The sequence below is a fragment of the Nocardiopsis mwathae genome (genome assembly GCF_014201195.1).
Lineage (GTDB): Bacteria > Actinomycetota > Actinomycetes > Streptosporangiales > Streptosporangiaceae > Nocardiopsis_C > Nocardiopsis_C mwathae.
Window position 1 is genome coordinate 5,047,825 of the sequence record NZ_JACHDS010000001.1, and the last position, 57,671, is coordinate 5,105,495.

20 protein-coding genes, 1 tRNA gene and 4 pseudogenes (1 of these 25 running past the window's edge) are annotated in these 57,671 nt (G+C 67.8%); 14 read left to right on the top strand and 11 right to left on the bottom strand.

Annotated elements, in window-relative coordinates; all coding sequences use genetic code 11:
- The 6 genes and pseudogenes from HNR23_RS22245 to HNR23_RS27710 form a co-directional block, all read right to left on the bottom strand.
- Positions 1–712, bottom strand: the 5' portion of a protein-coding gene (locus HNR23_RS22245; protein WP_184078398.1) for a cryptochrome/photolyase family protein. 611 nt of this gene lie to the left of the window's left edge; the window shows 712 of its 1,323 coding nt (coding positions 1–712); it begins with the start codon at positions 710–712; its stop codon lies off the left edge, out of view.
- A 219-nt stretch (positions 713–931) separates the two neighbouring features.
- Entirely contained in the window at positions 932–1,159 is a 228-nt protein-coding gene (locus HNR23_RS22250; protein ID WP_184078400.1) for a hypothetical protein, read from the bottom strand.
- Positions 1,160–1,288: 129 nt separating this feature from the next.
- Positions 1,289–2,419, bottom strand: a complete 1,131-nt coding sequence (locus HNR23_RS22255) for a Rieske 2Fe-2S domain-containing protein (protein ID WP_343070662.1) — start codon at positions 2,417–2,419, stop codon at positions 1,289–1,291.
- On the bottom strand, positions 2,403–3,782 hold the full coding sequence (locus tag HNR23_RS22260) for a cytochrome P450 (protein ID WP_184078406.1): 1,380 nt from the start codon (positions 3,780–3,782) through the stop codon (positions 2,403–2,405). Before HNR23_RS22260 ends, HNR23_RS22255 begins: the two co-directional genes overlap by 17 nt.
- Before the next feature lie 36 nt (positions 3,783–3,818).
- Entirely contained in the window at positions 3,819–4,793 is a 975-nt protein-coding gene (locus HNR23_RS22265; protein ID WP_246421829.1) for a terpene synthase family protein, read from the bottom strand.
- Positions 4,794–5,010: 217 nt separating this feature from the next.
- Positions 5,011–5,607, bottom strand: a pseudogene (locus HNR23_RS27710) (polyprenyl synthetase family protein); the annotation flags it as partial.
- A gap of 416 nt (positions 5,608–6,023) precedes the next feature.
- On the opposite strand from HNR23_RS27710, the pseudogene HNR23_RS27715 reads away from it, so the two are divergent.
- The 5 genes and pseudogenes from HNR23_RS27715 (at position 6,024) to HNR23_RS27570 (ending at position 11,109) form a co-directional block, all read left to right on the top strand.
- Positions 6,024–6,770 (top strand): annotated as a pseudogene (locus tag HNR23_RS27715) (transposase family protein).
- Between the two features lie 500 nt (positions 6,771–7,270).
- Entirely contained in the window at positions 7,271–8,374 is a 1,104-nt protein-coding gene (locus HNR23_RS22285) for an IS630 family transposase (protein WP_184072741.1), read from the top strand.
- Between the two features lie 53 nt (positions 8,375–8,427).
- On the top strand, positions 8,428–9,501 hold the full coding sequence (locus HNR23_RS22290) for a tyrosine-type recombinase/integrase (RefSeq protein ID WP_246421830.1): 1,074 nt from the start codon (positions 8,428–8,430) through the stop codon (positions 9,499–9,501).
- Positions 9,502–9,573: 72 nt separating this feature from the next.
- On the top strand, positions 9,574–9,804 hold the full coding sequence (locus HNR23_RS27010) for a tyrosine-type recombinase/integrase (RefSeq protein WP_343070663.1): 231 nt from the start codon (positions 9,574–9,576) through the stop codon (positions 9,802–9,804).
- 276 nt (positions 9,805–10,080) lie between these two features.
- Positions 10,081–11,109, top strand: a pseudogene (locus HNR23_RS27570) (DUF885 family protein).
- A gap of 705 nt (positions 11,110–11,814) precedes the next feature.
- Here HNR23_RS27570 and HNR23_RS27015 read toward each other — a convergent pair.
- Positions 11,815–11,942: pseudogene (locus HNR23_RS27015) on the bottom strand (IS5/IS1182 family transposase); the annotation flags it as partial.
- 308 nt (positions 11,943–12,250) lie between these two features.
- Between HNR23_RS27015 and HNR23_RS22310 the strand changes: the two are divergent.
- Positions 12,251–12,886, top strand: coding sequence for a response regulator transcription factor (locus HNR23_RS22310; RefSeq protein ID WP_184078422.1), 636 nt, complete (start codon positions 12,251–12,253; stop codon positions 12,884–12,886).
- Positions 12,887–13,355: 469 nt separating this feature from the next.
- Here the strand turns inward: HNR23_RS22310 and HNR23_RS22315 are convergent, their stop codons facing one another.
- Positions 13,356–13,739: a hypothetical protein gene (locus tag HNR23_RS22315; RefSeq protein WP_184078424.1), complete on the bottom strand. Its 384-nt coding sequence runs from the start codon at positions 13,737–13,739 to the stop codon at positions 13,356–13,358.
- Between the two features lie 282 nt (positions 13,740–14,021).
- Here HNR23_RS22315 and HNR23_RS22320 point away from each other — a divergent pair, with 282 nt between their 5' ends.
- The 5 genes from HNR23_RS22320 (at position 14,022) to HNR23_RS22340 (ending at position 48,806) form a co-directional block, all read left to right on the top strand.
- A complete protein-coding gene (locus HNR23_RS22320) occupies positions 14,022–15,605 on the top strand; it encodes a class I adenylate-forming enzyme family protein (RefSeq protein WP_184078426.1) in 1,584 nt (527 codons plus the stop codon).
- 55 nt (positions 15,606–15,660) lie between these two features.
- Complete coding sequence (hemA, locus tag HNR23_RS22325) at positions 15,661–16,950, top strand: 5-aminolevulinate synthase (RefSeq protein WP_184078428.1); 1,290 nt, start codon at positions 15,661–15,663, stop codon at positions 16,948–16,950.
- Positions 16,947–18,488 carry a long-chain-fatty-acid--CoA ligase gene (locus tag HNR23_RS22330; protein WP_184078430.1) on the top strand — a complete coding sequence of 514 codons (1,542 nt, stop codon included), beginning with the start codon at positions 16,947–16,949 and terminating at the stop codon, positions 18,486–18,488. Before hemA ends, HNR23_RS22330 begins: the two co-directional genes overlap by 4 nt.
- Positions 18,489–18,738: 250 nt before the next feature.
- Entirely contained in the window at positions 18,739–37,320 is an 18,582-nt protein-coding gene (locus HNR23_RS22335) for a type I polyketide synthase (protein WP_184078432.1), read from the top strand.
- A gap of 2 nt (positions 37,321–37,322) precedes the next feature.
- A complete protein-coding gene (locus HNR23_RS22340; protein ID WP_184078434.1) occupies positions 37,323–48,806 on the top strand; it encodes a type I polyketide synthase in 11,484 nt (3,827 codons plus the stop codon).
- 655 nt (positions 48,807–49,461) lie between these two features.
- On the opposite strand, the gene HNR23_RS27725 is transcribed toward HNR23_RS22340, so the two are convergent.
- Positions 49,462–49,701, bottom strand: a complete 240-nt coding sequence (locus HNR23_RS27725; protein ID WP_394353800.1) for a hypothetical protein — start codon at positions 49,699–49,701, stop codon at positions 49,462–49,464.
- A gap of 205 nt (positions 49,702–49,906) precedes the next feature.
- Here HNR23_RS27725 and HNR23_RS22350 point away from each other — a divergent pair, with 205 nt between their 5' ends.
- From HNR23_RS22350 to HNR23_RS22360, 3 genes are all read left to right on the top strand, one after another.
- Positions 49,907–51,334: an IS1380 family transposase gene (locus HNR23_RS22350; protein WP_343070631.1), complete on the top strand. Its 1,428-nt coding sequence runs from the start codon at positions 49,907–49,909 to the stop codon at positions 51,332–51,334.
- A 398-nt stretch (positions 51,335–51,732) separates the two neighbouring features.
- Positions 51,733–53,310, top strand: coding sequence for an MFS transporter (locus tag HNR23_RS22355; RefSeq protein ID WP_184078438.1), 1,578 nt, complete (start codon positions 51,733–51,735; stop codon positions 53,308–53,310).
- Between the two features lie 541 nt (positions 53,311–53,851).
- Positions 53,852–55,816, top strand: coding sequence for a HelD family protein (locus HNR23_RS22360; protein ID WP_343070664.1), 1,965 nt, complete (start codon positions 53,852–53,854; stop codon positions 55,814–55,816).
- Positions 55,817–56,461: 645 nt separating this feature from the next.
- Here HNR23_RS22360 and HNR23_RS22365 read toward each other — a convergent pair.
- Both HNR23_RS22365 and HNR23_RS27575 read right to left on the bottom strand, forming a co-directional pair.
- A tRNA-Ile gene (locus HNR23_RS22365) sits at positions 56,462–56,535 on the bottom strand.
- A gap of 161 nt (positions 56,536–56,696) precedes the next feature.
- Positions 56,697–57,593, bottom strand: coding sequence for a DUF3566 domain-containing protein (locus HNR23_RS27575; protein WP_343070665.1), 897 nt, complete (start codon positions 57,591–57,593; stop codon positions 56,697–56,699).
- Between the last annotated feature and the right edge of the window lie 78 nt (positions 57,594–57,671).

Here is a 57,671-nt window from a genome sequence, read left to right on the forward strand (position 1 = left end):
CGCTGAGCCGGGAGGTCGCGGCCGCGGCGAGGTCGTCGTGCGTCTGCTCATAGGAGGAACAGCCCCCGGACAGCCACGCGCTCAGGCGGCGGCGCGCCGCCCGCTCACCGCCGGACTGCCTGAGCGGGGACAGGTCGCCGACGCCTTCGTCGGCCCCACCGAGCACGTCCTCCGGGGAACCGCCCTCGGCGATCCCCGGGGGCAGGCCGAGGCGTGTCGGCGCGGCGACCACGTCGCGCCGGCGGCACGACTCCCACACCCGCCAGTAGGGCGTGAAGACCTTGTAGTGGTCGCCTCCCGCCGGCACCGGTTCGCCCGGGGGGACGACCGTGACCCCGGGGAACTCCGCGACCTCCACACCCGCGGCGGCCGCCTCGCGGTGCAGCCGCGCCGAACGCGCGGAGGCGAACGCGCTCACGTCCGCGCTCAGGTGGACGCGCCCGGCATCCGTCTCCCGCGCGACGCGGATCGTCTCGCGGACCGTGTCGCCGCGGCGCAGCACCAGGCCCCCGCCCGCCGCCCGGAGGGCGCCGCGCAGGTCCGAGAGCGCCTCACACAGGTAGGCGATCCGGTTCCGTGCCGCCCGGGCCGTGATCGCGGGGTCGGCGACGAACAGCGGCACCACGGGAGCACCACGGTCGACCGCCGCTGCCAGCGCCGGCTGATCGCGGACCCGCAGGTCCCTGGTGAACAACACGATGGTCGGACGCATACGACCTCCTGCCTCCCACCCCGAAATGTACTCAACGCGACCGCTCCGATCCGTGGAGCAGCGGCAGTGGTCAGGCGTGTCGTGCTGCGGCCGACCACCCGCGACCTGCCCGTAGGGGATCAGCGGTGCCGAGGAGCGCTCCCACGGAGGACAGGCTCCCGGCTCGTCCCGAATCGATGCGATGGGAACCTCGCACCCGCATCAGCCGCCCGCCGCGCCCTACCCCCCGCGACCCGCACTCACAGCCGATGTACTCGTCGACCGCGATTCCGGCTCGTCGAAGCTGGTCCATGGCCGACTGGAGCGGACCGGTGCGGCCTTGGGCAGCGAGTGGAACGCCTCGGCCTGGGTGGCCCGGTTGCACCCGGTATCGGGGTCGATGACCAGATACCGGGCGATCCGCGCCAGCGCCCAGGCCCCTGTGGTCGGGTTCCGACTGGCGTTCACGGCCATCCTGGCCACGCATTTCCGCAGACCATCCGGGCATCTCCCGATCGGCGCCATGACTCTCGCCTTTCCCGGGAATGAATGCCTCCATGACATCCGGCACGAGGCACAGCCGCCTCGAACGCGGCCTTACGGATGATCCTGGTCGTTGAGTAGCCGTTCTTGATCGGGGCGGGACGACCTGTGAAGGCGCTCTTCGCCTTGGGAGCTGTTCGGCGTCCCGGACGGTGCTGAGAGGAACTGTCGCGCCCACTTACGGTAGGTACCGATCGGTCCGTCTCCGCGTGCTAGGCGCGGCGGATCGATGTAGCGCTTGTGATTCCAGATGGGCACGTCACTGCCGATATCCCATTTGAGTAGGGGTTTGTAGAGGCGGGCTAGCAGGCGCGCGAGGCGTTCGCCGACGGGAGCGCGCAGCGCAGGGGGCAGAAAACGCAGAGCTGGAAGTGCTGCGCTGATGGGGAGGCGGATTTCGATGTGCCACGGCCCGGTGGCGATGGGAAGGACCCACATGCGCAGTCGGCCTAGGCCGGCGGGCAGGGGCAGATCGGCACGGATGCCGCTGACTCCGTAGACATGGATGCGTGGGGTGAGGTGTACCTCGCCCAGCAGAGGCACGCGCCGACCGACGCGCATGGTGTAGGTAAACCAGGTGTCGTGGTAGACGAGGTCGTTCTCGGGAGGTTGCAGGACGGTGAACCCGTGGAGGGCGGCGAGGTGTCCGCTGTCGACGGCGTTCTCGCAGACCTCCTGGGGGTGCCCGGCGAGGGTGAAGGTGTGGTGTACAGGACGGCAGTAGGGGCGCTGGGGAGGTCCCGACAGGTCAGGGATCTGCCAAGCTGGCGCACTGCCGTCCTGTTCGTAGCCGATGAAGACGATGTCGTTGACTTCATGCAGCGGCAGTGCGGTCAGAGAGATTCGGGGCGGTTGGGTGCCATAGCCGGTGGCCGTACATGTGCCGTCGGTGGCGAAGGCGAACCGGTGGAACGGACAGATGAGGTGTTCACCCTTGACGGTGCCACCGTGGCCGAGGTGAGCACCGAGGTGAGGGCAGTGGGGTTGGACGGCCCGTAGGCGGCCGCCTCGGGTTCGGTAGAGAACGACCTCCTCGTTCATGAAGGTACGCGTGAGAACGCGGCCTGGTGGAATCTCGCCGGAGCAGGCGATAGCGAACCAGCCGGTGGGGTAGGGCAGGGGAGGGCCGGCGGATGCCGCTGGCGGGGTGTGGGTGTCACGGGCCATCTCAGAGTCCTTGAGCATGTGCCGGGGGTGCCGCCGGTGGGCGGGCGTGCCGTGCGAGAAGCCGCATTCGAGGTCCTCTTGGGCTGGCTACGGCGCTGACCGCCGATCGGACCGCTCGGCCCGGCACGTGCTGTAGGCGCCAGCGTGCTGTGATGGTCGAGAGCGCGAGCGCCGACTCGGTGAGGGCGAAGGTGTCGCCGATGCATTTGCGCGCCCCGGCTCCGAACGGCAGGAACGTGGGCGACAGCGGTGGAAGGCGCCGGTCGGCCCAGCGGTCGGGGTCGAAGGTATGAGGGTCCGGGTAGAGCTGCGGGTCGTAGTGCATGAGGTAGGGGCTGAAGGCGAGGACGGTACCGGCGGGGATTCTGTGCGAGCCGAGCCGGGTGTGGGCGACGGCGGTTCGGGTGGACATCCATGGCGGCGGGTGGAGCCGCAGCGTTTCGACGACGATGCGCCGGGTCAGTTGAAGTCGGGGCAGATCCTCATAGGTGGCCGGTCTCCGGCCTGCGAGGACGGCGTCGACTTCCGCGTGAAGCCGCTGCTCGATGTGGGGATGCTGCGCCAGTAGGTGCAGTGCCCAAGCGATGGTGGCAGCGGTGGGTTCGACCCCGGCGAGGAAGAAGGTGAGGACCTGCTCCTCGATGTGTTCATCGCTGATGTGGCCCTGCTCGGTGTTGTCGCCGAGGCCGTCGCGTGTGGCGAGCAGTATCGACAGGAGGTCGGCGTGATCGGTCCGGCTGGCTCGGTGGTGCTCGATGGCGTGCCTGATCGTGTGGCGTAGGCGGTGTCGTGCCCGCCGGTAGCGGTGTTCCTCTGGTGTGGGCAGCTTGCTCAGCCAGGGTGCAAGCGTGTGCTTGTAGATGCCGCGCATGATGACGCCGATGTCCGCGACTGCGGCCTCCACCAGGTGGGGGGGCAGCAGGGAGTGGAACATCGTCTTGGCGGCGATCCGGGCGGCCATCGCGGTCATCTCGTGAAGGAGATCGATGGACTCGCCGTCCTTCCATGAGTCGGCTGTTTCCCTGATCTGCGCGGTCATCACCTGCGCATATAGGGGGTAGCGACTCGTGTGGAAGGCCGGCTGGGCCAGCCTTCGCTGCTCGCGGTGATCGCGGTGAGGGCACGTGACAAGCCCGTTTCCCACCACCTTGCGGGCGCTTTCGTAGAAGGGGCCGCCTTTGTCGAAGATCCGTCCGTTCAGAAGAGCCTGGTGAGTCAGTTCAGGGGTGCACATGACCAGCGCTTTGTAGGGGCCGATTCGGATCTCCACAAGGTCTCCCCTAGGAGGAAGTGACTGGAGGAAACCCAGCGGATCACGCAGAAGCGGTATGGCATGGCCCAGCAGAGGAAGTGCGCCCGGGGCGGACGCAGCGGTTGTCATAGACGTCCTTTCGTTTTCTGCTGTGCTGATTATCCGTTACGAAGTCACCTCTCGGTAGCGAGGGCAGGTGAGATGCCAATCCAAGCTGCCACGCATCCAGAGTTTCATCGCCTCGATGAAGTGGTCGGAGTTCTCCCGATCCGCGCGCGGCAGTTCTCGGTAGGGACGCGAGGAAAGGAACCGATTCTCCGCATCGTGGAAGTTCCGGAGCGCCATGGAGATGCATTCATGGGCAAGACGGGTTGCGTCCTGCCATGAGCAGTTCTTCTCTTGCGCCAGTACCGGGATGATGTTGTCGGTGTTTCCGACCGCCCATTCTTTGCCTGCCGAGAATAGGTCATTGGTCATCGCCACCACGTCTTGTTCAGCCTGACGCATGCTGATCAATTCGGGCATCGCATGAACGTGAAGCGGCAGCTCATAGCGCCCCACGGCCTCCACCCAGTCGAGGCAGATGTCCATCCCGCCGGCGTTACGCCGCATGGCCACGTATGTGTCGAACTCCGGAACGATCTTTCCGGCGTTGTTGTGGGCCTCTTGGAGGAAGCTCTTGAAGGTTGCCTCCCAATGTGCTTCGTGCCGCCGGCGCCAGTCGGCGGTCGTGCGATGTTCCAGGCGCGCCAAGAGCTGACGCCAGGCCGCGAGAAGCGGCGTGTCCGGGGTCTGTGGCGGGTGGTCGTACAGGACAGAGCGGTAGGCGTCGAGGGCATCCGCGGCCCATACCGGGGATGCCTGCTTGTCCAGCGAGTCGTCCCACAGCCAGCTCCACCCCACCAGATCCGTGGCCAGGTCGAGATCGTCACCCTCTGCCCAGGGGTGTGTCCGTGCGACGAACAGGGGAAAGTCCGCGGCTCGGTACGCCTGCTCTGTCCGCGAGTCCGGCCATAGGCCGCGCTGGGCGACCCAGGCGTGGTGACGGAGACGGGAGCGCGCCACGTCCGCGCTGGTCCTGGAGGCATACGGGATGGTGACCCGGATGGGGCCGGTGCTGGGCCGTGCTGAACTCGTCATGTCGTGCGCTCCGTGGCCATGTGGCTGGATCCCGCAGGGGCGTGCGGGTTCGGTGGTCGAACGGGCTGTCATCGAGAGCCTGTCGGGCTCGTGCGCTCCGTTCCTCAGTCAGTCCCCCGACTTGCCGCCGGGCCACGGTCCCGAACAGCATCCGGCGTCCGCTCCGGACTCCCCGCTCGCTCGGGTCGGGACTCCTCGGGAGCGCTTCCAGCTCGCGCAGCCGGAGCTGCGTGGCACGCTGCACGGCGATGACGAGGCGCGCGGGGCGCTCGCCTTCTCGCAAGTCATCCAGGTGGCACTCAACGATCTGCTCGGGTTCAACGAACACACCGAGAAGATCGTCGCGCGATCGGAAAGCCTCTCCGATGGGCAGAGCGCGGTCACTCAAGGACAGCGGGAATACCCCATCGGAACTCCCAAGGACGGCACCGACGTGCAAGGATCGCTCAACGGTGTGCTTGGCGGTCCTGTAGGGACAGATCGTCACGGCCCGCCGCACGTCAGCGGTCGGCCGACCGGCGGGGGAGAGGTCAAGGTACTGGCCGTGCATGGCCTCGGTGCGCGCGGCGTCAATCAGCGGCAGCACGCTCGCCACTGGAACAGGGGTGAGTCCGGCGGTGTGCAGGAGTTCATCGGACCGGACCAGCGCCAGGTCACCGACGAGGGTCCCGGCGCCGATTTCCATGGCTTGCCGAGCATAATGATCTCCCACAATGCGTCCCATCTCTGCCCACCTTTCCCTTTCCTTGCTGGCGCGCGAGACGACCCAAACGCGAAGCATGGCCCGAGGCCGCCGGCTGACCGCCCAGGGCATGCATCGGCGACACCATCCACATGCCCGGCTGGGTTCTTGGACCTGATATTCCCAGGAGGGAAGGTAGGAAACCACCCACGTCGGGGGCGCACGGATCACAGATAGAACTTCAGTGCTACCGGATTGCTCGGCCGTTCCCGAGGCCACTCAAGTACCATACGCATCTCACCTCTGATATATAGGCTTCCTTGAGTTGCCGAACGCTTCCCATATCGAGGTTTGAATTGATCTTCGACCCGCACAGAAAGGTCGTGGGGCGGTCGACTCAATGAGGCCCTTTCATTATGAAAGCGCAGGTCACACCTCGGCCACAGCTGCTTGATACACCCCACGACACGAAGAAACCCCTGGCGGATGGTTCGTCAACCACGATCGACCACCGCACAAGGGGCCTCGGTACCCTTCTACCCTGCCCCCTGCCGTCGTCACGCCGGACTCCGAACTCCACCGCCCGGCTCAACCAGGACCGCCGCACGAGGATCAACCCGTCCCAGAGAGCCAAGAATCCGGCCCGCCGGGCGCTGCTCGTCCTGGTCCACCTGCTCAAGGACGACACCTTCGCGCTGCTCGCAACCGGATTCGCCGCCAGCACGACCACTGCCTGGCGCTACGTGCGCGAGACCACCGGCTGCTCGCCGAGCGGGCACCCGCCCTTGGTCAGGCACTGCGGCGGGCCACGCGGGCCGGGCACGGCTTTGCCGTGCCCGACGGCACGCTGATCCCCATCGACCGGGTGGCCTCCGACCGGCCCCCTCTGTACACTCCGGCAAGCACAAGAAGCACGGGAGGAACGTCCAGTCGGTAGCCGCTCCGGACGGCACACCGCAGTGGGACGATGGGAACCTTCCGGGGCGGTGCGCGGCCTGAAAGCCACCCGCGTGTACGGCGTACTGCGCCGCCTGAAGGAGAGCGGGCTGGTCGCTCTCACCGGCAAGGGGCACGTCGGCGCAGGCAGGGGCGTGGTCACGCCGTTCAAGGGACGCGGTAAACCGGAGCGGAAGAAGCAGCCCAACCGTGAGCACGCCCGGCTGCGCAGTCCGGGTGAGCGGGCCAACGCCGCGCTGAAGGATGGGCGTGTCCTTCGCAAACGGCGGTGTTGCCCGCTACACGCCGGTGAGATCGCCCGCGCTATTCTCGTGCTTCAGGCCCGTGAGACGGGATGAAAAAACCCTCAGTGACATCATCGCCATAAACGATGACAGAGGGCAGGAACCACCAGTTCAGGGTGGCTTATGGGGAGTCTCGGTCGGCGCGAGGCATCGTAGCCTGCGAACGAACGACGGACGAACGGACACATAGCCGAAGAGCCCTGCACCCCGAGGGGGATACAAGGCTCCGACCTGCGAAAACGTGTGGGCGTACCAGGACTTGAACCTGGGGCCTCATCCTTATCAGCAAAGTACATAGCTGCCCAAGCGGGCACAAAACCGGCATTTCAGCAGTTCATCCCGCATCTGCCGTGTCACGACGTGTCGCCTCATACCACCCTCAACCGCACCGTGCCACGGACAAATGACGGACACAGACCCCGCCGAAAACCCGCGCTTCCCGAAATCGGCGCTGCAGGATCCTTCCACTGGCATCCGGCGCCCGCGTCACAACCCTCCGTGACCCGAACTTCCCCGCTAGTGTCCTGATTGGTTAGTTCGTTTATGGTTGTGGGATGAGTCTTCCCGGGCCGAAACCGCCACCGCTGGACCTGTCCGAGGACGAGCGCACCGAGCTCCAGCGGTGGGTCAGACGCCGCAAGACCGCCCAGGACCTGGCCCTGCGGGCGCGGATCGTGCTCGCCTGCGCCCAGGGCATGTCCAACGCCCAAGTGCGGCGCGAGCTGGGGGTGTCGGCGCCCACGGTGACCAAGTGGCGGCAGCGCTTCGCCGAGCACCGCTTGGAGGGCCTGACCGACGAACCACGGCCGGGCCGGCCGCGCACCGTCACCGACGCCCAGGTCGAGGCGGTCGTGGCCGCGACCCTGGAGACCAGGCCCGCCCACGGCACCCACTGGTCCACACGCTCCATGGCCAAGCACACCGGCCTCACCCAGAACGCGGTCTGGCGGATCTGGAACGCCTTCGGCCTGCAACCCCACCGCACCGAGTCGTTCAAGCTCTCCACCGACCCGTTCTTCATCGACAAGGTCCGCGACGTGGTCGGCCTGTACCTGGACCCTCCCGAACGGGCGGTCGCGCTGTGCGTGGACGAGAAATCCCAGATCCAGGCCCTCAACCGCACCCAGCCGGTCCTGCCGATGATGCCCGGCACACCCGAGCGCGCGACCCATGACTATGTGCGCGCGGGAGTGACCAGCCTGTTCGCAGCCCTGGACACCGCCACCGGCCGGGTGATCACCTCCATCCACCGCCGGCACCGCGCCACGGAGTTCAAGAAGTTCCTGGCCAAGATCGACCGCGAGGTCCCTGCCGAGCTGCAGGTACACCTGGTCCTGGACAACTACGCAACGCACAAGACACCCGAGATCCGCAGGTGGCTGCTGCGCCACCCCCGGTTCCACCTCCACTTCATCCCGACCGGCTCGTCCTGGCTGAACCTGGTCGAACGCTGGTTCGCCGAGATCACCGAGCGGCTGATCCGCCGCGGCACCCACCGCAGCGTCCAAGCCCTGGAAAAGGACATCCGCGCCTGGGCCGCGTCCTGGAACGAGGACCCCCGCCCATATGTGTGGACCAAGACCGCCGAGGAGATCCTCGACAGCCTTGCCTTCTACTGCCAACAAATCAACAAACGAACTAACCAATCAGGACACTAGTGGGCACCTCGCAGCGACCCGCTGCTCGCCCCGCACCCGCCCACTCAGAGATCATGAAAGGGAGGGTCTGGCATGGGGTTCGTCAAACCACGCACCACCAAGAAGGGCAAGACCCGCTCACCGCCTGCTACATCGACATCCGAGGCAAAGAGCGCTCCGCGGGCACCTACGACACCGAAAAGGAAGCAGCCAAGGCCTGGCAGCGAGCCGAAGCCAGGGTCGCCGAAGGCCGCGTCACCAGCGTCAGCCACGGCCGACAGAGCTTCGGCGACTACGTCCTGGAAAGCTGGCTACCCAACCACGTCGCGGAGGCGACCACAGAACAGAACAACACCTACCACGTCAACAAACACCTGATCCCCGAATTCGGCAAAATGCGCATGAACGAAATTCTTCCCGGCCACGTCCAGGAATTCGTCCGCAACTGCCAGAAGAAGGGACTCGCCCCCAGCACCATCCGCCGCACCATCACGGTCCTCAGCGCGATCTTCTCCACCGCACTGGTGAACCAGATCATCTTCATCCACCCCTGCAAGGGAATCGTCCTGCCCCACGTCAGCCGAAAACCGCTGACCATCATCACCCCAGAAGAATTCGACGACTTCTACACCCACATTGAGGGAGACGTCTTCAAGCTGCTGGTGGAGGTCGCCATCGAATCCGGGCTGCGCTGGGGAGAACTCAGCGAGCTGCGCATGAAGGACCTGGACAGGTCGACCGGGATGCTCACCGTCAGCCGCGCCGTCGTCGAACTCTCCCCGAAGTTCCATCCCACCGGCGGCAGGTTCCTCGTCAAGGACTACCCGAAGGACGGCGAGTTCCGCCGCCTCAAGCTCCGGCGTCCCCTGGTCACGAAGATCGCCGCCTTCGCCATGGCCAACGGCATCGGCGAGGACGACCTCATCTTCGCCTTCCCCGAGCAGGACACCGGCGCCCCCATCCCCGAGGTCCCCGACGGAGCCGACCTGGGCCTCACCGCGCCAAACGACAAGGGACGCCGCTACCGGCACGGCACCACGACCGCCTACACCACCGGAAAGTGCCGCTGCGACCACTGCCGCACCGCCTTCGCCCGCTACCGGGCCCTGCGCCGAGCCGAAGGCAAAGACCAGCCCAGACGACGCTGACGGGTCACCATCGACGGACACATCCCCCCGGACTGGTTCCGCAAGCACATCTGGCACCCGGCCCGCGAAGCCGTGGACCTTCCGAAGGACATCACCGTGCACAAACTGCGCCACGCCCACGCTTCCTGGCTCCTGGCCGGCGGCGCCGACCTCATGGTCGTCAAGGCACGCCTCGGCCACGCCTCCATCACCACCACCGAGCGCTACCTCCACACCCTCCCCGAGGCCGACGACAGCGCCCTGGAAGCCTTCGGAAAAATCCGCAACCGCACCAGGCAGGAGACCATGAACAGTATCGCCTGATAAACACAGGGGTGGGGCTCGTAGCTCGAACACACTACGAGCCCCACATATTTGCAGCATGGAACCTCCAGGCCAATCTAAGGCAGGACGGGTACTTCGTCGCCGAACTCACCGGCTTGAGCACCCGAGAGACACCTCTTGCGCTTCGCCGGGCTGTGCCAGAATGAGTGAGTGTCGAACGCCCCGCGAGGCAGCACGCCGGACACGACATGGACAATCCGGGCCCTTGCAAACCGGTATGTCGGGTCGCTCGCCGAGTTGAGTCCTATGGTGGCCATGATGGTTGGCCTTCGCCCCTGGGACGACCGTATGCCGGATCTTTCGCCGGACGGCACGGCCGCCGAGGACGAGCTCGCGCGGACGACGCTGGCCGAGCTGGATTTGCTGGTGCGGGCGGCACCGCCCACCGACCCGCATGAGCGTCGGTGCGCGCGACTGTTGGCGGAGCGCTTGCGTACCCAGCTCGACGTGAGCGCGGCCGGCGAGCAGCTGTGTGCGGTGCGCACCATCGCCGGGCCGGTTCAGTCGGTTCGGCAGATGCTCGTGCTGATGTCCACCGAGACCGAGGACGACTGGGCGGTCGCCGCTCGGCGGATGGCGCGCACGCCGGAGGCGTTCGCGGGGTACATCGCCTCGCTCTCTGAGGGTGCCAGGCGCGGAATCCTCGCGGCGCCCCGGCAGGTGAACGGCACCGTAGAGCAACTGCGCCAGTGGGTCGCCGCGTATGGCGGGCGGGGCTGGTTCGCGGAGTTCTGTGCGGGTGCCGATGTGTCCCAGTCGCTTCGCAATGAGCTCGACCAGGCCGCGACAGTCGCTGTGGAGGCAGCGACGGCGCTGAGGCGCTGGCTGGCCAACGAGTATCTGCCCCGAACCCAGGGCATCAGCGATGGTGTCGGCTCGGGCTGATACCGCGTGTTTGCCAGGCTGCGTACGGGTGCGGACATCGACCTGGCCAAGACGTACGACTGGGGCTGGACCGAGTACCGCTGCTTGGCCGCGCAGCTTGAGCAGCAGGCGCGGTTGGTTGTTCCGGACGCCTCGGTACCGGAGGCCATGCGCCACCTCGATACTGCCGGCGACGTCGTGGAGGGAGTGGAGCAGATCCGTCTCCGGCTGCACGAGCTGACCTGCCGTGCGATCGCCGACCTTGACGGGACGTACTTCGAGATCGCCGACCCGGTGAAGGACATCGAAACGAGGGTCGTGCCCAAGGGCAGCGCGGCCGCCCCGTACTACACCCGGCAGCCGCTTCGACCACAAGGCCTGGCACATGGCCGCGTTGTCGCTGGGCCCGCTCGGCCTTGACGAGCTCACCGACGATCTCGTGCAGGTCGGCTAGTCCGATCCGGGTATAGACGATGCCGAGCTGGTCCAGCTCGTACGCCATTCGTTGCTGGTTGCCGATCCACCAGAAGAGGTCGAAGCCCTGGCGCACGTGCTCATCAGCGGGCGCGAGCTAACCGAGCTGCGTCTCCATGGTGTCGAGATCGGTCAGCATGAACGCGATGTCGGACTGGTTGCTGGCCTGGAAGTGCGGGTCGAGCGCCTACCGGGTGTAGTGCGTGGCGAGTTCGTACTCGTCGTTTCGCCGCGCCGCGACGCTGAGGCTGTTGCGCCCCGGCCCTCACTGGTGCGGTCGCCGAGCCGTCGGGATGTCTCCAGCGCCTGCACAAGGTGTTGCCCGGCGCGGGTCAGGGCGGCGGATGCGGCCGACGGGAGCCGTCTCCCCAGCTGAAGGGCACTGTAAGACCGGTGCGCTGCGGGGTCCCCGCCAGTCGCGGCGTGGTCCCGCTCCACCGCGGCCGTTCGTCGATCCGCAGTGGCTGGTAGCCGACCGGGACGACCTTGACCGCACACCAACCCATCCTGCACATCGGCACCGACAGCCGCGGCGTCAGGTCGATGGGACCGACCACCCACCGAATGCCGACAGTCGTGAAATTTGACTACCCAATGATCTTTATTTTGTCATTTTTTGAACATTCCACCCATCGGTCACCAGGCGAAATTCTGGCCCTCGCGTACCGGATCCGCACCCTCGCCCCGCAGCACGGTAATGAGCCTGCTGAACTGACGCGGGCTCAGCCCGGTGAACGGGGTATCCAGGACGCCTCCGACACCGTGATCACAGCAGACACGGTAAGATCATCTCACCCGTGACCAGCAGTGACGGGACAACCCTTAGTTCGGGTTGGACAGTTCCCGTCGCTCCGTGCCATCCTCGTCTATCGGGGCTCGAACCTTCGAGATTTTAGCGTGAGTTAACGGGGGCATCATTGATATGGGCAACGGGGGATTACGCGCTGATAGGGGCAGCGCGAAGGACGGGTTGACGTGGCAACCGGTTTCGATCAGCGGAAATCACGAAAACTCAAGTAGTCGGATAGACTGCTTGGCGCCTGATTTATCCGGCAGGCGATCTTCCCCGCGGGCTGAACGACCCCTGTTGCAGACCGAGATAGCGCTGATAATCGAAGACGACATTCGTCGATACAGTATCGAGGGAATGCTTCGTTCGCTCGATATCCAGCTGACAGTGCAATCCATAACGGACCTCGAAGATCTCTCGACATTCTGCAACGTCCAGCTGATCATTTCAGACAGCAATACTTTGGGTTCTGTGCCTGGCGAGATCGCTGAAAAGCTGCGCATCCAGAACATACATGTACTGATCCTGGTAGATTCGGCGGACTTTGTTGAGCAATCCTGGGTCAATCATGCAAGCGGTTTCCTGAGCTGGGCAGATCTCCGCCCCGAGACCCTGCACGAAGCGATCGTCGACGTGAAAGCTGGACGATTTCATGTGTCAGCGACCCTGGCGCGACGATCCGTGACGACACCCGACCAAGCCGGTGAAGGCACCACCTCGAAGCACGCGTCGATGATTGCACTGACGGCACGTGAACACCAGGTACTGCACCTGATCGCCGAGGGGATGAGTAACCGACAAGTCGCTCGATCGCTGAGTATCTCTGAACATGGAGTCAAACGCGCGGTCGGCATCATTTTAGCCAAGCTCAACTGCCCAAATCGGACCCTTGCGGTCGTTCGGGCCATAGAGTTAGGGCTCCTCGTTATGTGAGCTGTCGACCGATTGCGAATTTCTGTCCGTCGGCACGGCCAGTCCGGAAACATACTTCTTGATGATTGGCGTGTGGATGGGTGATGTGGGCGTGACCGGGCCGCCCGGGGTCGTGGTCGAGAACGCGAGAGACCGCGCCATGGGGCAGGCTGCCCTCCCTCAGTCGCGGCCTGCCGCTGCCTGACGAGCAAGCCACATAGGACCGGGGCATTCGCGAATCCCCCGGTCCTAATTCTGTGAATTACAGCCCTCAACTTCTCCCTCGGGTTATTGCTTCCAGATGTGAATAGGCCTCTTGGGGTCGGGCGTCTTGTTCTCCTTCTGCCTCGTCCGTATCTGGATTGCGGCGAATGCGCCGAACAGCAATTTCCACTCTTGTTCGAGCCTGCATTGTCCTGACGGTCGCTTTAGAGCAACGTCGCCCGGTGCGTTTCTCTCGGCTTGGGACGCCGACTCGAGCTGTGTGCGTTCAGGTCGCAGCGCCTTTACTTCCTTCCCCTTTCTTCGGAGTCAGCCCGTAGAACATTTCGCTGCCGGTCTTCTCCGCGCTCCACTGCTCTTCCAGGTCGGCCGCCGTCCGGGCCTCTGCTGCCCGCACGCGAAAGACCACCCGACCCGCCCCCGCGAACGGCGACACCGCTTTCGCCGTCGACGGCGTCTCCCGAACTGTCTCTCCCGGATCACCGCTGACCATTCTCGCGAGAACCGTCTCCCGCGTGATCACCAGCCGAGACCGCCCTTCACGCCCGGCCCCCACTCGCACCATCAACTCGGCCACCCGGGACACGAGTTCTTCCACACTCTCCCGGACCACGGTCTCCTCGGCCCCGATCCCATCGAACAACGACCCCATCGGCACCGCCCTCCTCCCGTCAAGGACAGACGTGCCCACCCACACACCAAACAACATCTCCCCAGTTCAGGACATCCCTCGAAACGAGCTGCACCCAATCGAGAACGCCGACGCCGTGGGTAGCCGTACAGCGCGCGCCGAACGGCTACCCCGATCGGGATGTCTTCCGACACTACGTTTTAGCCAGTCGAACGATCTACCGCTTACTTCAATTACACTGCGAAGATTGAACCGCCCAATTGGATAACGTCGTTATAGTTGGCAAAATCAAAGGAAGGCCCCATGAGCACACCCGAGAATTGGTGGAGCGCAACTGAAAGTTATGTCTCGGAGATCCTCTCACTGCTCGCAGTCGCGCCGGATCGAGATGTCGTTTATTGGCGTGGCGAAGCCTTCTCTGGTCGTGACCTGATTCGGTCCGTAACTGAAACGTTCCTTGCGCTGCGCAGTTCCGGAGTGGGCAAGGGGGATGTAGTAGCGATTCTGGTCGCACCCAACAGCCCTGAGACGCTCACCGTGCGGTACGCGACACATCTGCTCGGCGGCGCCGTGTGCTATTTGCGAACCACCAATCCTGGTACCAGGAACACGGTCCTTCCGCTGGATCACCAGATCCAGATCTTGCGCGACACCGAAGCCGTAACCGTCTATGCCGATGCCGAAAGTGCGGAGCGCGCGACAGAGCTCGCTGATGGCAGTGGGATCCCGGTAACCCGACTTCAACATGGGGAACGCAATGAGGTCGGCCGGGTCGATGTTGCCGATACCCCGGACGCAGTGTCATGGGATCCGGATGCGCTAGCCGTCATCAACTTCACGAGTGGCAGCACGGGACGGCCCAAAGGCATCCGGTTGGCGGGCCGCGCGTGGGAAGCCACAGTGCGTGCATGGATGGATCTTGGTCGTGAATCCGACTGTGCGTCGATCTTGATTTCGACCCCTCTGAGTCATGGCGTTGCCCCGATGGCAGACGCAGTCTTCGCCTTGGGCGGAGCGCTCTATCTCCATGGGAGCTTCGATGCCGAGAATTTCGTGCACACCGTCTCCGCGGAGAAGGAGGTCTCGTGGACGTTCATGGCGACAAACCACGTGTTCCAACTCATCGACCATCTGCTCGAACAGGGAATCCGCAACAGTGACGATGTGGAAGCTGCGGGCTTGTCCTCGCTGAAGCGGATTGTCTATGGCGGCAGCCCTGCGGCACCCGCTAGAATTGCGCAGGCCTTTCGGCTTTTCGGCCCTGTGTTGGCGCAGGGGTATGCCACGACCGAGTCCGGTCGAATCACGACCCTGACACCTCCGGAGCACGGCGCACCGGAGCTCGCGGCCACAGTCGGGCGGCCCTTCCCTGAAGTGGAGGTCGTTGTCTGCAACTCGGATTCGGGCGCGCAACTAGAGGCTGGTGAAATCGGTGAGGTTCGCGTCCGCTCGCCTCAGATGATGGACGGCTATAACGGCGACCCGGAATTGACCGCACGAGTTCTTCGTGGCGGCTGGTATTTCACCGGAGATATCGGCTGTCTCGACGAGCGAGGATATTTGACTCTCTTGGGTCGGGTGGCCGACGTCATCAAGGTCGGCGGCGTCAAGGTTCATCCAATAGTTCTCGAGGCGGAAATTCTTGCCCACCCGGGTGTCCGGCACGCCGCCGTCTACGGGGTGCGAGACGAGGATGGTAGCGAGCACATACACGCCGCAATCGAATGCGATCCGGCTGAGAAGGTCGAAGTAGAGAATATCCGTGCGGGAATTTCTGAGACGCTGTCCCCGATTCACGTGCCCGAGAAGATAAACATCTTGAGTGCTCTGCCGATGAATAACAACGGCAAGCCCGACAAAGTGGCCCTGAGATCGCAATGCGTCTAGCACAGACCTTCTGGTTCGCATGTCAATCCAACCGCTACGTCGAGAAGGCGAGTAAATGAACTTTCACCTGGAGTCATACCTGGATGGTGAAGTTGCTGGCGATCTTGCTGAAAGCAAGCGCGAGTTTCTGGAGATCGGCCGCCGATCCGGTAATTACCCCATGGCAACTGCGCGGCGCGACGGAGTGGATTCGGAAGTAAGTGTCTGGTGCAGCAACGACTATCTGGGAATGGGCCAGAATCGCCAGGTCATCGCGGCCATGCAAGCCGCAATCGATAGCCATGGCGTAGGCTCCGGAGGTTCCCGGAATATCGGTGGAACCAACCATCATCACGTTACTCTCGAAAAGGAACTGGCGGATCTGCACGGCAAGGAAGCCGCTCTCCTTTTTACATCGGGATACACGGCCAACGAAGGATCTCTCTCCGTGCTGGCGGGGATGCCTAAAGATACCGTCGTATTTTCCGATGCGAAGAACCACGCCTCGATCATCGACGGTATCCGGCACAGCGGTGCGAAGAAGCACATCTTCAGTCACAACGACGTCGCCCACCTGGAAGAATTGATCGCGGCCGCCCCCGCCGACTGTCCGAAGCTTATCGTCGCGGAAACGGTCTATTCCATGTCGGGCAACGTCGCGCCGCTCGCCGAGATTGCCGACATTGCGGATAAATACGGTGCCACGACCTTCATTGATGAGGTACACGCGGTCGGCATGTACGGCCCGCAGGGCGCCGGCATCGCCGCGCGGGAAGGCATCGCCGATCGGTTCACGGTCGTGATGGGTACCTTGGCAAAGGGTTACGGAACGGTCGGCGGCTACATTGCGGGACCGGCGGCCATCGTGGACGCGGTGCGGACCTATTCACGCTCGTTCGTCTTTACCACCTCGCTGCCGCCGGCGGTCGCGGCCAGCGCGCTGGCGTCGGTTCGGTACCTGCGGTCCTCCGATGTGGAGCGAAAGACTCTCTCGGAGAATGCGCGGCTTCTGCACAGCCTTCTGATCGCGGCCGACATCCCGTTCATTTCGACGGACTCCCATATCGTTTCGGCCTTCGTCGGTGATGACGATATGTGCAAGCGGGCGTCCCAGCTGCTGTTCGAGCGGCACGGGATCTACGTCCAGTCCATCAATGCCCCCAGCGTGCCCGCGGGCGAGGAGATCCTGCGGATCGCTCCGTCCGCCGTGCACGATCAGAGCGATGTCGAGAACTTCGCCCACGCTCTTCACGGAATCTGGAAGGAATTGGACATCCCGACCGCGAGTGCCCGAGACTGGTTCACGTCCGGGCTCTGTGGTGGCAACGCCCGCACCGTCGCGAAAGACGGACGGCTGCCGCAATGACCGTGTCAGTTGCCGACGTGCTAGCCGACACAGCGGCGCAGCGACCCGACCACTCTGCCTTGATCTACGAGTCCGAGCATTTCACCTACGGGTGGCTGTGGGAACAAGCACGTCGCTACGCCTCCGTGCTGCGCGCCAACGGGGTACGGCCAGGAGACCGGGTCGCTATGCTCTTGGCCGACACCCCACAGTTTCCCGTTGTGTACTTCGGCGTACTGGCGGCCGGCGCCGTCGCTATCCCGCTGAACGTCATGTCGACCGCGTCGGAGATCGATCACGTACTGACTGATGCGGACGCCCATTTTCTGGTGTGCGCTTCCTCACTACTCGCCCAGGCGCGAGAGGCGGCGGAGCCGGGCGGCACGGTGCTCCTCACCGTCGGCCCTGGCCCTTCGGGCACTGTCGATCTGGAGAACGCGGCACAGGACACAGCGCCGATCGACGATTCCGCAGTGCGGGAGCCCGACGATATCGCGGTCGTGTTCTACACGTCCGGTACGACGGGTGAGCCGAAAGGCGTGATGCTCACCCACCGAAATATTCGGTACAACGTCGAGAGGATGGTTACCACTCCGTACGCGTTCCGGAGTGACGACGTACTGCTCGGGTGTTTGCCGCTGACGCACGGCTTTGGGCAGATTTGCGGTATGCTGACTGGCTTCCGAGCTGGTATATCCATCGTCATGATGCCGAGGTTCTCCGGGCGCGAGGCCCTCGCGCTCATGGCGAAACACCGATGCACGGTGTTCATGGGTGTGCCGACAATGTATTTCAGGTTGCTCGATGCGGTGGCCCAGGGGGCACAGGTTCCTCGGCTCGACCGCGTTTACAGCGGGGGATCGGCGCTTCCGGTCAAGACCCTCGACGATGTCCGAAGCACGTTCGGATGTCCTGTGTACGAGGGCTATGGGATGACCGAGACCTCCTGTAGTGTTGCCTATCACTATCCGGGCCTGACTTTTCACTCCGGAACAGTCGGTGTTCCGATCAATGGCATCACTGTCGGTATAGCTCGGCCGAATGCCGACAGGATCGATCTCCTGCCCGTCGGTGAGGTGGGCGAGATCGTGGTGCGCGGTCCGAACGTCATGGCCGGATATCTCGGTCGTCCAGATATCACCGCCGAGGTTTTGATCGACGGCTGGTTCCTTACCGGTGATCTCGGCAGGCTGGATGGCGACGGATACCTTTCGGTTGTGGGCCGTAAGAAGGACTTGATTCTTCGTGGCGGCTACAACGTCTATCCGCGCGAAATCGAGGAGATCGTCGTCGGGCATCCGGCCGTGGCGCAGGTGGCGGTTATCGGTGTTCCGCACCCAGAGCTCGGTGAGGAGGTCTGGGCGATTGTTGTGCCTGTCCGGCCGGAGGACGTTACCTCTGGATCGGATCGAGAGATCATCGAATGGGGAAAACAGCGTCTCGCCGCATATAAATACCCTCGTCGAGTCGAGTTCATCGACGCTCTCCCGATGGGAACCAACGGAAAGGTTCTCAAACGGATGCTCGTCTCGAAATACGAGCCGAACGCCAGCTCGTAGCTACAAACGAAAGCGCTCTGAAGAACGAGTTGCTACACCGGGTGAAGTATGTCACTCGCAATCAGGCGCGGCGTGCGTTGTGGAATATATGCGACGGTTCCTCACTCTCGGAGTTGGCTTTGGATCGTCCAATCCCTAATGCGGCTGACCGACCGCCACAGAATCAATTCGCGTAGCATCCGCAGCACAGCTGCGGGTGCTACGCCTCCGCTCAGGCATCGTACGTAACAATAGGTAGGGCAGCTCGACCATGGTTGAATTCCAAGCGGACACGTCGATATCGGCGGGGGCGATCGCCATCGTCGGTATGTCTTGCCGACTGCCGTATGCGGACAACCCCACTCAGCTGTGGCAGCTACTGCGCGACGGCCGCAGTGTGATCGGCGCGCCCCCGGCGGACCGCCCCGAACTGCCCTCTCGGCCGGGAGGCTATCTCGAGGACGTCAGCGGCTTTGATGCAGGCTTCTTCGGCATCAGTCCGCGTGAGGCGTCGTCGATGGATCCGCAGCAGCGGCTGATGCTTGAGGTCGCCTGGGAAGCACTGGAGGACGCCAGGATCCTCCCGTCCGATCTTGCCGATAGTCGGACCGGTGTCTTTGTCGGTGTTATGGCCGACGACTATGCTGCCCTCACGCATCAGCACGGGGTCGAAGGCATCACCCGCCACACCCTGACCGGTCTCAGCCGCAGCGTCGTTGCCAACCGGATCTCCTACACCCTGGGTCTGCACGGACCGAGTGTGGCCGTGGACACCGGCCAGTCCTCCTCGCTGGTCGCTGTGCACCTGGCAGTCGAGAGCCTGCGCCGCGGCGAGTCCGCCATGGCCATCGCCGGCGGTGTCAACCTCAATTTGGTGCCGGACAGCACCATCGGCGCGGAGCGTCTCGGCGCACTTTCGCCAGACGGTCTGAGCTTCACATTCGACGCGAGGGCGAATGGTTATGTACGCGGTGAGGGCGGCGCGTTCGTGGTGCTCAAGCCGCTGCATGCCGCCGTAGCAGACGGCGACTCGGTCTACTGCGTGCTGCACGGCAGCGCGATGAACAACGACGGGACGACCGAGGGTCTCACCGTACCGAGTCCGGCCGGCCAGCAGGATGTCCTGCGGCAGGCGTACGAGCGTGCCAGTGTGTCCGCGGAGCAGGTGCAGTACGTCGAATTGCACGGCACGGGTACCAAGGTGGGCGACCCGATCGAAGCGTCGGCTCTGGGCGCGGTGCTCGGTGACTGCCGCGTGGACGGAGCTGAGCTGCGGGTCGGATCGGTGAAGACCAACGTCGGGCACCTTGAGGGTGCCGCTGGCATCGTCGGCTTGCTGAAAGCGGCGCTCTGCATCCGTAACCGCGAGCTCGTGCCGAGCCTGAACTTCGAAACCCCCAACCCAGACATTCCGTTCGATGAGTTGAAGCTCGCCGTACAGCAAAGCTTCGAGCCTTGGCCGCGTCCAGACGAGCCGCTCTACGCAGGTGTCAGCTCGTTCGGTATGGGCGGTACAAACTGCCACGTCGTGCTTTCGGACTGGTGCGCTGAGTCGGTGGCGGACGAGGAGTTGCCTGGCGCTGAGTCCGGCCCGGGTCCGGTGCCGTGGGTGGTGTCGGGTAAGTCGGCTGAAGCTGTGGCTGGTCAAGCGGGGCGGCTGGTGTCGTTCCTGGAGGAGCGGCCGGAGCTGGACGTCGCGGCGGTGGGCCGTTCGCTGGCCGTATCGCGTGCTCGTTTCGATCACCGTGCGGTGGTCGTGGGGGAGACCCGTGAGGAGCTTCTTGCGGGTGTTCGGGCGTTGGCTGCTGGTGTGCCTGCGGCTGGTGTGGTGTCGGGTCGTGCGATGCCGGCGGGTTCGGTGGCGTTCCTGTTCTCGGGGCAGGGCGGTCAGCGTGTGGGTATGGGTCGTGAGTTGTATGCGGCGGAGCCGGTGTTCGCGGCTGCGTTCGACGAGGTTGTCGCGGCGTTGGATGTCCACTTGGATCGCTCGCTGGCCGGGGTGATCGAGGGCGAGCCGGAGCTTTTGGATCGGACGGTGTTCACTCAGCCGGCGTTGTTCGCGGTCGAGGTGGCCCTGTTCCGTCTGCTGTGTCATTACGGGGTGGCCCCGGATTATCTGGTGGGTCATTCGGTGGGTGAGCTGGCGGCGGCCCATGTGGCGGGTGTGCTGTGTCTTGAGGACGCTGCGCGTTTGGTGTGTGCTCGGGCGCGTCTGATGGAGGGTGTTGCCGAGGGTGGGGCGATGGTTGCCCTGAATGCGGATGAAGCGCGTGTCGCCGGGTGGCTTGAGGGTCGTTCCGGTGTGGATGTGGCCGCGTTCAACAGTCCGGCCGGCACCGTGATTTCGGGTGACGAGACTGCGGTGCTCGAAGTCCTGGAGCTGGCTCGCGGGGAGGGTGTGAAGGCGACGCGCCTGAAGGTGAGCCATGCTTTCCACTCCGCGCACTTGGACGGAATGCTGGCGGAGCTCACCGAAGTCGCTCGGACTCTGACCTATTCGGCGCCCCGGATTCCGGTGGTTTCGAATGTCACCGGTGAGGTGGTTGAGGAGTTCACTGCCGAGTACTGGGCTGTTCAGGCCCGCTCTGCGGTTCGTTTCGTCGATGGCATCGCCACGTTGGCCGGTTTTGGTGTTACGGCGTTTGTGGAGTTGGGTCCTGACGGGGCGCTCGCGGGTCTGGCGGGTGAGTGCCTGGAGGGCGGTGAGGGCGTCGTCGCGGTTCCGGTGTTGCGCAAGGGCCGTGCCGAGAAGCGTTCCCTCCTCGCCGCCTTGGGCGCTGTGCACGCACATGGTGTGGGTGTGGATTGGGAGCGGTTCCTGCCAGGTTCGGGTGTGGTGGAGCTGCCCACGTATGCCTTCCAGCGTCAACCTTTCTGGCTGGATGGTGCGGCGATCGGTCCGGACCGGGTCCGGACCGTTGCGGCAAGGCGGAGCGGTCCGAAGCGGTCCGCGCCGCGAGGCGATGAGCTGGAGTTGGTGCGTGCGCACGTGGCAGCAGTGCTCGGCCACGGATCGGCGCGCGACGTGGACATCGACACGACCTTTAAGGACCTGGGCTTCGACTCCCTCTCGGCAGTCGAGCTTCGGAACGCGCTGAATATGGCCACCGGGCTCTCGCTGCCCTCCGGCCTCCTCTTCAACTACCCGACCCCGGCCATACTCGCCGAACACCTCGGTGATCAGCTCCTCGGCCAGGGCCAGGATGACGATGAGTACGAGGCTGTAGCCCTTGACGAGCCGATCGCGATCGTGGGCATGGCATGTCGGCTGCCGGGAGGGGTCGCCTCTCCGGAGGACCTGTGGCGTTTGGTCAGCAGCGAGGTCGATGCGGTCGACGGATTCCCGACCAACCGAGGCTGGGACCTTGATTCGCTCTTCGCCCCCGATCCGGACAGCCCCGGCAAGACCTACGCCATCAAAGGTGGTTTCCTGCACGATGCGGACCGGTTTGATGCCGAGTTCTTCGGCATCAGTCCCCGCGAGGCGGCGGCGATGGATCCCCAGCAGCGGATGCTGCTGGAGACAGCCTGGGAGGCCTTCGAGCAGGCGGGAATCGACCCCGCCGCGCTGCGCGGCAGCCGCACCGGTGTGTACGTGGGCGCGACGGCACAGGAGTACGGGCCGCGGCTGCACGAGCCGTCCGACGGATACGACGGCCATCTGCTGACGGGCAACACCGCCAGTGTGGCCTCGGGTCGGCTCGCCTACACCTTCGGGCTGGAGGGCCCGGCGGTGACGGTCGACACCGCCTGCTCGTCCTCGCTCGTCGCGCTCCACCTCGCCGCGCAGTCGCTGCGACAGGGCGAGTCCTCCGTGGCCATCGCCGGCGGTGTGTCCGTCATGGCCACGCCCGGCATGTTCGTGGAGTTCTCCCGGCAGCGCGGGCTATCGCCGGACGGGCGTTGCAAGGCGTTCTCCTCGTCGGCGGACGGTACGGGCTGGGCCGAGGGTGTGGGTCTGCTGGTGCTGGAGCGGCTGTCGGACGCGGAGCGCAACGGGCACCGAGTGGTCGCGGTGATCCGTGGTTCCGCCGTGAACCAGGATGGTGCGAGCAACGGCCTGACGGCCCCGAACGGGCCTTCGCAGGAGCGGGTCATCCGCGCCGCGCTGGCCAATGCCCGCCTGTCGGCGTCCGAGGTGGACGCAGTGGAGGCGCACGGCACGGGCACCAAGCTCGGCGACCCGATCGAGGCCAACGCGCTGCTGGCCACCTACGGCCAGGACCGCGAAGAGCCGCTTCGACTCGGCTCGCTGAAGTCGAACATCGGTCACACGCAGGCCGCGGCGGGGGTCGCGGGCGTGATCAAGATGGTCATGGCCATGCGTAACGGGGTTCTCCCGGCTACGCTGCATGTGGACGAGCCGACCTCGCACGTCGATTGGTCGGCCGGCGCGGTGGAGCTGCTGACGCAGGCGCAGGAGTGGCCGGAGCTCGACCGTCCGCGCCGGGCGGGCATCTCGTCCTTCGGCATCAGCGGTACCAACGCACACCTCATCGTCGAGCAGGTCACGGAGATCGAAGCTCCGGTGGAGGAACCGCCGCTGTCGGGTCCGGTGCCGTGGGTGGTGTCGGGTAAGTCGGCTGAAGCTGTGGCTGGTCAAGCGGGGCGGCTGGTGTCGTTCCTGGAGGAGCGGCCGGAGCTGGACGTCGCGGCGGTGGGCCGTTCGCTGGCCGTATCGCGTGCTCGTTTCGATCACCGTGCGGTGGTCGTGGGGGAGACCCGTGAGGAGCTTCTTGCGGGTGTTCGGGCGTTGGCTGCTGGTGTGCCTGCGGCTGGTGTGGTGTCGGGTCGTGCGATGCCGGCGGGTTCGGTGGCGTTCCTGTTCTCGGGGCAGGGCGGTCAGCGTGTGGGTATGGGTCGTGAGTTGTATGCGGCGGAGCCGGTGTTCGCGGCTGCGTTCGACGAGGTTGTCGCGGCGTTGGATGTCCACTTGGATCGCTCGCTGGCCGGGGTGATCGAGGGCGAGCCGGAGCTTTTGGATCGGACGGTGTTCACTCAGCCGGCGTTGTTCGCGGTCGAGGTGGCCCTGTTCCGTCTGCTGTGTCATTACGGGGTGGCCCCGGATTATCTGGTGGGTCATTCGGTGGGTGAGCTGGCGGCGGCCCATGTGGCGGGTGTGCTGTGTCTTGAGGACGCTGCGCGTTTGGTGTGTGCTCGGGCGCGTCTGATGGAGGGTGTTGCCGAGGGTGGGGCGATGGTTGCCCTGAATGCGGATGAAGCGCGTGTCGCCGGGTGGCTTGAGGGTCGTTCCGGTGTGGATGTGGCCGCGTTCAACAGTCCGGCCGGCACCGTGATTTCGGGTGACGAGACTGCGGTGCTCGAAGTCCTGGAGCTGGCTCGCGGGGAGGGTGTGAAGGCGACGCGCCTGAAGGTGAGCCATGCTTTCCACTCCGCGCACTTGGACGGAATGCTGGCGGAGCTCACCGAAGTCGCTCGGACTCTGACCTATTCGGCGCCCCGGATTCCGGTGGTTTCGAATGTCACCGGTGAGGTGGTTGAGGAGTTCACTGCCGAGTACTGGGCTGTTCAGGCCCGCTCTGCGGTTCGTTTCGTCGATGGCATCGCCACGTTGGCCGGTTTTGGTGTTACGGCGTTTGTGGAGTTGGGTCCTGACGGGGCGCTCGCGGGTCTGGCGGGTGAGTGCCTGGAGGGCGGTGAGGGCGTCGTCGCGGTTCCGGTGTTGCGCAAGGGCCGTGCCGAGAAGCGTTCCCTCCTCGCCGCCTTGGGCGCTGTGCACGCACATGGTGTGGGTGTGGATTGGGAGCGGTTCCTGCCAGGTTCGGGTGTGGTGGAGCTGCCCACGTATGCCTTCCAGCGTCAACCTTTCTGGCTGGATGTGCCGCATTCCGGTGATGCGACGGGTCTGGGTCTGACGGCTGTGGATCATCCGTTGTTGGCTGTGGTGATCACGGAGCCGGATGGTGATGCGGCGCAGTTCTCGGCTGCTGTGTCGTTGTCTTCGCATCCGTGGCTGGCCGATCACGCGATCGGTGGGACGGTCCTGGTTCCGGGGACGGTGTTCCTGGAGCTCGCGGGCACCGCGGCCGAGCAGTTGGGTTACGCCGCCGTCGAGGAACTCACCCTCCAGGCACCCCTGATCCTGTCGGAGAAGACGGGAGCTCAGCTGCGGCTGACCGTCGACCGGGCCGACGCGCGCGGCGATCGTCAGTTCACCGTGTACTCGCGGACCGGCGAAGAGCAGTGGACCGCCCACGCGGTCGGCCTGCTCACGTCCTCCATCCCCTCGCCGGGCGTGTCCCTGGACCAGTGGCCCCCGGCCGATGCCACCCCCATCCCGCTGGACGGCGTCTACGACCGCCTCGACGACTTGGGCTACGGATACGGGCCGGCCTTCCACGGTCTGCGCGCCGCCTGGCGCGCCGGTGACGAACTCTTCGCCGAGGTCGCCCTGCCCGACCAGCTCCACACCGCAGCCGCGCGCTACGGTGCGCACCCCGCCCTCCTCGACGCGGCTCTGCACCCGCTCGTGCTGGAGACCGCGGCCTCGACGCAGGACGACAGCACGATCCGTCTGCCGTTCTCGTTCTCGGGCTTCGTGCTGCACGCGGTCGGTGCCACGGTGTTGCGCGTCCGCTGGACCCCTACCGGCCAGGACACGTTCCGTCTCGCTCTCGCCGACGGCGCCGGCGCTCCGGTGGCGGCGGTCGAGTCGGTCTCCCTGCGGCCGATCGCCCGCGATCAGCTCGCCGTTGCCGACTCGGCCGTGGCGCCCCTGTACCGGGTGGCCTGGGAGGCCGTCCCGGCGGCCGAGCCGGTCGCCGACCAGCGGTGGGTCCGGCTGGGCGAGGCGCCCTACGCCGACCTCACCGCGCTCAGCGCCGCGGTCGACGCCGGATCTGCCGTACCGGAGTTCGTGGTGATCGGCGAGCAGGAGCTCGTTGTCGGCATCACCGGTGGTGTGCTCGACCAGACCCACGCCACGGCGGCACGGGGGCTGGAGGTGGTGCGGGAATGGCTGGCCGCCCCGCAGTTCACGGAGAGCCGCCTCGTCCTCGTCGTACCGGACGGCGCGCTGCACATGGCCCCGCTCGTGGGCCTGATCCGTACCGCGCAGACCGAGCAGCCCGACCGACTGGTCCTCGCCCACGTGGATGAGGAGGGCCTGGAGCTGCTGCCTGCCGTGTTGGCTTCGGGTGAGCCTGAGGTGGCCGTGCGGGGCGGCGAGTTGTTCGTGCCGCGTCTGGCGCGTGCTGCGGATGTCGTGGCGGGTGTGGTGGAGGGTCTGGATCCGGAGGGTACGGTCCTGGTGACCGGTGCTCTGGGTACGTTGGGCCGTCTGGTGGCGCATCGGTTGGTGACGCATCACGGTGCGCGGCACCTGCTGTTGGTGTCGCGTCGTGGTGGTGAGACTCCGGGTGCTGCCGAGTTCGTGGCGGAGCTGGCGGAGTTGGGTGCGCGGGCTCGGGTGGCGGCGTGTGACGTGTCGGACTTCGACGCGCTGGCGGGTCTGTTGGATGAGGTCGCGGTCGAGCGTCCGCTGACTGCCGTGGTGCATACGGCGGGTGTCTTGGACGATGCGACGGTCGCGTCGCTGTCGGCCTATCAGCTGGAGCGGGTGATGCGTCCGAAGGTGGATGCGGCCTGGAACCTTCACCGCCTCACCGCGTCCGTCGACCTCGCCTCGTTCGTCATGTTCTCGTCCATCTCGGGTCTCATGGGCAACGCCGGCCAGGCCAACTACGCAGCCGCGAACACCTTCCTCGACGCCCTCGCGCAACACCGCCGCGCCCAGAACCTGCCCGCCACCTCCCTCGCGTGGAGCCTGTGGGACAGCGCCAACGGCATGGCCGGAACCCTCGCCGAGGCCGACGTCGCGCGGTGGAAGCGGAGCGGAATCGTCCCGCTGCCCCCGGAACTGGGTCTCGAAATGTTCGACGCGGCGGTCGCCTCGGCGGAGCCGCTGCTGGTCCCCGCCGAACTCGACCTGGGCGCCCTGCGCGCCCGGGCCGAGGAGAACGCGCTCCCCGAGCTGTTCACCGGCCTGGTCCGCGTCCGCCGTCGGCAGGCGGCCGGCGCCGCCCGCGGCGCAGAATCGTCGTGGGTCAAGCGGCTGATCGCACTGGCCGCGGAGGAGCGGACGCAGGCCGTACTCCAGACCGTACGAGAGACCGTGGGGCTGGTTCTCGGGCACGGGGCCAACACCGACATCGACCCGGCCAAGACCTTCACGGACACCGGCTTCGACTCCCTCACGGGTGTCGAATTGCGCAACCGGCTCAACTCGGTGACCGGTCTGCGACTGCCCACCACCCTCGTGTTCGACCACCCGTCGCCCCAGGCGGTGGCGGACTTACTGCTGGACCGGCTCGACGCGACCGGAACGGCCGTCGTCCCGTCAGCGGTCGCCCACGCCCCGGGAATGGACGAGTCGATCGCCGTGGTCGGTATGGGTTGCCGCTACCCGGGCGGGGTCTCCTCGCCGCAGGACCTCTGGCGGCTCGTGGCGGAGGGCCGGGACGCGATCGACGAGTTCCCGTCCGACCGCGGCTGGGACGTGGAAGGCCTCTTCGACCCGGACCCCGAGAAGATCGGCAAGTCGTACACGCGCAAGGGCGGATTCCTCTACGAGGCCGCCGAGTTCGATGCCGAGTTCTTCGGTCTGAGTCCGCGTGAGGCGATCGCGACCGACCCGCAGCAGCGTGTGCTGCTGGAGGTCGCGTGGGAGGCGCTGGAGCGTGCGGGCATCGACCCCGCCTCGCTGCGCGGTTCCTCGACCGGTGTCTACGCGGGTGTGATGTACAACGACTACGGGTCGCGGCTGGGGAGTGCTCCGGAGGGCTTCGAGGGACATTTGCTGACGGGCACGATCTCGAGTGTCCTGTCGGGTCGGGTGGCTTACACGTTCGGTCTTGAGGGGCCGGCGGTGACGCTGGACACGGCGTGTTCCTCGTCGCTGGTAGCGGTGCACCAGGCCGCTCAGGCGCTGCGCCAGGGCGAGTGCTCGATGGCACTCGCCGGCGGTGTCACCGTGATGTCCACGCCAACGACCTTTGTCGAGTTTTCGCGTCAGCGTGGTCTGTCTCCGGACGGGACCTGCAAGTCGTTCGCGGCCTCGGCGGACGGTACGGGTTGGGCCGAGGGTGCGGGCATACTGGTGCTGGAGCGGCTGTCGGACGCTCAGCGGCTCGGGCACAACATCCTTGGCGTGATCCGTGGTTCCGCGGTTAACCAGGACGGTGCGAGCAACGGCCTCACCGCCCCCAACGGGCCCTCGCAGGAACGCGTCATCCGCCAGGCCCTCGCCAACGCCCGCCTTGCTCCGCACGAGGTGGACGCGGTCGAGGCGCACGGCACCGGTACCCGGCTCGGTGACCCGATCGAGGCCAACGCGTTGCTGGCCACCTACGGCCAGGACCGCGAAGAGCCGCTGCGTCTGGGATCGATCAAGTCGAACATCGGTCACACGCAGGCTGCCGCGGGTGTCGCGGGCATCATCAAGATGCTGATGGCGATGCGTAACGGGGAGCTTCCGGCGACACTGCACGTGGACGAGCCGACGCCGCACGTCGACTGGTCGACGGGTGCGGTGGAGCTGGTCACCGAGCGTCGGGCGTGGCCGGAGGTGGCGCGTCCGCGTCGCGCGGCCGTGTCCTCGTTCGGTATCAGTGGTACGAACGCGCATGTGGTCCTGGAGCAGGGCCCTGAGCCGGTCGTGGCCGGTGAGCGGGTGGTGGCGGGGCTTCCGCTGGTGGTCTCGGCGAAAAGCGAGGCGGCCCTGGCGGCGCGTGCCGACCAGGTGCGTGAGCTGCTGGCCTCGGAGACCGCCGATCCGGCGCGGGTGGCTGCTGCTCTCGTGACCCGGGCCCCGCACCTCCCCTTCCGGGCGGCGGTTTCGGGCGTCGGCCGGGATGAGCTGTCGGCGGGTCTTGAGGCGCTGGCCTCAGGTGGGTCTGCGGCGAACCTGGTGCAGGGTGCGGCCACGGGCTCGGGCAAGACGGTGTTCGTGTTCCCGGGTCAGGGTTCGCAGTGGCAGGGCATGGCTCTGGAACTTTTGGACTCCTCCCCGGTGTTCGCCGCCCGGCTGGTGGAGTGTGAGCGGGCGCTGGCGCCGTTCACGGACTGGTCGCTGCTGGATGTCCTGCGCGGTGTGGAGGGTGCGCCCGGTTTCGATCGGGTGGAGGTGGTGCAGCCGGCGCTGTGGGCCGTGATGGTGTCCCTGGCCGCGTTGTGGCGTTCGGTGGGTATCGAGCCGGATGCGGTGATCGGTCACTCGCAGGGTGAGATCGCGGCGGCCGCGGTGTCGGGGGCGCTGTCGCTGGACGACGCGGCGAAGGTCGTGGCGTTGCGCAGCCGGGCGATCGTGAAGCTGGCGGGTACGGGCGGGATGGTCTCGGTGGCCCTGCCGACCGACGAGGTCCGCGAGCTCATCACCCGTTGGGACGGCGCCATCGACATCGCGGCACACAACGGCCCGCGTTCCGTCATCGTCGCCGGAGAGGTGACCGCTCTTGAGGAGATGGTCGCCTACTGCAAGGACAACAACATGCGCGCCAAGCGCATCCCGGTCGACTACGCCTCCCACTCCGCGCACGTCGAAAGCCTGCGGGACGAGCTTCTCGACGCCCTGTCCTCGCTCACCCCGCGCGCCGTCAAGGTGCCCTTCCTTTCCACCGTCATCGGGCAGCCGCTGGACGGCACGGAGCTCGACGGCTCGTACTGGTTCCGCAACCTGCGCCAGACCGTCCAGCTGGAGGAAGCCATCCGGACCCTGCTCGACCAGGGCCACCGCGTCTTCATCGAGGCCAGCGCCCACCCGGTGCTGACCATCGCGCTCCAAGAGACGATCGACGACACGTCGTACGACAGCGCCGTCACCGTGCCCTCGCTCCACCGTGACGAGGGCGGACTCGACGACTTCCTCGCCTCCGCGGCGCAGGCCCACGTCTCGGGCGCCCCGCTCGACTGGGCTGCCGTGGTCGGCGGACCCGGCGCGGTCGTCGACCTGCCGACCTACCCCTTCCAGCGCCGACGCCACTGGCTGGAGGGCCCGACGCCGGCCGGGGACGCCGGCGGGCTCGGCATGGCCGCCGAGCGGCACCCGCTCATCGGCGCCGCGCTCTGGATGGCCGACGAGGACAAGCTGGTCCTGAGCAGCAGGGTTGCCCTGAACACGCAGCCCTGGCTGGCGGACCACGCCGTGGCCGACACCGTGCTGCTCCCCGGTACCGCCTTCGTGGACCTCGCCATCCGGGCGGGTGACCACACGGGCCTCGACCAGCTCGACGAGCTGACCCTCCAGGCACCGCTGGTGCTGGCCGACCGCGGCGGAGTACAGCTCCAGGTCGTGGTCGAGGCTCCGGACGAGGAGGGCCGACGCGCGATGTCGGTCCACTCTCGCCCGGAGCCCGAGGCCGACGACCCCGCGATCCACCCGTGGACCCTGCACGCCACCGGCGTACTGGGTCACGCGGAAGGACGTGCGAGCGTACCGGCCGACACCGCCTGGCCCCCGTCCGGCGCCGAGCCGGTCGACCTGACGGCGGCGTACGACACGCTCGCCGAGCGGGGCTTCCAGTACGGACCCGCCTTCCGGGGCCTGCGGGCGCTGTGGCGTGCCGGTCAGGAGATGTTCGCCGAGGTCGCGCTCCCGAAGGACGTCCCCCCGGGCGAGTTCGGGATCCACCCGGCCCTTCTCGACGCCGCCCTGCACCCGCTGGCACTCGCGGAGGGCGGCCGCCTGGTGCTGCCGTTCGCCTGGACCGGCGTTCGGCTGCACGCGGTGAACGCCGGCGTGCTGCGCGTACGTGTCACCCCGGAAGGCTCGGGTGCCGCCCTGTCCCTCGTCGACGCGAGCGGTGCGCCGGTCGCGTCGGTGAAGACGCTCAGCCTGCGGGCCGTGGACCCCGCGCAGCCGGCTGGCTCGGGCACCCCTCGCCAGCCGCTGCTCCAGGTGGAGTGGACGACCGCCCCGGAGGCCGCCCCGGCCGCCGGATGGGCCGTCCTCGACGAGTCCGGCCACGGTCTGCCCGCCCCTCTGGGCAGCTACTCGGACCTCGCCGGCATTGTCGGAACCCCGCCGCTCGTCGTGGTCCCCTTCTCCGGCGAGGACGGCCCCGGCGCCGTGGCGCACCGGGCCCTGCGGCTGGCCCAGGAGTGGCTCGCCGAGGAGCGGTTCGCCGACTCGCGCCTGGTCTTCGCGACCCGGGACGCAACCACCGCCCGCACGGAGGCCGGACTCGCCTCGGCTCCCGCCTGGGGGCTGGTGCGTACCGCCATGGCCGAGAACCCCGACCGGTTCGGCCTGCTGGACCTGACGGACTGGGACCTCTGCGAGGCCGAGCTCGGCCGTGCGCTGGCCGTACCGGACGCGCAGGTGAGCCTGCGGAACGGGGCACTGCTCGTACCGCGGCTGGTCGCGTCGTCGGCGACGGGCGACACCGTTCCCGCCCTGAACCCCGAGGGCACCGTGCTCATCACGGGCGCTACCGGCACCCTGGGCCGGCTGTTCGCCCGCCACCTCGTCGCCGAACATGGCGTACGGCACCTGCTGCTGGCGAGCCGCCGCGGCCGGGGCGCGGCGAGCATGCTGGAGCTGGAGGCTGAACTCGCGGCCCACGGAGCCGACGTGTCCGTGGTCGCCTGTGACACGGCCGACCGCATGGCGGTCGCCGCGATGCTTGACGCGATCCCCTCGGAACACCCGCTCACCGCGGTGCTGCACACCGCCGGCGTCCTCGACGACGGCACGCTGCACGCCCTCACGGCCGAGCAGCTCGACACCGTACTGCGCCCCAAGGTCGATGCCGCCCGGCACCTGCACGAGCTGACGGCCGACCTGGAACTGGATGCGTTTGTCCTGTTCTCCTCGCTGGCCGGTACGGTCGGCACCGCGGGACAGGCCAACTACGCCGCGGCCAACACCTATCTGGACGCCCTCGCGCACCACCGCCAAGCCCTGGGCCTGCCTGGTACGTCGCTGGCATGGGGCCTGTGGGCCGAGGGCAGCGGGATGACCGGTCACCTGACCGACGCCGACCTCGCCCGCATGTCCCGGGGCGGCATCGCCCCCATCGGCAGCGAGCAGGGGCTGGCGCTGTTCGACGCGGCCCTCGCGACCCGTCGGCCGGTGCTCGTTCCTGCGCTGCTGGACTACACCGGACTGCGAGCACAGCGCGAGGACGGCACCCTGCCCGCGCTCTTCCACGGCCTGGTGCGCCCGGCGCGGCGCACCGTCGTCGGCGATCAGGCGGGCGGGAACTCCCTCCGGGAACGCCTGGCGCCCCTGGCCCCAAAGGACCAGGAGCGCGCGCTGCTGGAACTGGTCCGCGGCGTGGTGGCCTCCGTACTGGGGCACACCGACGCCGACCAGGTCGCGTCCGACCGGGCCTTCAACGAGCTGGGCTTCGACTCGCTCAAGGCAGTGGAACTGCGCAACCGGCTGAACACGGCCGCAGGTCTGAAGCTGCCCGCGACGCTGGTGTTCGACCACCCGAACACGGTCGAGCTGGCCGGCTTCCTCCGGACCGAACTGCTCGGCTCGGCCGCCGCGGTGGCCGAGGCCGAACCGGTCGTCGGCGCCTCCGACGAGCCGATCGCGATCGTCGCGATGGCCTGCCGCTACCCGGGCGAGGTCAGCTCCCCGGAGGAGCTGTGGGCGCTGCTGTCCGACGAGCGGGACGCCATCGGCCCGTTCCCGAACGACCGCGGCTGGGACCTGGACGGCCTGTACGACGCGGACCCCGACCACCCGGGCACCTCGTACACCCGGCACGGCGGATTCCTCTACCAGGCGTCGCAGTTCGACCCCGAGCTCTTCGGGGTGAGCGCCCGGGAGGCCACCGCCATCGACCCGCAGCAGCGCCTGCTGCTGGAAATCTGCTGGGAAGCGTTCGAGCGCGCGGGCATCGACCCGACCGCTGTCAAGGGCAGCCAGACCGGTGTGATCGCCGGTGTCATGGCCAACGACTACGCGGCACGCCTGAAGGACGCCCCCGAGGCCTTGGAGGGCTACCTGTCGGTCGGCAGCACGGTCAGTGTCGCCTCCGGCCGCGTCGCCTACACCTTCGGCCTGCAGGGACCGGCGATCACCGTCGACACCGCCTGCTCCTCCTCGCTCGTCTCCATCCACCTCGCCGCGCAGGCGCTGCGGAACGGCGAATGCGGGCTGGCCCTGGCCGGCGGTGTGACCGTACTGGCCTCGCCCAGCCTGTTCGTGGAATTCAGCCGGCAGCGCGGCCTGGCACCGGACGGCCGGTGCAAGGCCTTCTCCGCGCAGGCGGACGGGGCGGCCTGGGCCGAAGGCGCCGGAATCCTCCTGCTGGAGCGGCTCTCCGACGCCCAGCGCAACGGCCGCCGGATCCTCGGCGTGATCCGCGGAACCGCCGTCAACCAGGATGGTGCGAGCAACGGCCTCACCGCCCCCAACGGCCCCTCCCAGGAGCGGGTGATCCGCCAAGCCCTGACCAACGCGGGCCTGACCACCGCGGACGTCGACGCGCTGGAGGCCCACGGCACCGGCACCACGCTGGGCGACCCGATCGAGGCCCAGGCCGTACTCGCCACCTACGGGCAGGAGCGCCCGTCGCCCCTCCTGATGGGCTCCCTGAAGTCCAACATCGGACACTCCCAGGCCGCCGCCGGTGTGGCCGGCGTCATCAAGATGGTCATGGCGATGCAGCACGGCGTGCTCCCCAAGAGCCTCCACATCGACGAGCCCAGCCCGCACGTGGACTGGTCCGCCGGCGAGGTGGACCTGCTCTCCGAGGCGGTGCCGTGGCCCGAGTCCGAGCGGCCGCGCCGGGCGGGGATCTCGTCCTTCGGCATCAGCGGCACCAATGCCCACGTCATCGTGGAGCAGCCGTCGGCCGAGAGGACGGTCCCATCGGCCGAGCCGATGCCGGTCGTGCCGCTGCTGCTGTCCGCGCACAACGCCGCGGCCCTGCAGGCGCAGGCCGACCGGGTGGGCGCGGCCCTCGCCGACACCGGGAAGCAGGACCTGGCATCGACGGGCCGGACCCTGGCCCTCGGACGGGCCGGACTGCCGCACCGCGCCGTGGTAGTGGCCTCCAGCGCCACCGAAGCGGTCGACGGATGCGCGGCACTGACCGTGCGGGGTACACCCGTGGAAGGCCGTACGGCCTTCCTCTTCACCGGTCAGGGCAGCCAGCGACTCGGCATGGGCCGGGAGCTGCACACCGCCTACCCCGCCTACGCCGAGGCCCTGGACGCCGTATGCGAAGACCTCGACCAATGGCTGGAAACGCCGCTGCTCGACGTCCTCTTCGGTGAGGACCCGGCGCCGCTGGACCAGACCGGCTTCACGCAGGCCGCCCTGTTCGCAACCGAGGTCGCGCTCTTCCGACTCCTCGAAGGCTGGGGCGTACGGCCGGACTTCCTCGCGGGCCACTCCATCGGTGAGCTGGCCGCCGCGCACGTCGCAGGCGTCCTGCCGCTGGCGGACGCGTCGCAGCTCGTCGCGGCCCGCGGTCGGCTGATGCAGGCACTGCCCGGCGGCGGCGCGATGCTCGCCGTGCAGGCCGAGGAGCAGGAGGTGCTGCCGCTGCTCGCCGGACGGGAGGACCTGCTGGACATCGCCGCCGTCAACGGCCCCACCTCCGTGGTGCTCTCGGGCGACGCGGAAGCAGTCGAGGCCATCGGGGCCGAACTCTCCGCCCAGGGACGCAGGACCAAGCGACTGCGCGTCAGCCACGCCTTCCACTCCCCGCACATGGACGCGATGCTGGACGAATTCCAGACGGTCGCGAAGGGGCTCAGGTTCGCCGCGCCCACCATCCCGATCGTCTCCACCCTGACCGGGCAGCCGGTCGGCGCCGAGGAACTGACCACGCCCGAGTACTGGGTCCGGCACGTCCGTCGGCCCGTGCGCTTCCTGGACGCGGCACGCGTCCTGCAGTCCGAAGGCGTACGGACCTTCCTGGAGCTCGGCCCGGACGGCGTGCTCAGCGCGATGGGACAGGACTTCCTCGACGCGGGATCGCTCCTGGTCCCGCTGCTGCGCGGTGGGCGCCCCGAGCCGCACACCGCCGTCACCGCTCTGGCCCACGCCCACGTACGGGGCGTGCCGGTGGACTGGCGCGCACTGTTCGGCGAGAACGCCGGACCGGCCGCGGACCTGCCGACCTACCCCTTCCAGCGCCAGCGCTACTGGCTCACGGAGGGGCCGAGCGGCGGCGACGTCACCTCGGCCGGACTCGACTCCGCACGGCACCCGCTGCTCGGGGCCGCGGTTCCGCTCGCCGACTCCGATGGTGTCCTGTTCACCGGCCGGATCTCGACCCGCAGCCACCCCTGGTTCGCTGACCATGCCGTGGCCGGCGCCCTGCTCGTCCCGGGCACGGCCCTGGTGGAGCTCGCGCTCCACGCGGGCGCCGCACTCGGCTGCGAGCGGCTGGAGGAACTCACCCTCCAGGAACCCCTGGTCCTTCCCGACGAGGGTGCGCTCCAGCTCCAGATCACCGTCGGCGGCCCTGACGGAGACGGCCGCAGGCCCGTCGCCGTCCACTCGCGCGGGGACCAGGAAGGCGACGTCTGGAACCGGCACGCCACCGGAACCGTGGTGGCCGCCGTTCCCGGCGGCCCCGAACCCGACCTCGCGTCCTGGCCTCCGGCCGGCGCCGAGCCCCAGCCGGTCGAGGACCTGTACGACCGCCTCGCCGACCAGGGGTACGGCTACGGCCCCGCCTTCCAGGGCCTCCAGGCGGCATGGCGCTCGGGCGAGGACCTCTACGCCGAGGTACGGCTGTCCGTTGACCCTGATGGATTCTCCCTGCACCCGGCACTGTTCGACGCCGCGCTGCACACACTGCTCTTGGAGGAGTCGGCCGGACTGCGGCTGCCCTTCTCCTTCGGCGGCGTCCAGCTGACCGGGTCCCGGACCGGCACCCTGCGGGTCAAGCTGTCGGCCGGCCCGGACGGAACGGCCGCGGTCAGCATCGCCGATGAGACGGGCGCGCCGGTCGCCACCGTCGCATCGCTCGCCCTGAGAGCCCTGCCGGCGGGGACCGCGCTGACCCGCCCCTCCGACCAGCACGTGTACGCGGTACAGCGGGTCGGTGTGGAACTCCCCACCGGTGGCGACACGACCATCGTGGTCCTCGGCGAGGCCGACCTCGGACTCGTAGCCGAGCACCGCGCCGACCTCGCCGACCTGGCCGCCGCGACGGCGGACGGCGCGGCCGCACCCGACGTGGTCGTCCTTCCGGTACGCCCGGCCACTCCGCAGGAGACCGGCCGGGTCACGGAGGAGGTGCTGGCGGTACTGCGGCAGTGGCTCACCACCGACGCGTCGGCCGGTGCGCGGCTCGTCGTGGTCAGCACCGGGGAACTGGCGCACAGCGCACTCTCCGGGCTGATGCGGACCGCCGAGTCGGAACACCCGGGACGTTTCCAGCACGTGATCACGGACGGCCTGCCGGCCGACCGCGAGCTGCTGACCGCGGCCCTGGCCGACCCCCGACCGCAGCTCGAACTGCACGAGGGACAGGCCTACGTGACCCGGCTCACCAAGGTCCCGTACCCGGTCCGGCCCCCGGACGTCGACGACGCGTTCGACCCGGAGCGTACGGTGCTGATCACCGGTGGCACAGGCGCACTCGGAGCCCAGGTCGCCCGGCACCTGGTGACCGCCCGCGGCGCCCGTCGCCTGCTCCTCGCCAGCCGGCGAGGTGGGGCAGAGGACCTGGTCGCCGAACTGACGGCGCTCGGCGCGGACGTACGGGTCGCGGCATGCGACGCGGCCGACCGCGACGCGCTGGCCGGGCTGCTCGCCTCGATCCCGGACGAGCACCCGCTCACCGCGGTCGTGCACGCAGCCGGAGTCGTCGAGGACGCCACGCTGGAGGCCATGAGCCCGGAGAGCCTCTCCCGGGTCCTGCGGCCGAAGGCGGAAGCCGCCTGGAACCTGCACGAGCTGACCGCCGGACTGGAGCTGACGGACTTCGTCCTCTTCTCTTCCGTCGCCGGCCTGGTGGGCAATGCCGGACAGGCCAACTACGCCGCCGGCAACACCTTCCTGGACTCGCTCGCCGAACACCGGAGCGCCGAAGGACTGCCCGCCGTGTCCCTCGCCTGGGGTATGTGGCAGGACGGCATGGCGAGCGACATCGACCGTGCCGACCGGGCCAGGCTCGCACGCAACGGGATCCTGCCGATGCCGACCGACCGGGCACTCGCCGCCCTCGACGCGGCCCTTGCCGGAGCCAAGGCGCCACAAGCCGACGGCGAAGCGGGGACCCGACTGGTGCTCGCACCGGTGGCACTCGACCTTGCGGTACTGCGGAGCCTCGGGGACGCACTGCCCGAGCTGTACCGGGGCCTGGTACGCCCCGAGCGCCGAACCGGCCGGCGTACCTCCGCTCGAGCGGAGATCCCGCTGGCGCGGCGGCTCACGGGCCTGGACGTGGAAGAGCAGCAGCAGCTGCTGCTCGACTTCGTCAGGGAACAGGTCGGCACCGTCCTGACCCACCCGGCCCCGCGGACGATCGACGTCCAGCGCGGACTGCTGGACCTGGGCTTCGACTCCCTCACCGCGGTCGAACTGCGCAACAGGCTGAACACCGCCACCGGACTGCGGTTGCCCAGCACGCTCGTCTTCGACCACCCGACCACCCAAGCCGTCGCCGAATACCTGCGGGGCGAGCTGGTCGGCGAAGCGGCAGACCCGGTCCAGGCAGCCCTGGACGCACTTGAGGCCGCTCTCTCGGCCGCCGGCCCGTCGGACGGCGACGGACCGGCAGAAACCTACGCCGCGCGGCTGCGCGGCCTGCTTCGGACAGTGGACGGCGGCCCCGACGGTCCCGACGGCCCCGACCTCGACCAGGCAACCGACGACGAACTCTTCGCCGCACTTGACTACGAACTCGGCAGGTAGACATGGACAACGAGCAGAAACTTCGCGACTACCTCAAGCGGGCAATGGTCGACCTGCGGGAGAGCCGTCAGCGTGTGCAGGATCTGGAGGAGCGTGCACACGAGCCGATCGCGATCGTGGGCATGGCATGCCGACTCCCGGGCGGTATCGCCTCCCCGGATGATCTGTGGGAGCTGCTGAGCGCCGAACGTGACGCGGTCGGTCTCTTCCCGGAGGGCCGCGGCTGGGACCTGGAAAACCTGTACCACCCAGACCCCGACCACCTCGGGACCTCGTACACCCGCGAAGGCGGCTTTCTGTACGAGGCGGACCGGTTCGACGCCGAGTTCTTCGGCATCAGCCCTCGCGAGGCGGCGGCGATGGATCCCCAGCAGCGGTTGCTGCTGGAGACGGCGTGGGAGGCTGTCGAGCACGCAGGCATCGACCCGACCGCGCTGAGGGGCACTCGCACCGGTGTGTACGCGGGCGTCATGTACGACGACTACGGCTCCCGGATGCCCAGTGCGCCCGAGGACTTCGAGGGCTACCTACTGACCGGAAGCGCGGGCAGCATCGCGTCGGGTCGTCTGGCCTACACCTTCGGGTTGGAGGGGCCGGCGGTGACGGTCGATACCGCGTGTTCGTCCTCGCTGGTCGCGCTTCATCTTGCTGCTCAGTCGCTGCGTCAGGGTGAGTGTTCGATGGCGCTTGCGGGTGGTGTGACGGTGATGGCGACACCGGGCACGTTCGTGGAGTTTTCTCGGCAGCGTGGATTGTCGCCGGATGGCCGGTGCAAGGCGTTCTCGGCGTCGGCGGATGGCACGGGCTGGGCCGAGGGCGTGGGTGTGTTGGTGTTGGAGCGGCTGTCGGACGCAGAGCGCAGTGGGCATCGGGTGCTGGCCGTGATTCGTGGTTCCGCAGTGAATCAGGACGGTGCGAGCAGCCAGCTGACTGCGCCGAATGGGCCTTCGCAGGAGCGGGTCATCCGGGCTGCGTTGGCTGACGCGCGGCTGTCGGCGTCCGAGGTGGATGCCGTGGAGGCGCACGGTACAGGTACACGGCTGGGTGATCCGATCGAGGCGCAGGCGCTGGTGTCTGCTTACGGCCAGGCCCGTGGGGACGACAACCCGTTGTGGCTGGGTTCAGTCAAGTCGAATATCGGTCACACGCAGGCCGCGGCGGGTGTCGCGGGCGTGATCAAGATGGTTATGGCGATGCGCAAGGGGGTCATGTCCTCGACTTTGCACGTGGACGAGCCGACCCCCGAGGTCGACTGGTCGGCAGGCACGGTGAAACTGCTGACGCAGGCTCAGCAGTGGCCGGAGCTCGATCGTCCGCGTCGGACGGGCGTGTCGTCCTTCGGGATCAGCGGGACCAACGCTCACGTGATCCTCGAAGAGGCGCCGCGCCACCGTGCCGTCGATCCGGTGACAGGACCGGACGCTGTTGTCCAGCAGTCGCAGTCGGGCTCATCGACGCCGCCGACACCGTGGTTGCTTTCGGCCAAGTCGGAGGCCGCGCTACGGGCACAGGCGAGCCGACTGCTGGCCTGGCTCGCCGACCAGCCCGAGGCAGATGACGCCGATGTCGCTGCCGTCCTGACCACTGCGCGCGCTCAGCTGGGTTGGCGCGGCGCGGTGCTCGGCGCCGACCGGGCCGGTCTGCTCGCCGGCCTCAAAGCCCTGGCCGCGGGTTCGGCATCCCCGCATGTTGTGTCAGGTGTCGCCACCACCGGTGAGACGGCCTTCCTGTTCACCGGTCAGGGCGCGCAACGTCTCGGTATGGGCACTGGGTTGGCTGCCGCCTTCCCCGTGTTCGCCGCTGCCCTCGACGAGGTGTGCGCGGAATTCGATGCCCTGCTGGGGGTATCGCTGCGCGAGGTCATGTTCGGCGGGACCGGTGGTGCCGGGAACAGCGTCGGCGACACCGGGCGCATGGCCTCGCTTGACCGGACGGAATTCACGCAGCCTGCGCTGTTCGCGTTCGAGGTGGCGCTGTATCGCCTCTTGGAGTCGTTCGGCGTGACTCCGGATGTGGTGGCCGGGCATTCGATCGGTGAGCTGGCCGCGGCCTATGTGGCCGGGGTGTGGTCGCTGGCCGACGCATGCCGACTCGTTGCCGCCCGTGGTCGGTTGATGGGCGCGCTGCCGACAGACGGAGCGATGCTCGCCGCCGCGGTGTCGGAGGAGCGGGCGCAGGAACTGCTCGCGGCTGGGACGGTCTCGTTGGCGGCCGTGAATGCGCCTGAGGCGATGGTGTTCTCGGGCGAGACGGCGGCGATCGTCGCACTGGAGGACCGGCTGGCGGACGAGGGTGTGAAGACGACCCGGCTGACGGTCAGTCACGCCTTCCATTCGGCGTTGATGGAGCCGATGCTTGCCGAGTACGAGCAGGTCGCCAGATCGGTGGAGTATCGGGCGCCACGCATGGGTGTGTGCTCCACGGTGTCCGGTGCGCCGGCCGGTCCCGAACTGCTGACGCCGCAGTATTGGGTGCGGCAGGTGCGCGAGGCCGTGCGGTTCGCCCCGGCGGTGCAGTCACTCGTCGACGCCGGCGTGCGCCGGTTCGTCGAGGTGGGTCCGGACGCGGCGCTGGCGGCGCTGGCCCGCCGGACACTAACCGACGAGGTGGCGTCCCGCTCGCTGGTCGCGGCGGCGTCACGGCGCGGCGTCGATGAGGTCGACCAGTTCCTGCGGTTGCTCGCCGCCGCCCATTGCTCGGGCGTTGGCGTCAACTGGGCGCCGCTGACACAGGGAAGGCCGGTCACCCACCTCGACCTGCCTGTCTACGCCTTCCAGCATCGCCGTTACTGGGTGCAGCCCGACGACGGCGCGCTCGGTGACATGGGCCGCGCTGGTTTCTCCGCGCTCGATCATCCGATGCTGCGCGTCGCCGCGCCGCTTGCCGGTCGCGACGAATGGCTGTTCAGCGGCAGGCTTTCCACCGCCGACCAGCCGTGGATCGCCGACCACACGGCCTTCGGAGCGATGCTTCTGCCCGGCACCGGATTCGTGGACCTCGCGTTGGCCGCGGGTAGCCGCCTGGACCTGCCCGTCGTGGACGAACTTGTCCTGGCGACGCCGCTGCTGTTCGACGGTGCCGCTGCCGTGGACGTGCAGGTCTCGGTGACCGAGCCCGACCACACCGGCCGTCGACGCCTGTCGATCCACTCGCGTGCCGTCACCGGCACCGCGGGGTCCAACCCGGTCGAGCCGGACTGGACGCTGCACGCCACCGGCACCCTTGCCCCCACCGACGGCGTGACGCCAGCCTGGATCGACCCCGACTGGCCGCCGGCCGACGGCACGCCGATCGACGGAACGCGACTGTACGACCGGCTCGCCGACCTGGGGTTCGGCTACGGCCCGAGCTTCCAAGGCGTACGCGCCGCCTGGACCAGTGGTGACGACGTGTTCGCCGAGGTGACCCTGGACGAGACGACAGCGGGCCGGGCGGCTGCCTTCGGGGTGCATCCGGCGCTACTGGACGCGACCTTCCACGCTGCCATCGATGTGCTCGCCGACGACCTGCCCGACGGCAGGCTGCCGCTTCCGTTCTCCTTCGGCGGCGTCCGTGTATTCCGGCACAGCGCCACCGCGGTCCGCGCCCGCATCATCCGTTCGGGTCCCGAGAAGGTGCGCATCGACGCCTGCGACGCCACCGGCGCCGCGGTACTGTCGATCGACGCCGTGCTCGCCCGCCCCGCCGACGCGAGCGCTCTCGCCGGTGCCCGCAGCCCGCTCTATGCTCTCGACTGGACGCCGGTGACGGCGCCTGCGGTGTCGGACCAGCAACTGGTTGCACTGGGTCGACCCGTCGCAGGCTGCCCCGAGACGTTCGAGGATGTCGCGGCGTTCGCGACAGGCGGGGGCCACACAGGCGCGGTCGTCGTCTGGTCGCCCGAAACGGCGTCGGCGGACGGCGACGACGTCCCCGCGACCATCCGCACCGCCGTCCACAACGCCCTCGCGGTGCTGCGCGACTGGCTCGCCGAACCGGGGTGCGCCAACTCGACGCTGATCGTGCTGACCCGCAATGGAGCAGGTCTGCCCGGTGAGACGCCAGATCCCGCGGCAGCGGCCGTCCGCGGCCTGGTACGCAGTGCGCAATCGGAACATCCGGGGCGCATCGTGAACGTCGACCTCGACGACAACGACCTCGCGGACGTGCACCAGCGGATCGCCGCCGCAGTCGCCACGGACGAACCACAGCTCGCGATCCGCGACGGCGCCACGGTGGCACCGCGGCTGATTCGTACGACCACCGTCGAATCGACCGGTGAGACCTTCGGTGATGGTACGGTCCTGATCACCGGCGGCGCAGGCGGATTGGCCGCCGTCACCGCACGCCACCTGGTCACCCGGCACGGGGTACGCAGACTGCTGCTCGCTTCGCGCCGCGGCTTCGCCGCGCCGGGCGTCGCGCAGCTGGTCACCGAGCTGACCGCGCTGGGCGCCGACGTACGCGTCGCCGAGTGCGATGTCAGCGACCGCGCCGCGGTCGCGGCGCTGCTGGAATCTGTACCGGCGCACGAACCGGTGACCGCTGTCGTGCACACCGCGGGCGTGGTCGACGACGGCACCATCGACACCTTGACCGCCGAGCAGGTGGATCGGGTGCTCGCCCCGAAGGTCGATGCCGCCTGGCATCTGCACGATCTCACCCGCGACATGGATCTGTCGGCGTTCGTGCTGTTCTCCTCCGCCGGGCCGCTGCTCGGTGGGCAGGGCCAGGGCAATTACGCGGCCGCGAATGCGGCGATGGATGCCCTCGCCCAGGCGCGCCGCAGCGCCGGTCTGCCCGCGCATTCGCTGGCCTGGGGGCTGTGGAAGCGCGGCATGGCCGAGGCATTGAACGACCCGGGTGCCGAACATCTGGTGCGTCAGATCCGCACGCGTCTCGGTTTGTCCCCGATTGAGCCGGACACCGGCATGCAGATGTTCGACGACGCGTTGAACACCGGCGAACCGATGCTGATGACCGCGCTGCTCGATACACCCGCCCTCACCGTGCTGGGCCGGCTCGGCACGCTGCCTGCGGTGCTGCGCGGCCTGATTCACATACCGTCGCGCGGCCAGATCGCCAACAGCCCGTTGCGCCAGCGGTTGCTCGACGCCCCCGCCGATCAGTGGGAGAAGCTGATCCGTCATGAGGTCCGCGCGATCGCCGCCGCGGTCCTCGGCCACGAGTCGGCCGACGCCATCGACTCCGAAACACCGTTCACAGAACTGGGCTTCGACTCTCTCGGCGGAGTCGAGTTCCGCAACAAGGTGACCGCCGCCACAGGTGTTCAGCTTCCGTCCACGCTGGTGTTCGACTATCCAACCGCCGCCGCTGTTGCGGGCTTCCTGCGTACCCGGGTCGACGGTTCGGAGCCAGCACGACCGCGCCCCGCCTCGACCAGGGCCAAAGCCACGGCCGACGAGCCGATCGCGATCGTCGGCATGAGCTGCCGGTATCCCGGCGGCGTCGAGAATCCTGACCAGCTATGGGAACTGATCACCGGGCGCGTCGACGCGATCACCCCGATCCCGGGCGACCGCGGCTGGGACGTCGACCACCTGTACGACACCGACCCCGGCAAACCTGGCAAGATCTACACCCGAGAAGGCGGATTCCTGCATGCCGCAGGTGATTTCGATGCCGCCTTCTTCGGAATCGGACCCCGTGAGGCAGCGGCGATGGACCCGCAGCAGCGGTTGCTGCTCGAAGCGTCCTGGGAAGCGCTCGAAGACGCCGGTATCGATCCGACCTCACTGCGGGGCAGCGATACCGGGGTGTACGCGGGTGTCATGTACCAGGACTACGGCTACACGGCGCGGGACGCCGCCAACGGTGCCGCGGAAGGCTATCTGGCGACCGGATCGGCCGGCAGCGTCGTCTCCGGCCGGGTGTCCTACGCCCTCGGCCTGGAAGGACCCGCAGTTACGGTGGACACGGCATGTTCGTCGTCGCTGGTGGCCTTGCATCTGGCGGTGCAGGCACTGCGCGCCGGGGAGACGTCGCTGGTCCTGGCCAGCGGAGCGACGGTCATGTCGACTCCACTGCTGTTCGTGGAGTTCTCCCGGCAGCGGGCGCTGTCACCGGATGGGCGCTGCAAGGCGTTCTCGAGTGCTGCGGACGGTGTCTCGTGGGCCGAGGGCGTCGGCGTGCTCGCCCTTGAGCGGTTGTCCGACGCGCAGCGTAACGGGCGCCCCGTGCTGGCCGTGATCCGCGGTAGCGCAATCAATCAGGACGGTGCGAGCAACGGCTTGACCGCACCGAACGGTCCTTCCCAGGAGCGGGTGATCGCGCAGGCACTGGTCAACGCAGGGGTGACCGCGGCCGAGGTGGACGCGGTGGAGGCGCACGGCACCGGCACCACGCTGGGTGACCCGATCGAGGCACAGGCGCTGATCAACGCCTACGGACAGGATCGCGCCGAGCCGCTGCGGATCGGGTCGTTGAAGTCGAACATCGGACACGCGCAGGCGGCTGCCGGTGTCGGCGGTGTGATCAAGATGGTGCAGGCGCTGCGGCACGAGATGTTGCCGCCCACCTTGCATGTCGACGCGCCATCGCCGCACGTGGAGTGGTCGGCGGGCGCGGTACGGATCCTGACCGAGGCCGAGCCGTGGCCGGTCGGGGAGCGTCCGCGCCGGGCGGGAGTGTCGTCGTTCGGGATCAGCGGGACCAACTCACACGTGATCCTCGAAGAGGCGCCCGCGGTCCCGCCGCGGCCGGTCGATCTACCGCGCACGGCGGTTCTGCCGTTGCTGCTGTCCGCGCGGACGACTGCCGCGCTGCGGACCCAAGCGCGCCGACTGTACGACGCTCTGCACAAACGTCCGGAGCTCGACCTGACCGACGTCGCGGTGACGCTGGCGCTGCACCGCGCGCAGCTCGAACAGCGCGCCGCCGTCGTGGGCTCGGACCGGGGGACGCTGCTGGCGGCCTTGGCACGTCTGGCAGCCGACGAGCCAGGACCGGGCATCGTCAACGGCGCCAGTCGGACAGGCACGACAGCGTTCCTGTTCACCGGTCAGGGCGCGCAGCGGATCGGGATGGGCGCTGGGTTGTACCGGGCGTTCCCGGCCTTCGCCGCCGCGCTCGACGATGTGTGCGCGGAATTCGACGCACATCTGGAGCATTCGCTGCGGGATGTGATGTTCGGCGCGCAGCGCACCGGCATCGGGCAGGAAGCGAGTGAGATCGACGCACCAGCCGCTGCGAGCGGCGCGACTGCCGAGACTCTGCTGGACCGAACTGAGTACGCCCAGCCCGCGTTGTTCGCGTTCGAGGTGGCGATGTATCGCCTTGTCGAGTCGTTGGGCGTGACGCCGGATGTGGTGGCCGGGCATTCGATCGGCGAGCTGGCCGCGGCGTATGTGGCCGGTGTGTGGTCGCTGTCTGATGCGTGCAGACTCGTTGCGGCCCGGGGTCGATTGATGGGGGCGCTGCCGACAGAGGGGAGCATGCTGGCCGCCGCGGTGCCGGAGGGACGGGCCGTGGAGCTGCTGGCGGCGGGTGATGCCGATCCGGCAGCCACCGCGGTCTCGCTGGCCGCTGTGAACTCTCCCGATTCGGTGGTCTTCTCCGGAAACACCGAGGCGGTCTCGGCGCTCGAGTCGAGGTTGGTGGCCGAGGGCGTCAAGACCAGCAGGCTGCGGGTGAGCCACGCGTTCCACTCCGCATTGATGGATCCGATGCTGACCGACTTCGCGGAGATCGCCGCGGGCCTGACGTATCACGAGCCACGAATACCTTTGTGCTCCACGGTTTCCGGCGCATTCGCCGGCGATTCGGTGGGTACGCCTCAGTATTGGGTACGGCAGGTGCGCGAGGCAGTGCGCTTCGCCCCGGCGGTGCAGTCACTGCTCGATTGGGGTGCGCGCCTGTTCGTCGAGCTGGGCCCGGACGCGGTGCTGACGACCATGACCCGCGCCACTCTGGCGTCAGAACCCGCAGCGCGCGCATCGGTGGTCGCGGGATCCCGTCGCACAGTCGCCGAACCCGAGCAACTGGTCGCCGCGCTGGCAACCGCGCACTGCGCGGGCCAGCCGGTGCGGTGGGCGGCCTACTTCGGAGATCAACCGCAGGCACGGGTCACCTTGCCGACCTACCCCTTCCAGCACGAACGATTCTGGCTGCTGCCCGCGGAGGCCGCTGCGCCGCTCGCCGGCGCCGACTCCGCCGACCATCCGCTGCTGCACGCCCAGGTGCAGCTCGCCGACAAGGACGAGTGGCTGTTCACCGGCAGGCTCTCGCTGCTCACGCATCCATGGCTCGCCGACCACGCTGTCTGCGGCGCGGTCTTGATGCCGGGTACCGGATTCGTGGAACTGGCTCTGGCCGCTGGTGCCCGGCTCGGCGTGCCGCGCCTGGCGGAGCTAGTGCTCGCGGCGCCGCTGATTCTCCCGATCGATGGTGCCGCGGATGTTCAGCTCGCCGTGGGCGAACCCGACGCCGACGGGCACCGGACCGTGGCCATCCACGCCCGCGTCGCCGACGCCTGGGTGCTGCATGCCCGTGGCCTGCTCACGCCCGCCGCGCCGACCGCGGCGCCGGACTGGTCCCAGGAGTGGCCTCCGATTGCGGGCGATCCGGTCGACGGGCAGCAGGTGTATCGCGCGCTCGGCGACCTGGGCTTCGGGTACGGCCCGGTGTTCCAGGGTGTTCGCGCCGCGTGGTCGCGTGGGGAGGAAGTCTTCGTCGACCTGGCGCTCGACACCGACACCGCAGCGCGCGCCACCGCCTTCGGACTGCATCCGGCACTGCTGGACGCGGTATTCCACGCGGCTGTCGACCATCTCGCCGAGGGCGGGCGCGACGGCCGGGTGCCACTGCCTTTCGCCTTCGACGGTGTCCAGCTGGCACAGTCCGGTGTGGGTGCCTTGCGCGCCCGCATCGCCCGCATCGCACCGAACACCTTCTGCGTGGACGCAGTCGACGCGACCGGCGCCCTCGTGCTGAGCATGGAGTCGGTGCGGGTCCGCCCGATCGAGCGGCAGGCTCTGGCCCAGCTGCGCGGCGCGGCACCGCTGTTCGACCTCGAGTGGGTGCCCGTGCCCGCCGTCTCCAATGCGGCCCCCGGGCGCATCGTTGTGCTCGGCGACCCCGCGACCGTCGAGGCCCATGAGCCCCCGACATGCTGTGTCGATCTCGCGGAACTCGCTGTACTGCAGGATGTTCCCGACACGGTGGTATGGCAGGCGCCCCGCGGGATCGGTGTCGGCGCGGCGGACGTACACGCCGGCGTTCTGACGACGCTCGCACTGCTGCAGGACTGGATGGTCGCCGACCATCCCGGCCGACTCGCGATCGTGACGCGCACGGCCGCCGGACTGCCCGGCGAGGAACCCGATCTGGTCGGGGCCGCCGTGGCGGGGCTGGTGCGCAGCGCACAGTCCGAGCACCCGGGCCGGTTCCTGCTCATCGACCACGACAGTGACGCCCTGCCGATCAAGTCGCTCGCCGACGCCGTGGCCCAGGACGAACCGCACATGGCCGTTCGCGAGGGTCGGCTCCTGGCACCGCGATTGCAGCCGCTGCCCGCCACCGAACCGGGCGTGCCACTGTCGTTCGACCACGGCACGGTGCTCATCACTGGCGGCACCGGCGGCATCGGCGCGATCGTCGCCCGGCATCTGGTCGCAGCGCACGGCGCACGACGGCTGCTGCTGGCATCGCGGCGCGGTGCCGACGCGGACGGCGCCGCCGAACTGGTCGCCGAGCTGACCGACCTCGGCGCCCACGTCCGGGTCGTGGCGTGCGACGTCACCAAACGCGCCGCGGTCCAGGACCTCCTGGCCGACATCGACACCGACGCCCCGCTGACCGCCGTCATCCATGCGGCGGGCGTCCTGGACGACGGCACGCTCGACACCCTCACCACCGCGCAGACGACACGGGTGCTGGCACCGAAAGTCGATGCGGCACTGCACCTGCACGAGCTGACCCGCGACCTGGATCTGTCGGCCTTCGTGCTGTTCTCGTCCGCGGCGCCGTTGCTCGGCGGACAAGGGCAGGGCAACTACGCCGCCGCGAACAGCGCGCTGGACGCGCTGGCACGCGTGCGGCGCAGCGCGGGCCTGCCCGCGCACTCACTGGCCTGGGGACTGTGGACCGTCGGCATGGCAGGGATACTCAGCGGGGACGGCGCCGAGCAGTACGCCCGCCAGATCCGGGCCAGGCTGGGCCTGATCCCGATCGCCCCGGAGTCCGGGATGGCGCTGTTCGACAACGCACTCGCGACCGATCGGGCGACACCGACGACGGCGCTGCTGGACACGGCGGCGCTCACCAACCTGGCGCGCGGCGGCACGCTACCCGCGGTACTGCGCGGCATGATCCGGGTTCCCCCTGCCACCGCGAGTGCCGATGTCAGCCTGGCGCGGCAGCTGGCCGCACTGCCCGACGCCGACCGCGACGGTGTGATCCTGCGAGAGGTGCGCAACGTCGCCTCGGCGGTCCTCGGCCACCTGTCCGGCGACGCGATCGAGCCGTACGCGCCGTTCACCGAGCTCGGTTTCGACTCCCTCGGTGCCGTCGAATTCCGGAACCGGCTCGCACAGCTGACCGGGCTGACGTTGCCGTCGACGCTGATCTTCGACCACCCGACCGCCGCCGATGTGGCGAAACTGGTGCGATCGCGGATCGAGGAATCCGACACCAGTGTGGTCGAGCAGGCACCGGCTGGCGTGCGCGGCACGATCACCGACCTGGTGTCGGCAGCGCATCGCCGCGGTGAGCTGGCAGGGGCGATGCCCCTGCTGATCGCGAGCCAGGCTCTGATGACCACGTACCCCGCCGACGAGGCCGCCGCACAGCCCCCGGCTGCGCAGCTCCTGGCGCGCGGTGCCGCGGCACCGGCACTGATCTGCATCCCCTCGTTCCTGCCGGGATCAGGCCCACACCAGTTCGCCCGCCTGGCCCGCGAACTGGGCGGCGAGCAGCAGGTCAGTGCGTTGCGGCTGCCCGGCATGCGCGCAGGCGACGACCTACCGGCGACATGGGCGGCGGCGATCGAGAGCCTGGCCGCGGCCGTCGCATCGGAACTCGAGCGAGGCTCGGTGGCGCTCATCGGCTATTCGATCGGTGGTGCGCTCGCCCATGCGGTCGCCCGGCGGCTCGAAGACGACGGCTGCGAGCTCGCGGGCGTCGCGATGATCGACACCTACTCCACGGAAGACGTCGAACTCAACCGCCTCGTGCTCACCGACGCGCTGGGGCAGATCCTGTCCCGGGACAACGCACTGACCCCCGTCGACGACCACGGCCTCGTCGCCATGGGCGGCTATGTGCGGATCTATTCTGAGCGCGACGCCAAGCCGATCGCCGCGCCGACGCTGAATCTGCGGGCCACCGTGACGCTGAGCAGCTTCGGAGACGTCGACCCCGTCCCCGACTGGCAACACCGTGGACCGATCGAGCGCATCGAGGCAGATCACTTCTCGATCATCGAGGAACAGGCGGCAGAGACCGCCGCACACCTCCGGCGCTGGCTCGATTCAATCAGCGGCCGTTGATATCGGAACCGTCGGGTTCGAGGAACGAGGACACATGACCTGGACAAGCCCGGCCGCGCGCGCGGCGTGCTCGGGCGCCTGCGCCGAGCATTCGGCGATGTTCACGCGGCCCGCCGCTACTTGGGGCACGACCCCGTGTCGACGGTCAGGTGATTCCCCACGATCTGCATGATCGGCGGTCAGTCATTTCCCCCTGTGGTCACGGCTCCCCAGCGGGACGCTGACCGTCGATCACGCCGCGGGCCACGCTCGAACTAGCCTGATATTCCCTGTTGTGGGTTGTCTGCGAGATTTTTGCTTCTTTCTTGCGAATCGGCCGGGTTTCCCATGGGCCATGCCGGTGCCCGGGTTGCGGGTCCTGGCCTCTCGGAGCCGTCGAGGTCCCTCGACGGCTCCGAGAGGCAGACGGACACACCGGATGGCAAGGAGAACATTCACCGTGGTCGGCGTCATCAAGATCCACGTGCATGGGGACGCGGGCCGGTCCAAGAGCCAGGTGTCCCGCGGCGTCTGGTGCCGGACGACCTGAGGACCGGGGTGGACAAGCCGGACCTCTACGACCCGCAGATCTACAGGTCGTACCCCGAACCCGCCCCCTACTACGACACGTTGGTGGACCCGGCGCGTGCCGAAGCCGAAGGACGAACGTCTGCCATCACACTGCTCCCTTTTCGGTGTCTAGGGTGTCCATGGTCAGGACCAGGACGTGGACGCCGAGCTCGGTGGCGGTTTCGGCGACGGTGAGCATGCCTTGAGCGCGCAGTCGTCGGGGGTGGCTGCGTACGTGGTAGGCATGCCGGATGAAGGCCACGGGTTTCCTGGTGAACGGCTTGCCCATGCCGCTGGCCACGCCTTTGGTGTTGAGGATGGCGTCGAGGAGTTCATCGACGACCACCAGTCCTGCGCGACGGTGTACAAACTCGGCGACCGGGCCGCCATCGATCGGCGACGGGTCGCAGGACGCGGTGCGACAGCTCACTAACCCCAGCTATTCAGCGGAATTGAAGCTTCTGCCCCGTTAACAGCACGAAAGGTGCTCTGAACTGCAAGGATGCGACTGTCGAGGAAGCATCAAGCGCAGTATCAGGAGCACCTTTCTGGTGAGCGAGCCTACACGCTGGGACCGCGGCCTGTCCGTCACAACCGACGGAAAACACCTGGTCGGACACGCCGGAGCAGTACTGCTGCGCAAGCTCGCCGACCGCACCGGCCTGACCCGCGCCCTCACCGACGTGCTCCCCTCCAGCACCGCCAACGGCTGGAAGGAACGGGCCACAGCCCTCGTCCACCTCGCGATCGCGATCGCACTCGGAGCGCGCAGCCTGCTGGAAGCCGAACGGCTCGGCCTGCACCACCAGCACATCTTCGGCCCACCGGCCTCCGACTCCACCCTGCGCCGCCTGCTGGAAGCCCTCGACGAACCCACCCTCGCGGCCATCACCAAGGCGCGCAAGCACATCCGCCGCCACGTGTGGACGCTGCTCCACCTGCGGCCGGGCGGCTTCCCGCACCTGAGTGTGGCCGGGCGGGAACTCAAGGGGTGGATCACCGTCGACCTGGACGCCACCGTCATCACCAGCGCCTCCAAGAAGCACGGGGCCGCACCCACGTTCAAGGGCACCTTCGGATTCCACCCCCTGGGCGCCTGGTGCGCCAACACCGGCGAGTGCCTGGCGATGCAGCTGCGGCCGGGCAACGCCGGCGCGAACACCGTCGACGACCACATCGGTGTGCTGAGGGCCGCCCTGGACCAGATCCCCGGCTCCTCGGCGGCCAAGCTGCTCATCCGCGCCGACGGGGCCGGGGCCACCCACGGCCTGCTCAATCACCTCGAAGCGCTGGCCACTACCCGGCGCACGGTGCGCTACACCGTGGGCTGGAAGATCACGCCCGAGGACGAGTCCGCGATCGCCCGCCTGCCCGAACACGCCTGGCAGACCTCCCTCACCCAGGAGGGAGAGGTGCAGGAGGGCTATGAGGTGGCCGAACTGACCGGGCTCAACACCCGGCAGGGCTGGCCGCACGGGCTGCGGCTGATCGCGCGCCGGGTCCGCCCCTCCAAACGCCACGCCAAGAACCTGACCGCCTTCGAGAAGCGCACCGGGTGGCGCTACTCGGTCACCGCGACCAACATCGGACGCATGTGGGGGATTCCCGGGTCCCACCAGGTGCAGTTCCTCGACGCTCTGCACCGCGACCACGCCGGGGTCGAGGACCGGGTGCGCACCAACAAGGCGATGGGCCTGGCCAACCTCCCCTCCCGTTCATGGGACATCAACACCGCCTGGATGCTGGCCGCGAACATCGCCTGCGACCTGGACGCCTGGCTGCGCCTGCTCACCCTGCACGACCACGACGACCTCGCCCGCGCGGAGCCGGAGGCCATGCGGTTTCGCCTCTACCACCTGCCCGCCCGGCTGGCCCGCCACGCCCGCCGCCGCTTGCTGCGCCTGGAGCGCACCTGGCCCTGGGCGGAGGCGTTCGCCACCTGCTGGATGAGACTCAGAGGCCTGCCCGCCGCCGGCTGACGGCGGGCCCGACCCCGATGGGAAGCAGGAAGGAGGACAACCTCGCGATCCCGGGCCCGTGGAACCCGGCGCACCCCGCGGCGTCACGCGACGGCCCGTCCTCCACCGGCCGAGGACATAACGGGCGAAGTGCCGGACCGATCACTGGCCTCACCCCGCTGAAGAATCGAGGCTAAAGGCAGAAAATCCGCTCAGTCGCAACCCTCAGGGGGGGGTGAAATCCCTCAACTCGGAGATCCGCCAGAGGCACAAAATCATTCAGTCCGCAAATCCGCCAAGGGCATATGGTTCGGCTCGGCCGCAACGGTTTTGACGAAAAATTTTGAGATTGACAGCGTTGTGGAGTTTGCTTATAGTTCCGTCGTTCAAGCTCCCGCGATCGATATCCAAAGGTGTTCATGACTGCGCCTCCAACGCTGCCGAAGTCCAGGCAGCGATTGATTCTTGCCGTTCTCATGGTGTGTTCGCTGCTGATTTGGCTGGAGAACACCGTCCTCAGTATTACCCTGGAGACCCTTGCCGACCCCGTTCGCGGACTGGGCACCAGCCCGGCCGAGCTGCAATGGGCGACAGGCGCATACACCCTGGTCTTCGCAACCTTGATGCTCACCGCAGGCGCACTGGGCGATAGCTTCGGCCACCGGAATGTGCTCGCAGTTGGCTTGGTGATCTTTGCCGGGACCTCGATCTGGGCGGCGTACGCAGGCGATGCCGGCCAGCTGATTGCCGCCCGGGCCGCGATGGGAGTCGGCGCCGCACTGATCATGCCTGCCAACTTTGCCATCCTGTTGTGGACCTTCACCGGCCCCGGTCGGGCAACCGCAATCGCCATTTCTTCGACATCCACCGGTGTTGGAATGGCAGCTGGACCGGTGTTGGCGGGACTCCTGCTCAATCATTTCTGGTGGGGTTCGGTTTTTCTCGTCAACGTCCCGATTGTCGTGCTGGCATTGGCTGGGATCGTCCTGTTGGTCCCCAATTTTCGCAGCCCTACCGTGCGGCCGCTGGACCCGGCTGGGATCTTGCTGTCGATCAGCGGACTCGCGGCGTTGACCTACGGCCTGATTCGCGCGGGGCAGGTGGGCGCCTGGAGCCGTTCGGACGTCTGGGCGCCGATCGCGGTCGGGCTTGTCCTGCTGGCCGCTTTCGTGCTCGTCGAATTGAGAACCAAGGAACCAAGCTTCGATCCCCGGATGCTTGCGCAGCGATTGTTCGGTGGGGGCAACGCGTCCATGGCGTTGCTGTTCTTTTCTGTGGCTGCCGTCACTTTCTACAACGCGTTCTATATGCAGGGGGCATTGGGCTACTCGCCGATGAAGGCCGGCTTGGCCAATGTTCCGACCGCGGTCGGCGCTGTCGTAGGGGCGCCCCTGGGCGCACGCCTGGTCAGCCGATGGTCGCTGCGCCCTGTCGCCGTGCCGGCGCTCACTGTGGCGGCGTTCAGCTTTGGCGCGGTCGGATTTCTCGATCTGCACACCCCACTCTTCTGGATCGAGATCCTGTTGTTGGCGCAGGGCCTTTCCGTCGGCATGGTGATGGCCCCGGTGACCGGAGCACTGATCAGCAGTCTGCCGCTGGAACGGTCCGGTGCCGGGTCGGCCGTCACCAACACGGCGCGGCAGGTCGGCAGTGTGATCGGGATTGCGGTGGGCGGCACGATCATGTCGATCGCATATCGAGGCGCGATCGAACCCTCGCTGAGCGATGTCCCGGAGGCGCTACAGGATAGCGCCCGTGTTTCCGCAGAACAGGCTCGGCATGTAGCCGCCACTCTAGACCGGCCCGCTCTTGCGCAGGCTGCCGATCATGCGTTCATCCACGCTATGCACGTCGGCGCGATCTGGATCATGCTCATCGCACTCTTCGCAGCAGCCGTGCTGCTGATCGCCTTGCCAGCCACCGGAAAGAAGAAGAGTGCGACACCGGAGCCGGACTACGAAGAGGCCCGCAGCTCCGAGCCTCGCTCCACCGCGTGATGGGCCGTTTGTGGACGGGGAATAGGAAGAGGTGCCTACTGACCTGCGATGAGGGGAGTTCCTATCTTCCCCCTTTCCCGAGCGCGGCAAAACATCGTCGGCACCCAAGGCAGGACCGCCCATAGGAAGATGGGCATCGTGAGCGCAATTAGCGATATACGGAACAGCAGAACGTGTGATACGCCACATGGTCATCCGTCATGGATTCAGTCGTCGGGTCATGATGCCCTCCCTGCGCCCTCGGTCACTCGTTAGTGACGACAGGAAGAGGGCGATGAACTGGATAAATGAAGGTCTGATGCGGATCCGCCGATTATCGAGTGAGCGTTGACTTGACACATGCGGTGATGCTGTCCAGCTGCCTGCCGTCCGTGGGATGGGCGGTGCACGTTGACCGTACGAATCGAATCGAAGGAGCCCCCTGTTGTCGAAAATGAATGATCCCGCTGTGCGTGCGGTTGAATCGGAGCAGGATTATGTGTCCTCCTTGTATGAGTTGCTCACTGAGCGGCTTTCCGAGGCGCGAGTAGAGCGAGCAAGTGTGCTGAAGGCCCCGGCGGACAGCCCACATGAGGCATACGAGAGAGCAATCGCCGCCGAGCGTCTGGCCAAGGAAATCGGCCGACTGGAGGGCGCCGAAAGGGGGCTGGTCTTCGGGCGCATCGACTGGACGGATGGCACGGCCCTGCGCATCGGGCGGATCGGACTGCGTACGGAGGAGGATGACCTGCCTCTGCTCGTGGACTGGCGAGCGAACGCGGCGCGGCCCTTTTACGAGGCGACACCGGTCCACCCGATGAACCTGCGGCGGCGCCGGCACCTGCGCCTCGAGGAGCGCACGGTCATCTCGGTGAGTGACGAACTGCTGGACGGGACCGCCCCGACCGACGAGGACGTCGTGGGAGACGGCCCGTTGACCGAGGCTCTGTCGGCACGGCGTACGGGCAGGATGCACGCGGCCGTCGCGACGCTGCAGGCCGAGCAGGACGAGATCGTCCGCTCCGCCCACCGCGGGGTGACCGTGGTGCAGGGCGGGCCCGGCACCGGCAAGACGGTGGTCGCCCTGCACCGGGCGGCCTATGTCCTGTACGCGTTCCCGCGCGCCGCGGAGAAGGGTGTCCTGGTGGTGGGCCCGAACGCCCGGTTCCTCGACTACATCTCCCAGGTCCTTCCCTCGCTCGGAGAGAACGACGTCGTTCTGGCGACCCTTCGGGAACTGGCCGGAGTGCCCACGGACACGGTGGGCCCGTTCGATACGGCGCGTCTGAAGGGCAGCTCCGACCTCGCCGACGCTTTGGCCGGCCTGCTGCGCGTCCACCAAGCCCCCGCCGGTGACTTCACCGTGCGGGTCGGACAGGAACTGGTTCACCTCTCCGGCGAGGAAGTCGCCACGGCACGCGACGCCGCTGTGGCAGCCGTACCGGGGCACAACCCCGCGCGCCAGGTGTTCAAAGAGCTCTTGGTCGACGCCGTCACCGACGCGATGCAACGAGACATGGGCGACCTCCTGGAGCAGATCGACGCCGATACCGAAAGCATGACGGGCATCAACCTCGACCGGTTCACGGGAGCCGCCCGGCGCCGTGCCGAAGGTGCGGCCGACTCGGGTCCGGCCCACGAGCTGGACCTGGACGCCATCCGAGCCGATCTCCTCGACGACGCCGACGTCGACCGGGCGGTCGAGGTGTTGTGGCCGCGGCTGGTACCCGGTGACCTCGTGAAGGCGCTCCTGACAAACGCCGACGCTCTCGCCGAGCACCTGCCCCGCCTGACCGCGCAGGAGCGGTCCCTTCTGCTGCGCGGTCCGGACGACCCGTGGACCGATGCCGATGTGCCGTTGCTGGACGAGGCGGCGAGCCTGGTCGACGGCCCCCCCGAGCGGACGTACGGGCACGTCGTCGTCGACGAGGCGCAGGAACTGACCGCCATGCAGTGGCGGATGATCGTCCGCCGCTGCCCGGCAAGGGCGATGACGCTGGTGGGTGACTTCGCCCAGGCAGGCCCGGTCGCGACAGCACGCGACTGGAAGGAAGCACTGAGCCCCCACGTCGGACCGTGGTTCAAACTGCACAACCTGACCGTCAGCTACCGCACCACGCAAGAGATCCTGGAGAGCGTCCGGGACCTGCTCACGCGGATCGCTCCGGACCAGGAGGCCACACGCTCACTGCGAAACGGTGAGAGCCCTCGCACCGTCACCACATCTCCGGACGGATTGGTCACCGCCGTCGTTCAAGAACTCCGTGCCCAGAGCACCGCGCACCCGGGCGAGCTTCTGGGAGTGATCTGCGCGGACACCAGGGTGAGCGAGCTGACGGCCCAGGGCATCGCTCACCACGCACGCATCGTACCGGCGTCCGAAGCACGCGGCCTGGAATTCGACGGGGTCGTCGTCATTAACCCCGAGGAAATCACCACGGCCCGCCCCGGTGGGGAAAGGGACTTGTACGTAGCCCTGACCCGGGCCACCAAGCGCCTCTGCACAATCACCGTCCAGCCCGCCTGACGACTCGGCGCCCGCGTCGCCACCGCGGGCGCACCCGGCATTACGCGGCCTGGTCCAAGCCGACGACGTTCAGATCCCCTTTGCGCAGCAGGGTGAAGTCGGCGTCGAGCTTCGGGTCGTACGCGTCGGGTTCGATGCCGAGTTCGTGCATTCTGTACTCGCCGAACCCGGCAGGTGTGCCAGGGGTAGTCGGCGAACTTCTCCTGCACGTTCTCCCACGCGAGCAGCTGCAAGGAGGGCATGTCGCCGGCTCCCCACTGTGCTCGGCCAGGACTACCTGGTGGACGCAGCGGACCTCCTGGAGCTCCTAGCCCTTCAGTTGAAGGGCTAGGAAGCCGTTGCGGCCCGGGGGCAGCGTAGGTGATGCGGGCTCCGTGTCGCGATGGGGGACGGAGAGCATGGCGCTGAACCAGCCTGGGCGGGTGCTGGGCAAGGCGACTGAGCCATGTGGAGGCCTCTCGCGGCTTGAACCTGCGGCCCCATCGCCCATAACGATGCGGGAGAGCGAGAACAACATGCTCAGAGCGCTGTCGGAAGGTCCATGTCCGTGTCGGGACCGTCGGGGTTCACGGACGAGCGACGTACAAGAAGCAGAAGAGCCCTGCACCCCGAGGGGGATACAAGGCTCCGACCTGCGAAAACGTGTGGGCGTACCAGGACTTGAACCTGGGGCCTCATCCTTATCAGGGATGCGCTCTAACCGACTGAGCTATACGCCCGTGCTCCGGTGGAACTCTACCGTATCCGGCGGGCCGGATCGAACGAGGTCGACTGGGCAGTGGAAGGAGGGCCGCGGGAGACCGCGTCCCTCTTCGTTTTCAAGTTTAGCGCCCTCGAAGGGGTGCTCGGGCCTGCGTGGAGGCGGGCCCGAGCACGGGGGTCACTCGGATTCGGTGAGGGTCACGTCGATACCGCCGACGAGGTCGGACGAGAGGTTGTAGAGCATCGCGCCGACCGTGGACAGGGCGGTGATCAGGATGATGTTGAGCGCGCCGATCAGGCCCGTGTAGCCCAGGACGCGGGCCGGGGAGAACCAGCCGGCCGGGTTCAGCATCGGCTCCTCTCCCTCGCCGCTGTCGGCGAGCTGGACGAGAAGGCTGGTCAGCGCGTCGAAGACGCCGAGCGTGGACAGGATCGCATACGTGACGGCGACCGCCACGAACAGGATGATGAAGCACACGAGGGCGATGACGAAGCTGAACTTCATCACCGACCACGGCTCGATCCGGCTCACCGCCAGGTGAGCCTTGCGGGCGCTCGGCGTCGCCTTGACGGCCTTCGATCCATCCTTCGGTGCCGACATCGGCACACCCCCCTGCTGGGATTCGGACTGCACCGGAGCCTCCGCTACCGAATCGGGTTCGTCGTCACGGGCCGAGCCCACTGAGCCCACTGAGCCCACTGAGGCGGCAGCGTCACCTGCGTCTCCTGAGTCGGTCGAACCGGCCGACTCGTTCGGGGTGGTCGCGGCCGACGTGTCGTCCCGCGAACCGTGGCCGGCCTCGGTATCGGCCGGTTCAGCCTCGGGTTCCGGGGCGGACGCCGCGCCGGACTCCCCTCCGGCCTCCGGCTCGGGCTCCTCGGGCTCCGTTGCCGAGCTCTGGTTCCGGTCGGCGGGCGCGTCGGTGCCGGACCCCTGGCCGGCGTCGACGCCGTCCGCCTCCCCTGCCGGTTCGGTGACGTCGTGGGCCGATTCCTCCGTGCCCTCGTCGGCGACCTTCACGTCGGCCGACGCCGCAGCGGCGGATTCCCGTTGAGCGTTGTCAGACTTAGCCACGTTACCGCTGGTCTTTCCATGTGACGGGTGAAAACCGGGTCAGGGGGATCGGGGCCGGGCCGGGCACCGCGGGCGGGC

What these genes read in the sequence shown, in the direction of transcription:
- HNR23_RS22255 (WP_343070662.1), bottom strand. Translation starts at nt 2,419, where the DNA reads ATGCTCAAGGACTCTGAGATGGCCCGTGACACCCACACCCCGCCAGCG.
- HNR23_RS22260 (WP_184078406.1), bottom strand. Translation starts at nt 3,782, where the DNA reads ATGACAACCGCTGCGTCCGCCCCGGGCGCACTTCCTCTGCTGGGCCAT.
- HNR23_RS22265 (WP_246421829.1), bottom strand. Translation starts at nt 4,793, where the DNA reads ATGACGAGTTCAGCACGGCCCAGCACCGGCCCCATCCGGGTCACCATC.
- HNR23_RS22285 (WP_184072741.1), top strand. Translation starts at nt 7,271, where the DNA reads ATGAGTCTTCCCGGGCCGAAACCGCCACCGCTGGACCTGTCCGAGGAC.
- HNR23_RS22290 (WP_246421830.1), top strand. Translation starts at nt 8,428, where the DNA reads ATGAAAGGGAGGGTCTGGCATGGGGTTCGTCAAACCACGCACCACCAA.
- HNR23_RS22315 (WP_184078424.1), bottom strand. Translation starts at nt 13,739, where the DNA reads ATGGGGTCGTTGTTCGATGGGATCGGGGCCGAGGAGACCGTGGTCCGG.
- HNR23_RS22320 (WP_184078426.1), top strand. Translation starts at nt 14,022, where the DNA reads ATGAGCACACCCGAGAATTGGTGGAGCGCAACTGAAAGTTATGTCTCG.
- hemA (WP_184078428.1), top strand. Translation starts at nt 15,661, where the DNA reads ATGAACTTTCACCTGGAGTCATACCTGGATGGTGAAGTTGCTGGCGAT.
- HNR23_RS22330 (WP_184078430.1), top strand. Translation starts at nt 16,947, where the DNA reads ATGACCGTGTCAGTTGCCGACGTGCTAGCCGACACAGCGGCGCAGCGA.
- HNR23_RS22335 (WP_184078432.1), top strand. Translation starts at nt 18,739, where the DNA reads ATGGTTGAATTCCAAGCGGACACGTCGATATCGGCGGGGGCGATCGCC.
- HNR23_RS22340 (WP_184078434.1), top strand. Translation starts at nt 37,323, where the DNA reads ATGGACAACGAGCAGAAACTTCGCGACTACCTCAAGCGGGCAATGGTC.
- HNR23_RS22355 (WP_184078438.1), top strand. Translation starts at nt 51,733, where the DNA reads ATGACTGCGCCTCCAACGCTGCCGAAGTCCAGGCAGCGATTGATTCTT.